This is a genomic window from Frondihabitans sucicola (assembly GCF_030296615.1).
Classification (GTDB): Bacteria; Actinomycetota; Actinomycetes; order Actinomycetales; family Microbacteriaceae; genus Frondihabitans; species Frondihabitans sucicola.
The window spans coordinates 3572601-3630271 of record NZ_AP027732.1; the positions used below are offsets into that span (position 1 = coordinate 3572601).

Sequence of the window (57671 nt, forward strand, 5' to 3'; positions counted from 1 at the left end):
GAAGCCCACGCCGGAGTCGAGCACCTTGCGGACGCTCAGACCCGTGATGGATCTGCCGTCGAGCGAGATCGTCCCCTCGACGCGCGCCTGGAGCCCCAGAAGCGCCTCGGTCAGCTCCGTCTGCCCGTTGCCCTGGACCCCGGCGATCGCGAGGATCTCGCCGCGGCGGACCTCGAACGAGACGTCGTCGACGACGATCTGCCCGATCGCGTCGATGACCCTCAGGCCCTCGACCACGAGGGCGGCCGCGCCCGGGGTGGCAGGAGCCTTCTGCACGGTGAGCTCGACGGAACGGCCGACCATGAGCGAAGCGAGCTCGGCGTTGGAAGCCGTGGGAGAGGCCTCGCCGACGACCTTGCCGAGCCGGATGACGGTGATCCTGCTGGCCACTTCGCGGACCTCACGGAGCTTGTGCGTGATGAAGACGATGGCGGTGCCCGCGTCGCGCAGCTGGCGCATGATCGCCATCAGCTCGTCTGTTTCTTGCGGCGTGAGCACGGCGGTCGGCTCGTCGAACACGAGCACCTTCGCATCGCGCGAGAGCGCCTTGATGATCTCGACGCGCTGCTGCACGCCGACGGGCAGCTCTTCGACGATCGCGTCGGGATCGACGTCGAAGCCGAATCGCTTCGAGATCTCGCGGACCTTGGCGCGTGCGCCCGGCAGGTCGAGTCGACCACCGAAGCCCGTCTCTTCGTTGCCGAGCATGACGTTCTCGGCCACCGTGAACACCGGCACGAGCATGAAGTGCTGGTGCACCATGCCGATGCCCGCGGCCATGGCGTCGCCCGGGCCGGCGAAGTGCTGGACGACGTCGTCGAGCAGGATGTCGCCCTCGTCGGCCTGGTACAGGCCGTAGAGGACGTTCATCAGGGTGGACTTGCCGGCGCCGTTCTCACCCAGCAGGGCGTGGATCTCACCAGGCTCGACAGTGAGGCTGATGTGATCGTTGGCGGTGAGAGCGCCGAAGCGTTTGGTGATGCCCTGGAGTTCGAGCTTCATCGGGTGGACTCCCTCTCGGGTTCGGAACAGGGCGGAGGGCCCGAAGCGACGTTAGTCGCTCCGGGCCCTTCGCAGGAGTGCTACTTGGTCAGCGACGCGGGCGAGTCGACCGTGATCGACCCGTCGATGATGCCGGCCTTGATCTTCTTGAGCTCGGCGGGGAGACCCGAGTCGATCTTGCTGGTGTAGTCGTGGAACGGAGCCAGGCCGACGCCGTCGTTCTTCAGGGTGCCGACGTACGGGGTCTTCGTGAAGTTCCCCTTGGCGGCGTCTTCGACGACGGCCTTCGTGGCCGGGGCGATGCCCTTCTCGACGCTCGTCAGGAAGAGGGCCTTGTTCGCCGGGTCGGTCTGGTAGGTGTCGGAGTCGACGCCGACCAGCGTGATGCCGTCGCCGGTCGAGGCGTTCTTCGCCTTGACCGCCTGTGCAGCGCTCTGGTAGATCGGCCCACCGACGGGCATGATGACGTCGGCGTTCTGGTCGAGCAGCGTCTGCGCGGACTGCTTCGCAGCCGTTCCGGCGTCGAAGCCGCCGGTGAAGACGCCCTTCTGGGTCTTCTCGTTCCAGCCGACCAGCTTGACGTCCTTGCTCTTCTGCTGGTTGTAGTAGGCGACGCCGTCGGCGAATCCGTCCATGAAGATCGTGACGGTCGGGATCTGCGCACCACCGAAGGTGCCGACGACGCCGGACTTCGAGTAGCTGGCGGCCGCATAGCCGCCGAGGAATGCGGCCTCCGAGGTGTTGAAGGTGATCGGGCGCACGTTGTCGGCCGTGGTCGACGCGTCGTCGATCGTCGCGAAGTCGATGCTCGGGTTGGCCGCGGCAGCCGCCTTGGTCGCATCGGCGAGAAGGAACCCGACCGTGATGATCAGGTTGCACTTCTGGTTCACGAGGCTCGAGATGTTCGAGGCGTAGACGGTCTGGTCGGCCGACTCGACCGACTTCGGGGTGGCGCCGATCGCGCTCGCGCCCTCCTTGAGCCCGTCGAGACCGAGCTGGTTGAACGACTTGTCGTCGAAGCCGCCGGCGTCGGAGACCATGCACGGAACGTAGCTCGACTTCGCGCTCGTCTTCGTGCTGGTCGCCGAGGGTGCCGTGCCACAGCCGGCGAGCATCGCCGTGGCTCCCACGATGGCAAGGCCGGCCAGAACGGCCTTCCGCGCAGAGATAGTCAAAGTGTCCTCCAAGAGTCGGTCCAGCATCGTCCGCTGGGCACTATGTCATGGAGGTTACCCAAAGTTACGAGGAGTATTTGACCCGGCGCCGAGATGGTCTCGAAGCGTTACCGCTTCGCGACAATCACGAAACAGCGCCGTTACGTCCGATCTGCTAGAGAGCGGGCGGGATCCTGCCCCTCGGATCAGAGGACGTCGTTGCGACCGGAGAGCTTCAGCGCGTCGACGACGCTCTTGACGCGTTGGGCGTTGGCGCTGGTGGTGACCAGAAGGGCGTCGGGGGTGTCGACCACGACGATGTCCGTGACGCCGATCAGGGAGATCAGGCGATCGCCCTGGCTGACGACGATGCCGCTGGACGAGTCGGCCAGAACGCGCGCATTCTCGCCCAGGATGGCGAGATCCGACGCTCGGCCCTTCGAGTGCAGCTTGGCGATGGAGGCGAAGTCGCCGACGTCGTCCCAGTCGAAGTCGCCCGGGATCACGGCGAGGCGCCCCTGAGCGGCAGCGGGCTCGGCCACCGTGTAGTCGATGGCGATCTTCTCGAGGTTCGGCCAGATGCGGTCGACGACCGCGCCGCGCGCGGAGGTGTCCCACGCGTCGGCCAGCTCGAGGAGACCGGCGAGCAGCTCGGGGCGCGTCTCGCCGAGCTGCTTCAGGAGCACGTCGGCGCGCGAGATGAACATGCCGCCGTTCCAGAGATAGTTGCCGTCGCGGAGATACGCCTCGGCGGTCTCCAGCTCGGGCTTCTCCACGAACGAGGTGACGGCCTTCGCGTGAGGAGCAGCGTCGATGTCGAGCGGCTTGCCGCAGTGGATGTAGCCGAACCCGATCGCCGGCTCCGTCGGCGTGATGCCGATGGTGGCGATGTAGCCCGCGTCGGCGGCAGCGATCGCCTCGTGGACGGCGCGCACGAATCCGCGCTGGTCGGCGATGACGTGGTCGGCCGCGAACGATCCGATGATGACGTCGGGCTCGCGCTTGACGAGGATGGCCGCGGCGAGACCGATGGCGGCGGTGGAGTCTTTCGGCTCGCTCTCGAGCACGACGTTGTGGTCGTCGAGCGCCGGGAGCTGCGCTTCGACGGCGGCGCGGTGCGAGCGGCCGGTGACGACCATGATGCGCTGCTCTCCGTTGATCGGCGCGAGACGATCCCAGGTGCCGCGCAGGAGCGTCGAGCCGCTGCCGGTGAGGTCGTGCAGGAACTTGGGGGCGTCGGCGCGGCTGAGCGGCCACAGGCGCGACCCGATCCCGCCGGCCGGGATGATGCTGTAGAACCGGTCGAGGCTCTCACGTGCTGTCGTCATGCCGACACCCTACTGGCGGCACCCCGGGAAATCGGCTCGGACGCCCTGCCCCCGCCGGGTGCACGGACTCGACACGTACCGGCCACTCGCGCGTCACGCCGGATCCCTAGTCTCGGCTCGAGCGACGGAGGGGATCCGATGCGAGTTGCCATCGTGACCGAGAGCTTTCTCCCGACTCTGAACGGGGTCACGACGAGCGTCTGCCGGGTGGTGGAGCAGCTCCGGGCCCGGGGACACGAGGCGATGATCGTCGCCCCGGACGGCAGGGGGCCGACGCACTTCGCCGGGTTCCCGGTCCACCGCATGCCGTCCGTCGGTTACCGGCAGTTCCCGGTGGGTATCCCGGGGCCGCAGCTGTCCGGCCTGCTCGCCGGCTTCGCTCCGGACGTGATCCACGCAGCCTCGCCGTTCATCCTCGGAGCACAGGCCATCACGGCGGCGAGCCGCCTCGGAATCCCGAGCGTGGCGGTCTTCCAGACGGACATGGCGAAGTACGCGCGCGGCAACGGCTTCGGAACGGCCGGCGCCGCCCTGGTGTGGAAGATGATCCGCAGGATCCACGCGGGCGCGACCCTCACGCTGGTCCCGTCCGAGTCCTCCCGCCGCGATCTCGAGCGGATCGGCGTCGAGCGGATCGCCACCTGGGGCCGAGGTGTCGACAGCGCGCTCTACCACCCGAACCGGCGTTCGGACGAAGCGACCCGGATCCTGCGAGCCCGCCTCGCAGCGCCGGACGAGGTCGCCGTCGGCTACGTCGGTCGCCTGGCTCCCGAGAAGGAGCTGGAACGCCTCCAGGCACTGCGCAGGATCCGCGGGCTCCGCCTCGTGCTCGTCGGTGACGGTCCCGCGCGCCAGGGGCTGGCCCGCAAGCTGTCCGCGCTCGATCCGGTCTTCCTCGGCGCCCTCCGCGGCGAGGAGCTCGCGACCGCCTACGCCGCCCTGGACGTCTTCGTGCACACGGGCACGACGGAGACCTTCGGCCAGACCCTGCAGGAGGCGCACGCCGCCGGGCTCCCGGTCGTCGCCCCCGCGGTCGGCGGCCCGCTCGATCTGGTCGAACACGGTGTCGACGGCTTCCTGTTCGACCCGCACCAGTCCCGCTCGCTGCGCCGCGGAGTGCTCGCGCTGGTCGACGACCCACGTCTCCGGGTGCGCTTCGGCGAGGCCGGAAGACGTGCCGTCGTGGGCCGCACCTGGGAGGCGCTCGGCGACGAACTCCTCGGGCACTATCGCTCCGTCCTGACCCGCCAGATCCCCGTAACGGCCGGGGTTTCCGAGCCCCCGCCCGGTCTCTCGGGATCGAGATAGTTAGGTCCGCCTTCGAGGCGTCAACCTGGGAGGATGCCTAGGATGGTCACGTTCTGAGAACACACCCCGATTCACCTGGAGGGTTGCTCATGGCCGAGCAGACGACAGGGGTCCTACCCGCACCGAACGTCCCACGTCCGCGACCGAGTCGCTTCCAAGGCACGCTCTATCGAGGCCGCGAAGGCATGTGGTCGTGGGTGCTGCACCGCATCACCGGCGTCGCGATCTACTTCTTCCTGCTCGTGCACATCCTCGACTCCGCCCTCCTGCGCGTGAGCCCGAGGGCGTACAACGCTGTCATCGACACGTACAAGCAGCCGATCATGGGCATCGGCGAAGCGGCGCTCGTCGCCGCCATCATGTTCCACGCGCTCAACGGCATCCGCATCATCCTGATCGACTTCTGGGGTGGCGGTCCCAAGCGTCAGCGCCTGATGTTCTGGCTCGTCCTCGTGGTCTGGGTGATCCTCATGGCCGGCTTCCTCCCTCGCCAAATCGGCGTCATCCTCTCGGAGTTCTGATCATGACCACGGAAACCGTCGAAGCACCCCGATCAGCGCGCGTCTCCCGGCGCAGCACCAACTGGGAGAAGTGGGCCTGGCTCTACATGCGCGGCAGCGGAGTCCTGCTGATCGTGCTCATCTTCGGGCACCTCTTCACCAACCTGATCGCCGACGAGGGTGGCGTCAAAGCCGTCGACTTCGCGTTCGTGGCCGGCAAGTGGGCGAGCCCGTTCTGGCAGATCTGGGACACCCTCATGCTCTGGCTCGCGCTGATCCACGGCTCGAACGGCATGCGGACCATCGTCAACGACTACGTGTCCAACTCGACGCTGCGCCGGATCATGCTCGTCGCCCTCCTCGCGTCCAGCATCGTGCTGATCGTGCTCGGCACCCTGGTCATCTACACGTTCGACCCGTGCCCCTCAGGAGCCCTGCAGTCGCAGCTCCCGTCGTTCTGCCCGGCGCAGTAGCCCCGGCACCGTTCGTCACCCCTCTCGCATCACGACCCACCGGAAAGTTCCCGTGTCTGACATCCCCGATTCCTCCACCGTCCCGACGAAGACCGTCGACGGCGTCCACTACCACCAGCACGACGTCGTCATCGTCGGTGCCGGCGGTGCCGGCATGCGCGCCGCCATCCAGGCAGGGCCCGGCGCCTCGACGGCGGTCATCTCCAAGCTCTACCCGACGCGCTCGCACACCGGAGCAGCGCAGGGCGGCATGGCCGCCGCGCTCGCCAACGTCGAGGAGGACAACTGGGAGTGGCACACCTTCGACACGGTCAAGGGCGGCGACTACCTCGTCGATCAGGATGCCGCCGAGATCCTCGCCAAAGAGGCCATCACCGCCGTCCTCGAACTCGAGAACATGGGCCTGCCGTTCAACCGCACGCCGGAGGGCAAGATCGACCAGCGCCGGTTCGGCGGGCACACCGCCGAGCACGGCAAGAACCCCGTGCGCCGGGCCTGCTACGCGGCCGACCGCACCGGACACATGATCCTGCAGACGCTGTACCAGAACTGCGTGAAGCTCGGCATCAACTTCTTCAACGAGTTCTACGTGCTCGACCTCATCATGGGCGAGGTCGACGGCCAGAAGCGCCCGGCCGGCGTCGTCGCCTACGAGCTGGCGACCGGCGAACTGCACGTCTTCCAGGGCAAAGCCGTCATCTTCGCGACCGGCGGTTTCGGCAAGATCTACAAGACGACCTCCAACGCGCACACCCTCACCGGTGACGGCGTCGGGATCATCTGGCGCAAGGGCCTTCCCCTCGAAGACATGGAGTTCTTCCAGTTCCACCCGACCGGACTCGCCGGGCTCGGGATCCTGCTCTCGGAGGCCGCCCGAGGCGAGGGGGCGATCCTCCGCAACAGCGAGGGCGAACGCTTCATGGAGCGCTACGCCCCCACGATCAAAGACCTCGCGCCGCGCGACATCGTCGCCCGCTGCATGCGAACGGAGATCCGCGAGGGTCGCGGCGCCGGCCCGAACAAGGATTACCTGTACCTCGACATCACCCACCTCTCTCCCGAGGTGATCGACGCCAAGCTGCCCGACATCACCGAGTTCGCCCGCACCTACCTCGGCGTCGAGCCCTACACCGAGCCGGTGCCCGTGCTGCCGACGGCGCACTACGCGATGGGCGGCATCCCGACCAACGTGAAGGCCGAGGTGCTGCAAGACAACGACACCGTCGTGCCCGGCCTCTACGCCGCGGGCGAGTGCGCCTGCGTGAGCGTGCACGGCTCCAACCGCCTCGGCACGAACTCGCTGCTCGACATCAACGTCTTCGGCAAGCGCGCCGGCGACAACGCGGTCGCGTACGTCCAGACGGCCGACTTCGTCCCGCTCCCGGACGACGCCGCGGAGTTCGTCCAGGGCCTCATCCACCAGGTCTCGACGGCCACCGGCACCGAGCGCATCTCGACCCTCCGGCGCGAGCTGCAGGAGTCGATGGACACGAACGCGCAGGTGTTCCGCACCGCGGAGACCCTCAACCAGGTCACCGAAGTCATCGGCGACCTGCGCGAGCGCTACAAGAACATCTCGGTGCAGGACAAGGGCAAGCGGTTCAACACCGACCTGCTCGAGGCGATCGAGCTGGGCTTCCTGCTCGACCTCGCCGAAGTCGTCATCTACTCGGCGCTGTCGCGCGAGGAGAGCCGAGGCGGGCACTTCCGCGAGGACTTCCCGAAGCGCGACGACGAGAAGTGGCTCGTCCACACGATGGCGTACCTCACCGGCGACGCCCACTCCGCCGACGCCGGCGACCACATCAAGCTCTCGACCAAGCCGGTCGTCATCACGAACTACCAGCCGATGGAACGGAAGTACTGAGATGAGCACTGTTCTCGAAGAGCGCCCGGCCGCCGCCGACGCCATCCAGAAGTTCACCGCGACGTTGATGATCCGCCGCTTCGACCCGGACGTCGACACCGAGCCGCGCTGGCAGGAGTTCTCGGTCGAGATGCTGCCGACCGACCGCGTGCTCGACGCACTGCACCAGATCAAGTGGGAGCAGGACGGCTCGCTGACCTTCCGTCGATCCTGCGCTCACGGTGTCTGCGGTTCCGACGCCATGCGCATCAACGGGCGCAACCGACTGGCCTGCAAGACGCTGATGAAAGACCTCGACATCGAGAAGCCGGTCTACGTCGAGGCGATCAAGGGTCTTCCCCTGGAGAAAGACCTCGTCGTCAACATGGAGCCCTTCTTCGCCTCGTTCCGTGAGGTGCAGCCGTTCCTCCAGGCGTCGTCGAAGCCCGACAAGGAGCGTCTGCAGAGCGTCGAGCAGCGTGCTCGCTTCGACGACACCACCAAGTGCATCCTCTGCGCGGCGTGCACCTCGTCGTGCCCCGTGTTCTGGACCGACGGCCAGTACTTCGGTCCGGCCGCCATCGTCAACGCGCACCGCTTCATCTTCGACTCGCGCGACGAGGCCTCCGAGGTCCGCCTCGACATCCTCAACGACAAAGAGGGCGTCTGGCGCTGCCGCACCACCTTCAACTGCACCGAGGCCTGCCCTCGTGGCATCCAGGTCACCCAGGCCATCGCGGAGGTCAAGGCCGCCGTGCTGCGAGGCCGCCCCTAGTCGTCACTCCTGACGCTCTGCCGTAAGACGTTTCCCGGACAATTCACCCTGCCGCGGCAGGGTGAATTGTCCGGGAAACGTTTTGGGGCAGAAGGGGCTCGGCGCTCAATCCTCCACGAGGCAGACAGCCCCCAACCCGAGGGCCAGGCGAAGGGCAATGCTGACACCGGCCTCCCCCACCTCACCCCACGGCGCGAATGCGTCGCTCCACCAGGTGGGAAGGGTGACGTCGGGAGCGTCGGGCAGCAGCCGCTCGATCTCGCCGTAGGTGTGCAGTTGGCGGGGCGCGTAGACGGTCAGCAGGCTGACGCCGTCTTCGCGCAGCACCTGGACGGCGGCTCCGTCGTCGATCTCTCGGACGGACGCCGCGCCGGCGATCCCCTCGGCCGCGTGGGCGAGCGCGTACAGGTCGTGGTCCTCGCTCGAGAGGATGGTGATCTCACGAGGCATCGGGCTCACCGCTTCCGGCTGCGTCTGGCGCTTGCGGCGTGGTGTCGTGCGGGTGCGGTTCACCGTGCCGGTCGAGGTCTCCGTGAAGATCGTCTTCCCAGGCCTGGAGCAGCGGCGGCTCGACGAGCGTGGTGAGGCGCTCCGACCCGACCGAGTCGAGCGCGTCGTGAAGAGCGTCCCAGCCCGAGTGCTGCGCGTCGCCGAGGGGCAGAAGGTAGGCGGGCCCGGCGGGCCGTCCGACGACGACGACGTCCTGCTCGGCGGCGAAGATCTGCTCGTGCAAGTCGAGCCTGCGCACGGACGGCGCCCCGATGAGCAGCACGACCGGATTCGGCGGCGGGTAGGTCACCGGGCGGAAACAGCGGTCGGGCTCCCCTCGCGCGCGAGCACGAGGGCGAAGGTGGGCAGCGAGGTCCGCGTCAGGGCACCGAGCGCTTCGCCGAGCCGCGCGATGGCCGCGTCGAGGCCCTCCGTGCCGCCCGGCACGTCGGCGGTCAGCGCGATCGTCTCCTCGATGCCCCGGGCGGTGACGCGCGCCGTGACGGCGGCGGAGAAGCGCTCCCCTCGACGAGGTAGCGGGACGGTTCGGGAGCGCGATGCCTGGCATCCTGCGTCATCGCCCAGGTGTCCCAGGCTTTCTCGAGCGGTTCGCTGCCTCCCCAGGCACGCGGGTGGTAGCCGCCGATGGCCAGTCCCATCGCTTCGAGGGCGCCTCCGAGGACGGCCTCCTGCGCTGCGGTGTGCAGGAGCGTGACGTCGATGCTCAACTGCGTCGTCACGCTCACGGCGGGGCTCACGGTCGCGGGGAGCGCGTCGGGCGAGGCTTCGGGGTCGAGCGAGGGCTCCGGGGCGGCGACGGCTTCGTCGAGGGTCCGGTGATCGACGCCGGTGATGCCGTCGCGGTAGCCGGTCGGAGTCGTGACCGCCCAGACGCCACCGGCTGCCACGAGCGCTGAGCGCAGCCCGATCGTGAGACGTGAGGACTCGGGCGTGACCAGGGCCACGCGACGCCCCGCGAGCACCGGACGCGAGAGGAAATCGACGAAGGGGGCGCTCAGGCGGACGACGGTCGCCCGGCTCTCCACTCGGACGACACGCTCGGTGATCTCGTCGACCAGGGGATGGCGTATCGGTGTGCCCACGTCGCCATACAACTCCGTCCGGTCGCCTCCTGGCCTATCTGAGTAGGCTCTGAGAGACTCCCGAATTCACCACCGGGTCGCTCGCTCCCTTTGTTCCCGTTCCTGTCCCGAGAGGCCCTGCCGTGGACCCCGAGATCGCCGACCGCCCCTCCGACCCCGCGCTCGAGGCCGGCCTGCCGGTGCAGGCGCGCATGGCGGCTTCCCTCGCCCGATCACTCGACGGCACCGACTGGGCGGAGGGAACCCTGTTCTGGTCCTCCATCGACGGGACCAGGATCGCGCGACTGGAGACCCTCGACCTGACCGGTCACCCCCGCGAGCACCCGCTCCCGGCCGACATCGACGCCCTCGGCGACGAGTTGCGCGTCGCCATGGCGACGCCCGAGCGCGGCAGCTGGCTGTCGATGACCCTCGAGCTCACCCGTGACGGCGCCTTCACCTCGCGGTTCAACTTCGATCGCCGCGTCTACGACAACCCGGCCACGCCGTTCTCCCCCGGCGCTCTGGGAGCCGTTCCGAGCGACGAGTCGTACGCCAACGACCTGCTCCGACACCCGCGCAGTGCCCGCTACGCGCTCGGCTGGCTCGCGGAACGTCCCAGCGCCGCACGCCCGGTCAGCGCGCCCTACGACGTGCTGGCCGACGCCTGGGGGTGGCCAGGCGTGTTCGCCAGCGTCGAGCTCCAGGCCTCGCTCGCGCTCGCCCAACAGGATCCCGCCGGTCCGCTCACCCGCGATCTCGCCGAGGGCGTCGGTCGCCGGGTCCTGCGAGCCGTGGTCGCCGACGTGCTCGAGCCGCACCGCCTGGCGACCCTGCTCAGACTCCACGGCGAGGCCGTCGCGCGACGCCTCCTCCCCGCGGTCGACGGTGCCGACGCGCTCGACCCCGACCAGCCGCTGCTGGCCGCCCGCGAGGAGTCGTCGGCTGCGCTCCTGGCGCTCGAGGCGGGGGTGTACGGCATCATCGGCGACCTCGTGCGGTCGCGGCTCGCCGCCGCCTGATCCGCTCCGCACCAAGAATCGGACAAAACACCACGATTATTCGCGGTGTTCTGTCCGATTTTCGGGTGAAGGCACGGAGTGCTGCCCGGGGGCGGCGGGATGCTACGCGCGGGCGGCGGAGATCCGCTCGACGAAGGGCACGATCAGCGGGTGCGACTCGTCGAGACCGGTGATGGCCGTGGCGAGATCGACATCGGTGCGGCTCGCATCGGCCAGCAGCGCCTGGAGCTCGACGCTCTGCTCGTCGTCCGACACGTCGAAGCGGAGCGCGGCACCCATCGCGTCGAGGATCGCGGTGGGCTCGGTGCCCTGTTCGGCGATCGCGGCGCCGGGCGACACGAAGCGCTCGTCGCGAGAGAGCTTGCGGAGCGGCTGGCGCCCCACGCGCGTCACGGTGTCGGGCAGGCCGACGTTCTCGAAGCGGCCCAGGATCGCCGTGACGTAGGCGGCGTGATCCTGCGCGTTCAGTTCGTGCTTGGCGATCAGGTAGGCGCTCGTCTCGGCGAGCACCGCCTCGACCTTCTCGCGCACGGCGGGCAGCGCGATGGCGTCGGAGATCTTGTCGGCTCCCGCGAGGAAGCCGTGGTAAGCCGTCGTCGCATGCCCCGTGTTGACCGTGAAGAGCTTGCGCTCGATGGACGCCTCGAGGCCGTCGACCCAGTGCACGCCGGGGATCGTCGGCTCGGCGCCGTGGAACGGCGTGCGATCGATGGCCCACTCGAAGTAGGTCTCGACGGTGACGTCCAGCCCCTGACCCGGCGCCTGGGCCGGGACGATGCGGTCGACGGCCGTGTTCGCGAAGATCGCCTTGGCGAGGGCAGGATCGTCGACTCCGCCGGGAAGGGCGGACACGATGAACTCCTCGAGGCGGTCGGTGGCGTTGATCGCGTTCTCGCAGGCCATCACCGCCACCGGCGATAGCGACGCGTCGCGGGCGGTCAGCCCCTGGGCGATCGCGGGGGCGATGAAGCGGAGGACGTTCGGACCGACCGCGCAGGTGACCACGTCGGCCGATGCCACCGCAGCCACGACCGCGTCGGGGTCGGCGGCCGAGTTGAGGGCCGAGAAGCGCGTGACGACGTGATCCTGCGCCCCCTGTCCGACCTCGTGGACGGTGTAAGACGATGCGGCCGACAGGTCGTCGATCAGCTCGGCGTTGACGTCGGAGAAGACGACGTCGTACCCGGCCTCGTGGAGCAGCAGCCCCACGAATCCGCGCCCGATGTTGCCGGCGCCGAAGTGGACGGCGACGCTCATTCGTTGACGTCTTCGAGCTGCTGGAAGATCTCGTCGACCCCCGCGGCGTCGCGCAGGGCCTGCACCTGGTCGTCGTCGGAGAAGATGATGGCGATCTTCGACAGGATCTCGAGGTGCTCGTTCTCGATGCCCGCTATGCCGACGACGAAGTAGACCGGGTTTCCGTCCCAGTCGATCGGCGTGGAGTAGCGCACGAACGAGAGCGCGGACGCCAGGATCGCGTCTTTCGCCTCGTTGGTGCCGTGCGGGATGGCGAGGAAGTTGCCCATGTACGTCGAGACGCTCTTCTCACGCTCGATCATCGCGGGCAGGTACTCGGCCGTGACCGACCCCGCCTCCACAAGGATGTCAGTGGCCTCGCGCATCGCCTCCAACTTCGTGGTGGCTGTGCCTTCGGCGCGGATCTGGCTCTTCTGGAGGACGGGATTGGTCATGGCCTGATGCTACTTTCTGGTCAGTTCTGGTGGGAGATCTCTTCGACGACCTCGTCGTACTTCGGCGAGTTCATGAAGTTGTCGACGGAGACGTGCTGAGCGTTGGGGCTCTTCTGCCTGGCACGGTCGGTGAGATCTTTGTGGGTGATGATCAGCTCTTCGTCACCGGTGAGGTTGGCGATCGACTTGTTGACGACCGTGACCCCTTCGATGCCGGCCTTCTTGATCTTGTTGCGCAACACGCTGGCACCCATCGCACTGGACCCCATGCCGGCGTCGCAGGCGAACACGATGTTGTCGATGCGGGTGGCCGTCGTGGCACCGGCGCCGCCACCGGCGACACCCGTTCCGCCGAAGGTCGACTCGGCCTCGGACTCGGTCGCGGGAGCGTTGTTGCCGAGCAGGCCGGTGGTCGCGGCGTTGGCGTCGCGCCCCTTCATGCCCTGCATCTTGGCGAGAGCGTCGGCCATGTCGCCGCCACCCGCGGCCAGGTCGCGCTTGCGGCTGGCGATGAGCAGGAGCGAGGCCACGACGCCCGAGACGGCCGCCGAGAGGATGACCGACAGGATCACGCCCACGTAGCTGTCACGCGAGGTCTGCGCGAGCACCGCGATGATCGAACCCGGCGAGGCCGGAGCGACGAGACCCGAGTTGAAGGCGACGTTGGTACCGACACCCGTGGCGCCGCCGAGGATGACGGCGATGAGCAGGATCGGCTTCTGCAGCACGAAGGGGAAGTAGATCTCGTGGATGCCACCGAAGAACTGGATGATGATCGCGCCGGGAGCCGAGGCACGCGACGCGCCGATGCCGAAGAACGTGAAGGCGAGCAGGATGCCGAGACCGGGGCCGGGGTTCGCCTCGAGCAGGAAGAAGATCGACTTGCCGGTCTGCTGGACCTGCTGGACACCCAGCTGGTCGAGGACACCGTGGTTGATCGCGTTGTTGAGGAACAGGATCTTCGCCGGCTCGATGATGATGCTCGCCAGCGGCAGCAGGTGCACGTTGATCAGCGCCTCGACCGCGTGGCCGAGGCCGGTGGCGATCAGCTTGAACAGCGGCGCGAGCCAGAAGAAGCCGATCAGGGCGAGACCGAAGCCGAGGATGCCGGCCGCGTAGTTGTTGACCAGCATCTCGAATCCGGGTCGGATCTTGCCGTCCCAGAGCTTGTCGATCTGCTTGATCAGGTAGGCGCCGAGCGGGCCACAGATCATGGCGCCGAGGATCATCGTGGTGCCGTTCGCACCGACGATGACGCCCATGGTGAAGACGGCTCCGACGACGGCACCGCGGACGTCGTAGACCATCCGCCCACCCTGGAAGGCGATCGCCAGCGGGATCAGGTAGGTGATGATCGGCCCGACGAGGCCGATGTTGGCCACCCCGCCGGTCGTGCCGAAGCCACCGAGGATGCCGACGGGCGTCCAGCCGGTCTGGATGAAGAAGGCGGTGATGAAGCCCCACGCGATGAAGATCGCGATGTTGGGCATGACCATGCCGGAGAGAAAGGCACCGAACCGCTGGATGCGAACGCGTGCGCCTTCGCTGTCCTTGGCCGGGGCGCCAACAGACGTCGTTGTCATTTTCGAGATCTTTCTTCTGAGGTGGGTTGTGCGGGGAGGGAGGACTGTTACAGGGACACGGAGGACGATGCAGCGCGAGCGGCAGCGGCCGAGGTGGCGGCGAGCGCCGCCTGAGCCATGGCGCGCGCCTCGTCGAGCGTGTGGTTCTTCAGCTCGGCGCGGACGTCGGCCAGGGCGGCGGGGGTCATGGAGAGCGTGGTGGCGCCGAGCCCGACGAGCACGACGGCGAGGAGCGGGTCGGACGCGGCCTCGCCGCAGATGCCGACTCCCTTGCCGACGGCCCGGCCCGCGTCGCCGAGCTGGGCCACGAGGCGGAGGACGGCAGGGTGCCAGGGATCTTGATAGGACGCCACGGTGCCGAGCATGCGGTCGGCCGCCATCGTGTACTGGGTGAGGTCGTTCGTTCCGATCGACACGAAGTCGGCCGCGGCCAGCACCTGGTCGGCCATCAGCGCGACCGAGGGCACCTCCGCCATGACGCCGGCGGTGCGGATTCCCAGCTCGCGGGCGAGGCCGACGAAGTACTCGGTCTCTTCGAGGTCGGCGACCATCGGAGCCATGACCCACAGGTCGGCTTCGGTCTCGGCGTCTGCCTGAGCGAGCGCCGTCAACTGATCGCGCAGGATCTCCTCGTGGTGACGGAGCGCGCGGAGACCTCGGCGGCCGAGCGCGGGGTTCTCTTCATCCTTGTCGGTCAGGAACGGCAGTGGCTTGTCGGCCCCGGCGTCGAGAGCTCGGACGACGACCTTCTTGCCGGGGAACTCCTTCAGCAGGGCGACGTAGGACGCCTTCTGCGTCGCCACGTCGGGCGCGTAGGGCGAGTCGAGGAACAGGAACTCGGTGCGGAAGAGGCCGACGCCCTCGGCGCCGGCGGCGACCGCGGCCGGGCCGTCGTTCGGCGATCCGACGTTGGCGAGCAGCGGGACCAGCGTGCCGTCTTTCAGGGCGCCCGGCGTCAGCGGGGCGTTGACCGCCGCGAGTCGCTCGGCCCGCTTGCGGTCCGCCTCGTCGATCTGCGCGTCGGTCGGGTCGGTGATCACGACGCCGGCTCCGGCGTCGACGATGACGACGGCGCCGTCGACGAGGTCGTCCGCGTCCGTCACGCCCACGATCGCGGTGATGCCCTTGGCTCGCGCCAGGATCGCGGTGTGCGAGGTCGGACCGCCGTCTCGCGTGACGAGGGCCAGCACCTTGTCGAGATCGAGCAGCGCCGTGTCGGCGGGCGCGAGGTCGCGAGCGACCAGAATGAAGGGGGTGTCCGACTCGGGGACGCCCGGGGCGTGGACTCCGCGCAGCTGGGCGATGATGCGCTGGGCGACGTCGCCGAGGTCGGCGGCACGTTCTCCCATGTAGCCGCCCATGCCGGCCAGGATGTCCTGGAACGACTTGAAGGCGTTGAACACCGCGCGCTCGGGGTTGGTGCCCGAGTCGATCTGCGCGTGCACGTCGTCGAGGATCGAGGGATCCTGCGCCATCAGCGCCTGAGCCTCGAGGACCGCCTGGGCATCGCCGCCGGCTGCCGCGCCGCGCTTGCCGAGGTCGGCGGCGACGACGGCGAGCGCCTCGCCCACCTGCGCCTTGGCCGCCGCGGCGTCTCCCTCGAGAGGCGTGGCGTCGGGTTCGCCGAGCGGGGCTGCCATGCGGAGCACAGGACCGCTCGCGGTTCCACGACCGACTCCTACACCGGGCAGTTCAGGCATCCGAGACTCCTTCATCTTGGCTCGTTCGGTTCAGTTCTGTGTGCTTCTGCGTGTCAAGGGCGCACGAGGCGCTGCACAGACCATACAACGATCTGAATTGACAAACAAACAAATTCAGAGCTAAAAATGCACCAACAGACTTTTGTTTGCGCTTGGATTGCCCAAAAGAGCTTCCAAAATGCCCACTTCTCATTGATGAGGACCGATGTACGCTCCAGAACGCCACCTCCGAATCGTCGAGGAGGCACGACAGCACGGGCGAGTCGACGTCAGAGATCTCGCGGAACTGCTCGAAGTCACCCCGGAGACCATTCGTCGTGACCTCACGAGCCTCGAACGACGGGGCCTCGTCCGACGGGCCCACGGCGGAGCGATCCCGGTGGAGCGGATCACCTTCCACCCCGGCGTCGGCGACCGCGGTGGCATCAACACGGCCGAGAAGATGGTCATCGCGCAGGCCGCGGTCGACGAGATCCCCGAGAACGGATCGATCATCATCGACGCGGGCACCTCGACGATCCTGCTCGCCCAGATGCTGCCCGGAGATCGCGGGCTGACGGTCGTCACCCACTCCTCCCCGTCGCCATGGCCGTAGCCAGCAAGCCGGGCATCGACCTCCACCTGCTGGGCGGAAGCATCCGGCGCGACTCCCTCGCCGGGGTCGGCACGTGGACGCACCAGCTCGTCGGCATGGTGTCGGTCGACACGGCGTTCATCAGTGTCGGAGGCATCACGCCCGAGCGCGGCCTCACCACGCACAACATCGCCGAGGCGGCGGTCAAGTCGTCGCTCATCAAATCGGCCCGCAGAAGTATCCTCCTGGCCGACCACACCAAGTTCGGCCGCGAGGAGTTCGGACGGGTCGCCCCGATAGCGGCTATCGATACGATCATCACCGACCCCGCCGTCAACCTCGACCTCGTCCGAGAGGTGGAAGGAGCCGGCACCGAGGTCTTCTGGCCCGGCCGGAACTGACCACCGCCTCCCCCATCAATCGCTTTACCTCAGAGGAGCAGCACCATGTCCGAAGCCACCCGCACCGTCACCGTCGCCTCGTCCTCCGGGCTGCACGCGCGGCCCGCGTCGCTCTTCGTCCAGACCGTCACCGCGTCCGGCCAGTCCGTGACCATCGGAAAGGGCGACAAGACCGTGAACGCGTCGAGCATCCTCGGCCTCCTCGGCCTCGGGGTGAACACCGGCGACGAGGTCGTCCTGACCGTGTCGGGCGACGACGCCGAGACCACCGCCGACTCGCTCGTGGAGTTCCTCACCACCGACCACGACGCCGCCTAGTACGGCCGCCCTCACTCCATCTCACCGCGACCATTCCGGCGCCGAAGGCCGAGGTGTCGGTACACGCCAGTAGGGTTTTAGGCATGGGTTCACGTCTCCGCCTCGCGTCCATCAACACGAACGGCATCCGCGCCGCCTACCGCAAGGGCATGGGGGCGTGGCTCGACGGGCGAGACGTCGACATCCTCGCCATTCAAGAGGTCCGGGCGTCGACCGACGACATCGAGGGCCTGCTCGGCCCCGAGTGGAACATTCTGCACGACGAGGCCACGGCCAAGGGCCGCGCGGGAGTCGCGCTCGCGAGCCGCAAGAAGGCCGAGATCCACCGCGTCGACCTGGGCGCCAAGACATTCGACAGCGCGGGCCGCTGGCTCGAGGCCGACTACGACGTCGACGGCACGATCGTCACGGTCGTCAGCACCTACGTGCACTCGGGCGAAGCGGACTCCCCAAGCAAGACGAGAAATGGAAGTTCCTCGACGCGATGTCACGACGCCTTCCGCAGCTCGAGAAGCACAACGAGCTCGCCGTCGTCGTGGGCGACCTCAACGTCGGCCACACCCCCTCGACATCAAGAACTGGAAGGGCAACGTCAAGCGCGCCGGCTTCCTGCCTCGCGAACGCGCCTACTTCGACCGCTTCTTCGGCCCCGCGGGCAAAAAGGTCGAGGGCGTCGACGGTTCGACCGGCAAGGGCCTCGGCTGGGTGGACGTCGGTCGCCGGGAGGCCGGCGACGTCGAGGGGCCTACACCTGGTGGTCCTGGCGCGGGGCCGCCTTCGACAACGACACCGGTTGGCGCATCGACTACCAGATGGCGACGCCCGCACTCGCCGAGCGCGTCAAGCACTACGCGGTCGATCGCGCCGAGTCGTACGACAAGCGATGGTCCGACCACACCCCCGTGGTCGTCGACTACGACATCTAGCCCTTTTCTCTCAGCACTTCTTCTTTCGCTAGGAACCCCATGTCACTCCCCCGCCTCTTCTCGGGCATGCAACCCTCCGCAGACTCCCTGCACGCCGGCAACTACATCGGCGCCCTTCAGCAGTGGGTCGACCTGCAAGACACTCACGACGCGCTCTACTGCGTCGTCGACCTCCACGCCATCACGGTTCCGCAAGATCCTGCTGTCTTGCGCGAGACAACGCGTCGCACCGCGGCCCAGTACATCGCCGGCGGTATCGACCCGGCGAAGTCGATCCTGTTCATCCAGTCGCAGGTCCCGGCCCACGCCGAGCTCGCCTGGGTCCTGAACACGATCACCGGCTTCGGCGAGGCCAGCCGGATGACCCAGTTCAAAGACAAGTCCGCCAAGCAGGGGCGGAGTCGGCCTCGGTCGGGCTGTTCACCTATCCGATGCTCATGGCGGCCGACATCCTGCTGTACAACACCGAGCTGGTGCCGGTCGGCGACGATCAGAAGCAGCACGTCGAGCTCACGCGCGACCTGGCGAACCGCTTCAACTCGCGTTTCGGCAAGACGTTCACCGTGCCGCAGCCCTACATCCTCAAAGAGACCGCGCGCATCTACGACCTCCAGAACCCGGAGTCCAAGATGAGCAAGTCGGCAGCCTCCGACGCGGGGTTGATCTGGCTCCTCGACGAGCCGTCGAAGACCGCCAAGAAGATCAAGAGCGCCGTCACCGACACCGGGCGCGAGATCCGCTTCGACCGCGGCGAGAAGGCCGGGGTGTCGAATCTCCTGACGATCCTCTCCGCGTTCTCGGGCCAGACCGTGCCGACGCTCGAAGAGCAGTTCGTCGGGCGCGGCTACGGCGATCTCAAGAAGGAGGTCGCCGAGGCGGTCGTCGAGGCGTTCACGCCCATCCGTCAGCGCACCCTCGAACTGCTCGACGACCCCGCCGAACTCGACCGAGTGCTCTCGGCCAACGCCGATCGGGCCGACGAGATCGCGAGCAAGACTCTCGAAACGGTCTACGACCGCGTCGGCTTCGTGCGCAAGGTCCGCTGAGCCGCGATGCAGCCCTTCGTCCTCGAGTCGCCCCGGCTGCGCCTCGAGGTGCCCAGAACGGCCGACACCGTCGCCATCTACGACTGCTGCCAAGACGAACAGCTGCAGACGTTCACGACCGTTCCCGTCCCTTACACGTTTCAAGACGCACAGTTCTTCGTGTCTCAGATCGTCGAACGCGGCTGGCTGACCGGTCGCGAATACACCTGGGGCCTTCGGCTGCCCGGGTCGACCCTTCTGGTCGGGATGATCAGCATCCGCCTGCAGCACCGCGACATCGGGTTCTGGATCTCGGCCGAGCTGCGCGGTCTCGGGCTGATGACCGAGGCCGTGCGTCTCGTCGCCGACTGGGCCTTCGACGAGGGTCTCGACGACATCGTGTGGGAGGGCTACGTCGGCAACCTGGCATCCGCGGGGGTGGCTCGACGCTCGGGTTTCACCTACACCGGCCAGGGTCCCGGCCTCCAGCCGGATCGAGACCACGGCCACCCCGACTGCTGGAAGGCGAGGCTCGGCCGCGACGACGACCGCTCCGTCAAACCCGGCTGGCCGGCGGAGTCGATGCGCGCCGCCTGACGCCTCGCCTCGTGAAGCCTTCGTGACGCGACACGGTCGGAATACGTCACGCTGTGGCGCGTTGGCTAGGGTCGGAAGGCGCCATCCCGTCTTCGCCCATCCGAAAGAGCCCCCGTGAACCCCAGCAGCGCCTCCGACCGCGACGAGCGGGCCATGCGCCACGCGCTCTCGCTGGCCGGGCACGGGCCCGCGACGGGCGTCAATCCGCAGGTGGGGTGCGTGATCCTGCGCCCCGACGGTTCTGTGGCTGCCGAGGGGTGGCATCGCGGGGCCGGTACGCCGCACGCCGAAGTCGACGCGCTGTCGAAACTCGCACCGGGCGCGGCGCGCGGGCTGACGGCGATCGTCACGCTCGAACCGTGCAACCACCAGGGCCGGACGGGCCCGTGCAGCCAGGCCCTGATCGACGCGGGCATCAGCCGCGTCGTGTTCTCCGTCGACGACCCGGGCGAACACTCGTCCGGAGGCGCCGAGCGTCTCGCGGAGGCCGGGGTCGCGGTCGAGTCGGGCCTTCTGGCCGACGAGGTCTCCGAATTCCTGCGTCGCTGGCTGATCGCCGAGCGCCTCGGCAGACCGTTCGTCACGGTCAAGTGGGCCTCGAGCCTCGACGGGCGCGCCGCGGCGGCCGACGGGACCAGCCGGTGGATCACCGGCACCGCCGCCCGACAGCACGTCCACGAGCAGCGTGCCCGGCACGACGTGATCCTGGTCGGCACCGGCACCGTGCTGGCCGACGACCCGAGTCTGACCGCCCGGGGCGACGGCGGCGAACTGCTTCCGCATCAGCCGCGGCCCGTGATCGTCGGTGAGCGCCCGGTCCCGGCCGGGTCCAGCATCCTGCGCCACCCTGGCGGAGCCGTCGAGACCCGCACGCGCGACCTCACCGCGGTGCTCACAAGCCTCTACGACGACGAGGTCCGCAGCGTGTTCGTCGAGGGCGGCCCCACCGTCGCCTCCGAGTTCGTGCGACGCGGCCTCGCCGACGACCTCCTCGTCTACCTCGCTCCGACTCTGATCGGCGGCCCTCGGCTCGCTCTCGGCGACATCGGAGTAGACACGATCGACGACCAGCATCGCCTCCGCGTGGTGTCGGTCACCCCCTCGGCGACGATCTCGCGATCCTCGCCCGCACTCAGAGCGGGAGCTCCTCATGACCGACACCCCAGCCGTGCGACCGCACGTGTCCTTCGAGGTCGAAACCACCGTGCCCACGACGCACGGCACGTTCCGCATGCGCGCCTACCGCGACCTCGACACCGGGGCCGACCACATCGCCATCGTCTCGGGGCGCCCCGTCGACGGAGCTCTCGTGCGCGTCCACTCGGAGTGCCTGACCGGCGAAGCCTTCGGCTCGCTCAAGTGCGAGTGCGGCCCGCAGCTCGACGCTGCGCTCGACACCATCCACAACCACGGCGGCGTCGTCATCTACCTACGGGGCCACGAGGGCCGTGGCATCGGCCTCATCAACAAGCTGCGCGCCTACAAGCTGCAGGAGGAGGGGCTCGACACCCTCGACGCCAACCTCGCGCTGGGGTTGCCCGCAGACGCCCGCGAGTACACCGCGGCCGCCGACATCCTGCGCGATCTCGGCATCGAGTCCGTCCGCCTCCTCACGAACAACCCCGACAAACGCGACCAACTCACGGCGCACGGCATCGACGTCGCAGAGATGGTCCCGCTCGTCGTCGGCGTCGGCGCGTTCAACGAGGCGTACCTCGACACCAAGCGCGATCGCATGGGGCACCAGCTGCCCGGCGAGCTCGACACCGGCTTCGACGCCGTCGGCTGATTCGCGTTCCGGCGACACCTGCTGTTCATCCGGGCGTGTCGCATCCGGACGTCGTGCTGTAACATGACGGACGGATCGTCACAAGCGATCGATCACTTCCCGGTGGCAGCGATGCGGTGCGGAAGCGCCCGCATCACCCTGCGACGCCTCCCCGAGATCCCCACCATCCAGCACACGTCCTCGCGTGCGTCCGTTCTCGGAGAACAATCCCCATGTCGACCACCACCGTCGCTCCGGCGACGAACAGTCCCACCCCCACGAACTCTCGCTCGCGAGTGATCGTCGCGAGCCTCATCGGCACCTCGATCGAGTTCTACGACTTCTACGTCTACGCGACCGCGGCCGTCCTCGTCTTCCCCACGCTCTTCTTCGCCAACGCCGACCCCACCGTCGCCCTCCTCGCCTCGTTCGCGGTATTCGGCGTGGCCTTCATCGCGCGTCCGGTCGGATCGATCGTCTTCGGGCACTTCGGCGACCGGATCGGCCGCAAGAACACCCTGATCGCGTCCCTCCTGACCATGGGCATCGCGACGTTCCTCATCGGCGTGCTACCGGCGTCGACCGTCTCCGGGTGGCACGTCCTCGCCCCGACGTTCCTCGTGATCCTGCGCTTCGCCCAGGGCTTCGGCCTCGGCGGCGAGTGGAGCGGTGCAGCGCTCCTGGCGACCGAGAACGCGCCCGAGGGCCGCCGCGCGATCTACGGCACCTTCCCGCAGCTGGGGGCGCCGATCGGCTTCATGATCGCCAACGGCCTCTTCCTCATCCTGAACGTCACGATGTCGACGAGCGCGTTCGCCACCTGGGGTTGGCGGATCCCGTTCCTCGGCAGCGCGATCCTGGTGGCCATCGGCCTCTACGCGCGCTTCAAGCTCGTCGAGACGCCGGCCTTCACCAAGGTGGTCGAGACCGGCAACGTGTCGAAGCTGCCGCTCGGCCGCGTCTTCCGGACCAGCTGGCGCCAGCTCATCCTGGGCACGTTCATCATGTTGGCCACGTACACGCTCTTCTACCTGATGACGACGTTCACCCTGACCTACGGAACGACGCCGACGGCGGCTCCGGTCGGTGGCCTCGGGTACACGCGCGAGAAGTTCCTCCTGATGCTGATCATCGGCGTCGCCTTCTTCGGAATCTTCACGCTCGTCTCCGGGCCGCTGGCCGAGCGTTTCGGGCGCCGCAAGATGCTGCTGGCCGTGACCGCGGGCATCCTGGTGTTCGGGTTCCTGTTCACCCCGCTCTTCTCCGCCGGATTCGCCGGAGCCCAGGGGCTGCTGATCCTCGGCTTCATCCTGATGGGTCTCACCTTCGGCCCGATGGGTGCCGTTCTGCCCGAGCTGTTCCCCGCCAACGTCCGCTACACGGGCTCCGCCATCAGCTACAACGTGTCGAGCATCCTCGGTGCCGCGGTCGCCCCGTTCATCGCCGTCGCCCTGTGGAAGGCCGCCGAAGGCAGCACCTGGCTGGTCGGCCTCTACCTGTCGGCGATGGCCCTCATCACGCTCGTCGCCCTGTTCTTGAGCCGCGAGACGCGCGACGTCGACTACTCGGAGAACCTCAACTAGCCGGTTCTCCCCACCAAGCCCCTCGACGCGTGTTCTCCACAGGCGTCGGGGGCTTGCTCGTCGCCCAGCCTCGCGCGTCTAAAATCGAGGGCGCAGGATCACCACGCCTCAAAGGACGACATGAGCTCCGACACCACCACCCGGCCCGCCTCCGACCCGGCTTCGCCCCAGGCGTCCCCAGCGGGGGCAGGCGCTTTGGGCGGCCGCTCCTCGAAGCGGCAGAAACGCGTGCGGCCGCCGAAGCTCGACCGCAACGGCCGTCCCATCCCCGAGGGGCCGCGCGCGAAGTTCACGCAGCTGCTCCCCTACCTCTTCGAGCACAAGCGGATGCTCGTCGTCATCATCGTGCTGAGCGTCCTGGGAGCCGCCGCGTCGCTGGCGCAGCCGCTGCTGGTGCAGCAGGTCATCGGCTTCGTGCAGAACAACAAACCGCTCGGCACGCTCGTGGTGGCTCTCGTCGCGCTCGTCGTCATCTCGGGCCTGCTGAGCGGCTTCCAGCACTACCTTCTGCAGCGCACCGGCGAGGCTGTCGTCCTGTCGAGTCGGCGCCGCCTGGTGGCCCGCATGCTGCACCTGCCGATCAGCGAGTTCGACGCCCGGCGCACGGGCGACCTCGTCTCCCGCGTCGGCTCCGACACGACGCTGCTCCGCGCGGTCCTCACGCAGGGGCTCGTCGACGCCATCGGCGGCTCGCTGACGTTCGTCGGTGCCATCGTCGGCATGGCGCTCATCGACCCGGTGCTGCTCGGCCTCACCGTCCTGGTCGTGGCAGCCTCCGTCGTCGTGGTCGTCGCCCTCTCGCGCCGCATCCGCGTCGCCAGCCAGCGCGCCCAGCGCAAGGTCGGCGACCTGACCGCGGCCGTCGAGCGCTCGATCTCGTCCATCCGCACCGTCCGGGCCGCCGGCGCCACCGAGCGCGAGATCACGACCATCGATTCCGACATCGAAGGCGCGTACGACCGCGGCCTCGAGGTCGCCAGCGCGTCGGCCGTCGTCGTGCCGATCGCGAGCGTCGCCATGCAGGTGTCGTTCCTCGTCGTCCTCGGTGTCGGCGGGTTCCGCGTCGCATCCGGCTCCGACACGATCGCTCAGCTGGTGTCGTTCATCCTGTTCCTGTTCCTCATGATCATGCCGCTCGGCAATGCCTTCGGCGCCGTCACGAGTGTCAACTCGGCCCTGGGCGCCCTCGGCCGCATCCAAGAGATCATCGACCTTCCCAGCGAGACCGACGACGACACACGCGCTGCCGCCGCCCTGGGTGCGTCCGCCACCGTCGGCGAAACGGCGTCCGCCGCCATCCGCTTCGAAGACGTCGAGTTCGTCTATCCGGCCGCACCCCGAGCGACGACGTGTCCGCTGATGCCCTGGGCGGAGCCGTCGCCGCTCCAGCGCCCACGCCGGGTCGCGACGACGACATGACCGTCCTCCGCGGTGTGAGCTTCGACGTGCAGCGCGGCAAGCGCACAGCCCTCGTCGGTCCGTCCGGCGCGGGCAAGTCGACCATCCTCGCCCTCATCGAACGGTTCTACGACCCCACGGCCGGCGTGATCCGGCTCGGCGGCACCGACATCCGCGCGCTCGACCGCGCCGAGCTGCGGGCCCAGATCGGCTACGTCGAGCAAGACGCCCCCGTCCTGGCCGGCACGATTCGCGACAACCTCGTCCTCGGCACGCCCGGCGCTACCGACGACGACTGCCGTCGCGTCCTCGAGGCCGTCAACCTCACCGGTGTGCTCGAGCGCGGCGACCACGGCCTCGACGCGCAGGTCGGCGAAGACGGCGTCATGCTCTCCGGCGGCGAGAAGCAGCGTCTCGCGATCGCGCGCACCCTGCTGGCCGCGCCGCCGATCCTGCTGCTCGACGAGTCGACGTCGTCGCTCGACGGCATCAACGAGCAGCGCCTGCGCGAGGCCATCGACGCCGTCGCCGAGAACCGCACGCTCATCGTCATCGCGCACCGCCTCTCGACGGTGGTCGACTCCGACCAGATCGTCGTGCTCGAACAGGGCCGCGTCATCGGCGTCGGCACCCACTCCGAGCTCGTCGTCTCCACGCCTCTCTACAAAGACCTGGCCAAGCACCAGCTGCTGGTGTAGCGCGTCGCCGGCCGGCTCCATCGGGTCCCGTGCCGGGTTCGGCGAGATCGCGGTCGAGCCCTTCGTGCCGCGCCTGCCAGCGCCGAGCGGCGACGTCGGCCGGGCTTGCGGCAGAGGTGCGGGGCGGCGCGGGGCAGAGGTGCGGGGTGGTGCAGAGCCGCGGCGCGCTGAGACGCGCGGCAGTGCAGAGGCGCGCGGCAGTGCAGAAGCGCGCGGCGCGCTGAGACGCGCGACGGTGCAGAGGCGCGCGGCGCGCCGGCGGCAGGAACGACAGCGGCATGCCCGGCAGGCCTGGCTCGAACGAGAGCGAGACCACCGCCGCGACCTACGCGACAACGACCCCGGCGGCCCGCAGTTCGTCGAGGGCGGCGACGCTCGACGCGGGAGCCACTCCGGCGACGAGATCCTGCAGCACGCGGACGGTGCGCCCGGCGCTCACGGCGTCGAGGGCCGTTGCGCGCACGCAGTAGTCGGTGGCGATGCCGACGACGTCGATGTCGTCGACGCCGAGGCGGTCGAGCAGGGCGACCACGTGCTCGCCGGTGTCGCTGACGCCCTCGAACAGCGAGTAGGCCGGCACCCCCATGCCCTTCCGCACGTGGACGTCGACGTCGCTCGTGTCGAGAGCAGGGTGGTATTCCGCGCCGGCGGTACCGGCGACGCAGTGCGGCGGCCAGGTCGAGACGAAATCGGGATCGGCGTCGGTCGCGAAGTGCCCGTCGTTGTCGTCGTCGCCGTGGTGCCAGTCGCGGGAGGCCACGACCACGTCATACGTCTCGGGCGCCGCTCGCAGCAGTGCGGTCACACCGGCGGCCACGGCCGCCCCGCCGTCGACCCCGAGCGCGCCGCCCTCGGTGAAGTCGTTCTGGACGTCGACGATGAAGAGCGCGCGGGTCATGCGACCCATCTTCTCAGGGCCGTCACTGATTCGAGAGGTTCGCCCCGCAGGAGTAGACGGCGGTCGACAGCGTATCGAGGGCCTCCCGGGCCGTGCCCGACACGTTGCCGATCGCGTAGAAGGCGAACGTCAGCTTGGTGCCGTCTTTGGCATCGATGACGCCCGCCAACGTGTAGGCGCTGTCGATCCAGCCGGTCTTCGCGTGGACCGCTCCGCGCGCGATCGCGTTCGCGCCGGTGAATCGCGCGGCGAGGGTGCCGGTCTGGCCCGAGATGGGCAGGGAGTCGTAGAGGAGACCGAGTGAGTTGCTCCGCGCCAGCACCTTGAGCATCAGCTGCGCTTCGAGGGCGGACGGCACGCCGTTGTTGGCACTCTCGCCCGATCCGTCGACGATCTTGATGGTCGAGGCGTCGAGACCGTAGGTCTTCTTGAGCGCTGCCTGGTAGACGCTGGTCAGCGAGGCGGCCGAGCCGTTGTTCCCGGACACCTTGGACGACACCCGCGCCATCATCTCGGCGAGCGTGTTGTCGCTGTTGGGGATCATCTGGCCGATCAGCGTCGAGATCGGCTGTGACTGAACCTGACCCAGCACCGTGGTGCTCGTCGTCGCCCCGCGCGTGATGGCGGCGTTCGAGGCCCCCGCGACGCCGGCGGCGACGAGAGCCTTTCGGAAGGCGTCGCCCGCGCGCCCCACGGGGTCGGTGCTGCGCGGCGACGTCTCGAGCGCCGGGTTGGCGCGATCGCCGTCGACCATGAGGGCGACGACCTCGGGTTGGTAGCCGATCGTGCGCTCACTGACGGGCCAGGACGGGTCGTACCGGTCGGAGTCGTTCCAGAAGGTGTCGTCGAGGTCGATGGTCGTCACCGGGGTGCTGCCCATCTTGGCTTTGACCTGTGCCGCCAGGGTGGCGAGTTTGGGTGCGCCCGTGTACAGGCTCTCTGCTCCGGCAGGGGTCGCGCTCAGCGTCGCGTCCCCGCCACCGACGAGGGCGATGGTGCCGCCGGTTCCGGTGACCTTCGTGGTGAATCGGTAGTCGGGCCCGAGGACGGACAGGGCGACGGCCGTCGTGAGCGTCTTCATGACGCTTCCGGTGCGAGCCGGCGTGGAGCCGCTGCGATCGAACAGCGTGGCACCGGTGGCCGAGTCGACGACGGTGCCCTCGAACGTACCCAACCGGGAGTCGGCCGCAGCGGCCGCCACCGTGCAGGTGCGGAGCGGTGCTGCGCTGGGAATCGTGCTCGGGACGGCCCGTGCGGCCGCGGAGGGCGAGGCGGACGGCTTGGGGGCTGCCGATCGGCTGGCCGTGGCGGACGACGACGGGGTCGAGGCTGCGCCGGCGCTTGCGGACGACGACGGAGCAGGGCGGGTCGCGGCTCCTGCGGCCACCGCGCCACCGCCGAACAGCACGAGAACGAGAGCCCCTCCGGTGAGTGCGGAGGCTCGCGGGTGGCTGCGCAGGAAGGCGCCGGCACGCGCGCCGAGGCCGCGGGAGGGCGCCTGATCGTCGGAAGTCATCCGGACCATCCTACGAAAGTCCGGCGCGGACGCCAGCGGCGGCTCAGGATGACGCGCTCTCGCCCGGATAGGTCACGCCGACGAGGCGCCGGATCTCGTCCATCGTCGACGCGACCGCGATGGTGTCGGCGGGTGTCAGCGGGGCGTCGGCGCCCCACCCGTCGGACACGACGCGCTCCAGTTCGTGGGCCTGGTGCTGCATGCCTCGGAGCCCGTGCTCGTCGGATTCGTACTGGTCGATGACGCGACCGTCGTTGTCGAAGACCGTGAATCGTCCCGCTTCGAAGAAGCTGGGGGCGATTTCGATCCGACCGTCGGTCCCGTCGATGCGGGCCGAGTTGGGCATTCGCAGGTCGAGGGCCGCGTAGATCAGCGAGCGTGCACCCCCTCGTGTTCGAGCACGGCCGCTACGCGCGCGTCGACGCCCTGATCGCTCAGCACCGCGCTCGCCTGCACACCGGTCGGCGTGCCCAGGACGTCGAGCGCGAAGGCGACCGGGTACACGCCGAGGTCGAGGAGCGCGCCGCCCCCGAGCGCCGGGTCGTTGATGCGGTGTCGGGGATCGGTCGGAAGACTCTGCGCGTGGGTGCCCGTGAACAGGCGACGTTCGCCGATGAGCCCCGATCGCAGGATCTCGCGCAGACGCTGATTCTGCGGCAGGAATCTCGTCCACATCGCCTCGAGGGCGACGACCCCGGCCCGTTCGGCCGCGGTGAAGATCTCGCGTGCCTCGTCCGCGTTGACGGTGAAGGGCTTTTCGACCAGGACGTGTTTGCCCGCGGCGATCGCGAGCAGAGCCTGCTCCCTGTGGAACACATGCGGCGTCGCGACGTAGACGACATCGACGCCGGGGTCGGCCACGAGCTCGGCGTAGCTGCCGTGGGCCACCGCGATGCCGAACCGGTCGGCGAACTCTCGCGAGGTCTCCGTCTTGCGTGCACCGACCGCGGACACGGTGAACCCCGCGCCCTGCAGATCGCCGACGAAGGTCGCGGCGATGCCGCCCGTGCCCAGAATTCCCCAGCGAAGACTCATTCCACTTGTCTACCAGTCCCGCACGTCGTCCATCGCCGATCGTTCGACGTCGAGCCTAAGAACCCGCGGTGAGCCCGAGGTCGGCAGCGCGGGCATACGACGACTGCGCGCCGACGCCGCGGATCGCGAAGGTTCCGGCGCGGGTGCCGAGCTCGACGGCGCGCCCGAGATCGTCCGAGACCGACAGCGCGAAGGCGAGCGCTCCGACGAACGCGTCTCCGGCGCCCGTCGTGTCGACGACGTCGGTCGTCTCGGCGGCTGCCACGTGCGGTTTCGGGTCGTCGGGACCCACCCCGCCCTCGGGTCGGTCGGAGACCGTCCAGACGGCTCCCTGCGCGCCGAGCGTGATCACGACCGACCTGGCGTTCGACTGCACCTTCTCGAGGGCGCCCCGCGCCGCGTCGACCCCGGACACCCTCTCGCCGAGAAGCTGCGAGGTCTCGGTCTCGTTCAGGACCACCGGGTCGGCGACGGCCAGGACGTCGGCGGCGACCTCCCGATAGGGGGCGAGGTTCAGGATCACGCGCGCTCCGACGGCCGACGCGGCGCGCGCGGTCTCCTCGAGCACGTCGACCGGCAGCTCTCCCTGCAGCACGACGATCGCGCCGGACGAGGCGAGCCGCCGGACCACGACCGCAGCACGGTCGGCCGTGACCGTCTCGTTCGCACCCGAGACGACGGTGATGGAGTTCTCCCCCGCGTCGTCGACGAGGATGAGCGCGAGGCCGGTCGGAACGCCGTCCACGATGCGGACGTCGTCGACCGAGGCGCCGTCTTTCTGGAGCGACCGGAGAATGCTGGCCCCGTCGTCGTCCCGGCCGACCGCGCCGACGAAGTGCACGGCGCCGCCGAGCCGAGCTGCCGCCACGGCCTGGTTGGCTCCCTTGCCGCCGGGCTGCTTGACCAGGCGCCTCGCGATCGTCGTCTCGCCGCCGCCCGGACGGTGCGACACCCGCACCAGGTAGTCCTGGTTGGCTGATCCGACGACGACGATCCGCTTGCTGTTCACGCTCACCAGCCTGTCACGACTCAGGGGCGCCCCGCGGCGGCATCCGCCCACACCGAGAGAGCGGCAGGATCCCAGCGCACGCGCGCCGCCTCGCCCACGGCGAGCTCGACCACGTCGGTGGTGTGCGCGCGGAGCTCGGTCCCCTCGCCGACCCGCACGGTCACGGTGGTCGAGGTGCCCAGGTCGACCACGTCGGTGACGGTGGCCGCGACCCCGGCCTGCGCCTCCGATCCTGCTGCCCCCGATGGTACGGCCCGGACGACCCTCAGCCGCTCCGGTCGGACGCTCCAGAGCACCGGCGAACCGACGGGCAGCCCGTGGTCGGGTGCCGGAACCGTGGTTCCCGAGGTCTCGAAGGCACCGTGCGACGTGACCACGCCGCGCAGCAGGTTGGGAATCCCGAGCAGGCGGGCGACCTCGGGCGACGCGGGCCGCCCGTAGACCTCGCCCCGGGTTCCGGACTGCAGGATCTTTCCGCCCTCGATCACGAGGATCTCGTCGGCCAGGAGGGCAGCTTCCTCCGGGTCGTGCGTGACGAGTACGGTCGACAGCCCGGTCTCGCGCTGCAGACGCCGCACCTCTCGTCGCAACTCCTCGCGCACCGGGGCGTCGAGGGCGGAGAACGGTTCGTCGAGCAGGACGACCCGGGGCTCTCGGCTGAGGGCCGAAGCGAGCGCCACGCGCTGCCGCTGCCCGCCGGAGAGCTGCTCCGGCAGCCTGTCGTCGAGGCCGTCGAGGTGCAGTGTCGAGAGCCACCAGGCAGCGACCGCCGGGTCGGTGCCGACGCCGAAGCCGACCTGCTGCCTGACCGTACGGCCGGGCAGCAGCGCACCGCCCTGGGCGACGTAGCCGACGTGCCGCGACTCGGTGGAGACGTCCGTGACGTCCTCGCCCGCGAGCGCCACGGACCCTGCCCGGTCTCCCAGCAGACCGGCGAGAGCGCGGAGGGTCATCGACTTGCCTGACCCGGACGGCCCCAGGATCGCGATCCGGTGCGCCCCCGCCCGATGCGCCACCTCGAGGTGGAAGCCCCCGACGCGCGCGTCGAGCGCGAACGAGACGGGGGTCGGGAGGGCGGCGCGGGGTTCGGTCGGGACGATCGTCGGGGCACGCCGGGTGCCCCGGGATCCTGCGCTCGTCGCTTTTCGCCGCGGACGGCGGATCAGGCCGACGACGACCGCCACGATCGCAATCGCGAGGGCCAGGGCCGTCGGCGCCTGGGTGCCGGGGATCCCGGAGCTCTGGAACTGGACGCTCGTGAAGACCGGGAGGGAGTACGGGTGATACGACAGCAAGACCGTCGCGCCGTATTCTCCGAGGGCGCGCAGCCAGGTGAGCAGGATCCCCGCCCCGATTCCCGACGAGGCGGCCGGCAGCGCGACCCGGAGAAAGCGGGCGAGGGGCCGGTGCCCGAGAGTCGCCGCCAGATCGTCGAGCGCAGGATCGAGCGCGGCGAAGGCACTGCGCGCGGCGATCACCAGGAAGGGCGATGCGACGAAGGTCTGAGCGATGACGATGCCGGTGAGAGTTCCTGTCAGCTCACCGCCGAACAGCTCACCGAGCCACGTGTACGGCCCGACGATGTAGATCAGGACGATGCCGCTCATCACGGGCGGCAGCGCCAACGGCAATTGCACCAGGACGCCGACCGCGCGGCTCAGCCAGCTCGTCGACCGCGCCAGCGCAAAGGCCAGCGGGACACCGAGCACGACGATGATGGCCGTCGAGATGCTGGCACTGGCGATCGAGGTCCAGAAGGCGGAGGCCAGCCCCGGGGCTTCGAACCCGCGATCGTCCGAGACGGCGAACCGGACCACGAACGCCGCGATCGGCACCAGGAGGTAGAGCGCGAGCAGCCCGCCCAGGTACGTGAGCGGACTGCGTGACATCTCGCTCAGCCTAGAGGGCTCTACCGACCAAGGACGCTCTCGAGCGCCGTGGGGACGCCGGTGCCGCTCACGTCGGCGGGCGAGATCAGGTCGTAGCCGAACTTCTTCATGTCGGCCTTGCCCTCTTTGCCGAGCAAGTACTGGATGAAGGCGTCGGCGCCCTTCGAGTTGGGCGCACCGGCCAGCTTGGTGACGGTGTAGGTCGCCTTGAGATCCTGACCCGTGAGCGGGATCGTCGTGAGATCGGCGGCCTTGGCCTCGGACGCGTAGAAGAACGCGGCGTCCAGCTGTCCGGCTTGCAGACGACCGACGAGGGACTCCTCGGGCTGGACGTTGTCGTACGACTTCGCGATCGTGGCCAGCTCCGGCTTGTTCTCGCTCTTCGCGGCGTTCTCGAGGGCCGTGACGCTCAACGCGCCCTTCGGGTCGGTGAGGGCATCGGTCGATCCGAGCTTGAAGCCGGACTCGCCGACGACGTCGTACCAGGGCTTGGATGTGAGGTCGGCGGCGAAACTCGACTTCGGGTTGATGCCGATCACGAGGTTGGACGAGGCGAAGCTGGCGTACCAGGACACCCAGTTGCCGTTCGCCGACCCCTCGAGCGTCTGGTTGACCTTCGGGCTGGCGCTGACGAAGACGTCGGCCTTGACGGTCTTGCCCTTGATCTGGGTGGCGAGGGCTCCGGAGCCCGCGCCCTGCCCCTGGAACGTGAAACCGGTGGCCTTGTCGTAGGCGGGCCCGACCGTCTTCTCCATGAGGTCGACGAGCGAACCCGCGTACAGGACCGTGACGTCGCCGCTGCCCCGGGTCAGCGTGCTGGTCGGTTTCGGGGACGAGCTGGAAGCGCTGTCGCCCCCGTCGGACGAGCAGGCTGAGGCGAGCAGAGCGACGCTCGCACAGGCGGCGACGAGAGCCGCGATGCGGCGGGGGTCCGAGTGATCATTGTTCGACCGTAGCGCGATCTGCGGAACCAGACGGGCAGATCATCCGCATCTGCGGCATTTCGTTACCGTGCGGACGAAGACGGCACCCTCGCGACACCGGAACGGCTTCTCCACCGGTCGGGACCGGTGCGAGAAGGCCGTAGCGTGAGGGGAGAAGACTCCGAGAACGGAATCGCGGAGCCGCCTGTCGGAATCGAACCGACGACCTTCTCATTACGAGTGAGACGCTCTACCGACTGAGCTAAGGCGGCGTGGTTTCGGGCCGGGGCCAGAACGCACAGTCAGATACATTACCCGATGTCGGGAGCGTCTCGTGACACCAGCCGACGCATCCGCTCGAAGCTCGAGTCGAGGTGCCCGCGAAGCGTCGTTCCGACGTCGTCGCCGGGGTTCTCGTTCTTCTGTTCGACCCATTCCGCCCAGCCGTGTCGCAGCGCGGCCATGACGACGAGGGTGGTGAGCTGCGCGTCGCTGGCGAGGCGTTCGGGGTCGGCAGCCAGCTCGGGGTCGTCGCGTTCGAGACGCTGGCGAATGGCGTCGCCGAGCTGCGCTTCGAACTGCTGCATGCTGGCCGTGCGGCGGGCGAAGAGCTCGGGGTGTTCGCGGAGGACCTCGCGGCGCCAGCGGACCAGCTCGCGATCGGTGATGTTGGCTTCGGTCGCGATCTCGATGAGGTCGACGACGTCGTGGAGGATCCGGCCCCGGCCGCTCCCCTCGAGGAACGGCCGCAGCTCGTCTCCCTCCGGCAGGATCGGGGGATCGCCGACGACGGCGTCTTCTTTGGACGGGAAGTAGTTGAAGAAGGTTCTGGCGGAGACGTCCGCGTCGCGGCTGATCATGTCGACGGTCACGGCGTCGTAGCCGAGCTGCCGAACCAGGCGCAGCACCGCGACCTGGATGGCTCGTCGCGTGGCGAGTCGTTTGCGTTCGCGGAGGCCGGGCGGGGAGACGTCGTCGGTCATGGATACATCCTGGCTTATCGAACGGGGTGTCGGCTGACTGCGATGAGCATCGCTTCGAGGGCGAGAGCCGGTGCCACGTTGCCGTCGATGCGGGTCCTGGCCGTCGTGATGGCGTCCATGACCCGGAGGGTCGTCGCCGGTGTCGCCGCTGCCGCAGCGGTGTCGAGGTCGTGCCGGATGCTCTGGTTGATCGGCTCTTCGCTGACTCCGAGCTGGAGGAGCAGGATGTCGCGGTAGAGCGAGAGGAGATCGACGAGGATCCGGTCGATTCCGTCGCGGAGGCTTCGAGTCGCGCGGCGCTTCTGGTCGTCTTCGAGTGCCCGGAGCTGAGCGCGAAGGGCGGGCGGGACGGTTCCGCCGGGGGCGACGCCGAGAGAGCGGAGGGCGCTCTCGCGTTCTTCGGCGTCACGCTCGAGCGTGATGGCCTTGGCGTCTTCGCCGGCCACCGCGAGCAGCGTGGCGGCAGCGACGACGGCATCGGAGACGGATCGGATCGCCAGCGCCGTCTCGAGTGTCTGCCGGCGGCGGGCGCGGGCGTCGGGATCGGTGGCCAGACGGTGCGCCATACCGATGTGGCTCTGCGCCTCGCGGGCTGCGACCTCGGCGGTCGCCGGGTCGACGCCGTCTCGCTCGCGCAGGAGCTCGGCCACGTCGGCGACCGATGGGACACGGAGCCGGACGCTCCGGACCCGTGAGCGGATGGTCGGGATCAGATCGGCCTCGCTGGGCGCGCAGAGGATCCACACGGTGCGAGGCGGAGGCTCTTCGAGGGCTTTGAGCAGGACGTTCGACGTGCGCTCCGTCATGCGGTCGGCGTCTTCGATGACGACGACGCGGTACCGGCCGACCGAGGGCGAGAACTGCGACGCCTTCACGAGCTCTCGGACCTCGTCCATCTTGATGATCACCATCTCGGTGCTCAGGACGGCGAGGTCGGGGTGCGTGCGCGCCTGCACCTGGCGGACCGTGAGGTCTTCGTCGTCGGGTCCGCGGGACAGCAGTGCCGCAGCGAACGCGTAGGCCAGGTTGGACCGACCGGACCCCGGGGGCCCGGTGATCAGCCACGAGTGCGACATGGCCACGTTGCCGGGCGCCGTACTGGCAGCCGCTCGAAGCGATCGAATGGCTTCGGCCTGCCCGGTGAGGTGATCCCAGACGCCCATGGTCAGCCCAGCATAGTCGCGACGCGGGAGCGGATCGCGGCGGCGATCTCGTCGGGAGGCAGGGTGGCGTCGATCACGAGAAAGCGCTCCGGCTCGGCCCCGGCCAGGGTCAGGAAGCCCTGACGCACGCGGGCGTGGAAGTCGGACGCTTCGGCCTCGAGCCGGTCGTACTCGGTGCGCGAGGTGTCGAGGCGCGCGCGGCTCGACGCCTCGTCGAGATCCAGCAGGATCGTGAGGTCGGGCAGGAGACCTTCCGTCGCCCAGAGCGAGAGGGTACGGACCTCGTCTGCTCCGAGCACGCGCCCTGCTCCCTGGTACGCCACCGAGGAGTCGAGATAGCGGTCTTGCAGGACGACGTCGCCCCGCTCGAGCGCCGGACGCACGACGGTCGCCACATGGTGCGCGCGATCGGCGGCGTAGAGCAGGGCCTCGGCGCGGGGAGCGATGTGGCCGCGGCGGTGGAGGACCATTCCGCGGATCTCGACTCCGAGATCGGTGCCACCCGGTTCGCGCGTGCGCACGACCGGGTGGGAGCCCTCGACCAGCCAGGACTCGAGAAGCGCCGCCTGCGTCGATTTTCCGGCGCCGTCTCCCCTTCGAGCGTGATGAAGAGGCCGGCCACTACTCGGACTCGGTCGCCGTCGTGCCGGCCGACGTCGAGGGGTTGCCGGTCTTCTTGGCGGGTGCCTTGCGAGCGACCGCCTTCTTGGCCGTGGTGGTCGCCTTGGCTGCCGCAGGCTTCTTGGCGGCGGGCTTCTTGGCGGCCGGCTTCTTCGCCGGGGCCTTCTTGGCCGCGGGTTTCTTGGCCGGGCCCTTGGCTCGCTTGTCGGCGATCAACTGCACGGCGCGATCGAAGTCGACCTCCTCGACGGTCTCACCGCGCGGGATGGTCGCGTTGGTCTCGCCGTCGGTGACGTAGGCGCCGAAACGGCCGTCCTTGATCTTGATCGCCTTGCCGCTGACCGGATCGGGAGCGTCGAAGTCCTTGAGGGCACTCGAGGCGCGCCGGGCGCCGTACTTGGGCTGCGCGTAGAGCTCGAGGGCTCCGGCGAGATCGATGTCGAAGATCTGGTCTTCGCTCGTCAGGGATCGGGTGTCGGCGCCCTTCTTGAGGTAGGGGCCGTAGCGACCGTTCTGTGCCTGGATCTCGTCGCCCGACTCGGGGTCGAGCCCGACGGTGCGAGGGAGATCGAGAAGGCGTAGCGCGGTCGCGAGGTCGATCGAGTCGACGTCCATCGACTTGAACAGGGAGGCGGTGCGCTCTTTCGGGAGCGCCGCCTTCTTGGCCGGGGCCTTCTTCTTCGGCGGGGCCTTCGTGAGGGTCGTCCCCGTCTCGGCTCCGGCCGGTGCCGCTTCCAGGATCTCGCCCGTCTCGCTGTCGACGGCGATGTCGGAGACGACCTCGACGGGTCGCTCGGTCACGTAAGGGCCGAAGCGACCGTCCTTGGCGATGACCTCCTTGCCCGAGTCGGGGTTCAGGCCCAGCACGCGGTCGCCGATGACGGGGGCGTCGATCAGTTCGCGCGCGCGCTGCGGCGTGAGCTCGTCGGGGGCCATGTCTTCGGGAACGTTGACGCGCCTGGGGGTCTCGGGGTCGTCGCCCGGAGCCTCGAGATAGGGCCCGTAGCGGCCGATGCGGAGCGTCAGCCCTTCGCCGAGCGAGATCGAGTTGATGTCGCGCGCGTCGATCTCGCCGAGGTTGTCGATGACCTTGCGCAGCCCTCGGTGGGTGTCGTTGCCGAAGTAGAAGCCGTTGAGCCAGTCGACGCGGTCGGCTTCGCCGCCGGCGATGAGGTCGAGGTCGTCTTCCATGCTGGCGGTGAAGTCGTATTCGACGAGGTCGCCGAAGTAGTCCTCGAGCAGGCGCACGACGGAGAACGCGATCCAGTTGGGGACGAGAGCCGTGCCGCGCGGCGTGACGTAGCCGCGATCGACGATGGTGGACATGATCGCGGCGTAGGTCGACGGACGACCGATGCCGAGCTCTTCGAGGGTCTTCACGAGGCTCGCCTCGGTGTAGCGCGGCGGAGCGCTGGTGTCGTGCCCCTTGGCCTCCACGTCGTCGATCGACAGCGTCTGACCTTCGGTGAGCGGAGGCAGCTTCGCGTCGGCCGGAGCCGCGTCGGCGTGGCGCTCTTCGTCCTGGCCCTCTTCGTAGGCCGCGAGGAAACCGCGGAAGGTGATCACGGTACCGGTGGCGACGAACTCCGCGAGGGTACCCGCCTGCCCGGAGCCGCGGGATCCTGCGTCGATCCCCTCGACGGCCTGGGCGGTCGTGGCGGCGACGACCACGGAGGCGGTCGAGCCCTTGGCGTCGGCCATCTGCGAGGCGACTGTTCGCTTCCAGATGAGGTCGTAGAGCTTCCAGTCGTTGCCGCGGAGAGTGCCTTCGAGCTGCGAGGGCGTCTTGAAGGTGTCACCCGACGGGCGGATGGCCTCGTGCGCCTCTTGGGCGTTCTTGCTCTTGCCCGAGTACAGGCGTGCCTTCTCGGGAATGGTCTCGGCACCGTAGAGCTTCGACGCCTGCGAGCGCGCCGCGTCGATCGCCTGCTGCGAGAGCGACGGCGAGTCGGTTCGCATGTAGGTGATGTAGCCGTTCTCGTAGAGAGACTGCGCCACGCTCATGGTCTGCCTGGCAGAGAAGCGCAGCTTGCGAGCGGCCTCCTGCTGCAGCGTCGAGGTGGTGAACGGCGCCGCCGGGCGCCTCGTGTACGGCTTCGACTCGACGGACTGCACGACGACGCCCACGCTGGGCTCGTACAGCGCGGTCGCGAGCGCTTGGGCGTTGGTGGCGTCGAGGGAGACGGCGTCGCCCTTGAGTTTTCCGCGGTCGTCGAAGTCGCGCCCGGTGGCGATCCGCGACCCGTTGACCCGCACGAGGCGCGACGGGAAGGGCAGACGGTCGGTCGTCGGGGAGAAGATCGCGCTGAGATCCCAGTAGCTGGCCGAGACGAAGGCCAGGCGCTCGCGCTCCCGGTCGACGACGAGGCGCGTCGCCGCGGACTGCACGCGACCGGCGGAGAGGCCGGGGCCGACCTTGCGCCAGAGGACGGGCGACACCTCGTAGCCGTACAGGCGGTCGAGGATGCGACGCGTCTCTTGGGCGTCGACGAGCGCGGTGTCGAGCTCGCGGGTGTTCTCCTGGGCCTTCTGGATGGCGTCCTTGGTGATCTCGTGGAAGACCATCCGCTTGACGGGGACCTTCGGCTTCAACTCTTGCAGCAGGTGCCACGCGATGGCCTCGCCCTCGCGGTCCTCATCTGTTGCGAGGTAGAGCTCGTCGGCGTTCTTCAGGGCGCGCTTGAGGTCGGCGACGGTCTTCTTCTTGGCGTCGGAGACGACGTAGTAGGGCTCGAAGCCGTTCTCGACGTCGACGGAGAACTTGCCGAGCGAGCCCTTCTTGAGCTCGGGCGGGAGGTTCTTGGGCTCGACGAGGTCGCGGATGTGGCCGACGGACGCCAGCACCTCGTATCCGCTGCCCAGATACTGACCGATCGTTTTCGCCTTGGCAGGCGACTCGACGATGACCAGTTTCTTCGTGCCTGGCACGGGACTCCTTGGATGGTGATAAGGACTGCCTGCGAACTGCGCAGGCGGCTTGATGACGTGTTCTCGACCGACGGTCGGCCCACGATGAGGACCGGTGCCCGACGGCCTCGTTGCCCCGACGATCGGTGAGATCGCACGATGTCGGTGCACCCGACAGGCACACCATACACACACAAGGCCGGTGTCTCGCTCCTCATTTCTTGGAAGAAGCAGTGCGCGGGCTCGGCGGCGACCGAGGTTGCCCGGCCGTCGCAGCCACTGTGATGACGAACGGACCGACCCGGGAGGAGACGGCCACGGTCGCACTGCTCCCCTCTGTCTCGCAGGTCACGATCCGGGCTCGATTGGCCGCCGCGACGGTGGTCGCGACTTCGCACGGCGAGCCCGGGACGACTCCGGAAGCGACGTCGGCGGCGGCGAGCGCCGCGGCGTCGGCCCCTGCCCCCAGGCGATGCCGCTCGACGAGGACACCGGCGGCCGTGGCGATGGCGAGTGTGGTCGCTGTGACCGCGCCGACGATGGCCGCCGCCAGCACCGTGATGGTGCCCGAGTCGTCTCGAGCCCGACGGGAGCACGCCTTCCGCGCGCGGAGCGGCGCGGTCACCCTCCCGCCTCGGGTGCGCAGCTCTGAGCCGACAGGGGGACGGCACGCGACAGCGGCCCGAGGTTCGCGGAGAGCGTCAATCGAACGCAGACGAGGGCGCCGCGTGTGACCTCGACGCTTGCTCCCGGGGAGAGGGCTGCCACCGCCGCGCCCATCAGCGCGTCGTCGCCGCGACCGGCCGCCCGGGCCGCCACCCCGGCGGCGTCGGCCAGCCGGATCGCGTCGGTCGCCAGGCCGAGGACCCCGAGCGCGGCCGCGACGACGAGGAGAACCGCAGGAAGGACGACAGCGAACTCGGCCGTGACAGTGCCTGCGTCGGCCGCCCACGGACGCCGGAGGCGCTCACGGTCATCCGACCGTGAGCGCACGGTTGACCAGATCGGTGAGCACCGACTGGATCTGGCCGGAGCGCAGGATCGTGACGAGCACCCCGGCGAAGGAGACACCCGCCATGATCACGATCGCGTACTCGGCAGTGGCTGCCCCCTCGTCGGACAGCAGCCGCCCGCCGAGGGGCGTGTCGCCAAGCCGCCGGCGAGACCGGACCGAGGAGTCGCTGAACCTGCGACGGAGGCGAGGAACGCGGTGGAAGCGAGAGAAGAGGAGAGGGGGAAACATCGAGAGCCTTTCTGCTGAGGGAGTACCAGTCTTCGCGGGACGGCAGCGGCCCACGCCGGCCTGGACCGATCGGTGGACAACGGGTCACGACGACCAGCCTGTGGAGGAGAGGAGTGCGACGAATAGCGGCACGACGCCGACGAGGAGGAAGGCGGGGAGGACGCAGACCCCGAGCGGGAGCATCAGCACCACCCCGAGTCGCTCGGCGGCCATCGCGGCGGCGGCGCGGGCGTCGCGTCGGCGCTCGGCCGCCGCCGACCGCAGGAGCGCTGCACCGGGGACTCCGGCTCGCTGCGACAGCTCGACGAGCGAGTCGATCTCGGAGGCCGGAGTGTCGAGAGCGCTTTCCGGACAGTGCGTCCCGAGCGCCTCGGCGACGAGGCGACGGGCGTTACCCCAGGAGCCGCCCGCCGACAGGGCGACGGCGAGCAGCTCGAGGTCGAGGCCGGGGACCCCGGGCGGCGGCGCGGCCCGGGCCACGAGCCGCGCGTTCCATGAGCGCGCAGCCGCGACGAGCCCCGCTGCGGAGGCCACCAGGGCCCAGCCCAGCGGGGTCGTGACGAGGACGAGCAGCGTGTCGAAACCGAGGAGGACGCCGATCAGCAGGCCCGCGACGGGAAGCGCGAGCACGACCTTCGAGGTCGCGACCGGACCGCTCAGGGCGACGTCGGCCTCGCGGCGCGCCTGAGCGAGGGCTCTGGCCGCCTCGGCGCTCGAGCGGAGACAGGCCGCCAGCGGTGCGCCGCTGATCTCCGAGACCTCCCAGGCGGCGGCGGCCTGCTGCCATTCGGCGCGGGCCACCGTCTCGTCCGTCTCCGGGGCGGCGAGCGCGCCCGCCAGGGCGGGAGCCCCCGGCTCGCCCCGAGCGAGCGCCTCTGCGACGCCCCTCAGGAGCTGCTCCTCCGCCGCGTCACGACTCGCTGCTGCCAGATGAGCCCAGGCGGCGGCGGGAGCGACGCCGGCTTCCAGGAGAACGGCCAGTCTCTCGAGCGTTCCCGCGCTCGAACCAGGCGCGGCGACGCGTCGCCGACCTCGAAACGGCACCTTCACGAGGAGCTCGTCGGTGGAGTCGCGCCGGCGTCTTCTCGGCGACCGGCGCCGGCATCGACCTGCAGCCGACCGTCGCTTCCGACGGCGAGGCCGGCCAGACCCGTGATCCTGCGCCCTTCGGGGGTCTGAGCCAGATGCACCACGGCGCCGAACGCGCTGACCGCCTGCCGCGCGAGCGCCTCCGGAGACAGCCCAGCGAGCGCGCCGAGCGCTTCGAGCCTCGCAGGCACCGTCTCGAGCCCGTTCGCGTGCAGGGTGCCCGCACCGCCGTCGTGACCGGTGTTGAGCGCGCCGAGGAGCTCGCGGATCTCTTCACCACGACACTCGCCCACCACGAGACGGTCGGGACGCATGCGGAGAGCCTCGCGAACCAGCCGGGCCAGATCGACCAGGCCGGCGCCTTCGAGGTTGGCCTGCCGCGTCTCGAGACCGACGACGTGCGGGTGGTCGACACGGAGTTCGGAGACGTCTTCGATCGTGACGATCCGCTCGGCGTGTGAGGCGGCTCCGAGCAGAGCGGCCAGCAGCGTGGTCTTGCCGCTCCCGCCTGCACCGGTGATGAGCAGGTTCGTGCGCGCCCGGACATGGCGCAGGACCCGCTCTCGCGACACGTCCCGGAAAAGGCCCGCTGCTTCGAGGTCGTCCAGTGAGAGGCGGACGACGCTCGGGGCACGGATCGAGATCAGCGGGCCGCCCCGCGAGATCGGAGGCAGCACCACGTGGACGCGGATGCCGTCGGAGAGTCTGACATCGGCGCACGGCGTCGCCTCGTCGACGTGCCTGCCGCCGAGTGCCACGAGAGAAGTCGCCAGTGTGCGTGCGCTCGGCGTGTCGAGGTGGAGCGCGCGGACCAGACTCGGGCCCTCACCTCGATCGGCCCAGACTTCGCCGGTGGCGTTGACGAAGACATCGGTGACGCCTGGCTCTTCGAGCAGACGCGCGAGGGGACCGAACTGCGGAGGGACCGATCGCGTCGGCCCGGAGCGTACCCCGATCGACGCCCGCGTACCCCGTCGCGAGGAGTCGGCGGCGAGCGCCGACGGGACGAAGGGCGGTCGTGGATCGGAGGTGAATCGCTGGGGCATCGACGGCTGGCCGGAGTGCGTGGCTGAGATCATGCTCGACGGTAGGCACGAACGGCTCGAGGTAGACAGTTCTGCACACCCCTTCGCCGAAACGGCGGGGATGTCGGCCCTGTGGAGGACAGGATGATTGACCCGGCGTCCAGTGAAATAACGGACAGGTGTGGGGCTCGGCGAGCCCGCGAAGGCCGTTAAACGAGAGGGGCGGCACCAGTTGGGGGAACGGGTGCCGCCACAGCAACGCTCGATTGGGGGAATCGGGGGCGTTGCTTGTCGGAACGAATCCGACTCGAACGAGTGTACCCCAAAGAAGCCTTCGCGCAAGGAACTGCAACCCGCTCTCCCCAAGTCTGTTTACGTCACGCATCCGGCTGCGTCCGCCGCCCGGAGTAATGTTCCGAACGCACGCCACCGCCGCGCGGTCATCCAGCACTGCGCCATCTCGCAACGACGCGAAAGGACGACCATGCCCGACAACATCGACAACCTCCTCACGGAGACGCGTCGGTTCTCCCCCAGTGACGAGTTCGCAGCGAACGCCACGGCCACCACGGATCTCTACGACGCCGCGAAAGCCGACCGGTTGGGTTTCTGGGCCGCGCAGGCCAAAGACCTGCTGACCTGGCAGAGGCCGTTCACCGATGTCCTCGACTGGTCGAACCCGCCCTTCGCCAAGTGGTTCGCCGATGGTCGCCTGAACGTCGCCTACAACTGCCTCGACCGCCACGTCGAGCAGGGCAATGGCGAGCGCGTCGCGATCCACTGGGAGGGTGAGCCGGGCGACAGCCGTACCCTCACCTACGCCGAGCTGACCGCCGAGGTCAAGAAAGCGGCCAACATGCTGCTGGGTCTCGGCGTCCGAGCGGGCGATCGTGTCGTCATCTACCTCCCGCTCATCCCGGAGGCGATCGTCTCGATGCTCGCGGTCGCCCGCATCGGTGCGATCCACTCGGTCGTCTTCGGCGGCTTCAGCGCCGAGAGCATCCACGCCCGCGTGGAAGACGCCGGTGCCAAGGTCGTCATCACGGCCGACGGCGGCTGGCGGAAGGGCGCCGTGTCGCCGCTCAAGCCGGCCGTCGACGAGGCGCTGGCAGGCGGTCGCCACGACACCACCACCGTCGAGAGCGTCGTCGTCGTCAAACGCGGCGAGAACGACGTGGCGTGGGTCGACGGCCGCGACCTCTGGTGGCACGACCTCATGGCCGAGGCGGCCGAGGATCACGAAGCGGAGGCGTTCGAATCCGAGCACCCCTCTTCATCCTCTACACATCGGGCACGACCGGGAAGCCCAAGGGCATCCTGCACACCTCCGGCGGCTACCTCACGGGTGCCGCGTACACGCACAAGAACGTCTTCGACCTCAAGCCGGAGTCCGACGTCTACTGGTCGACCGCCGACATCGGCTGGATCACCGGCCACACCTACGTCGTCTACGGGCCGCTCGCCAACGGGGCGACCCAGGTCATCTACGAGGGCACGCCCGACTCCCCGAGCCCGGACGCTGGTGGGACGTCATCGAGAAGTACAAGGTGAGCCTGTTCTACGCCGCACCGACGGCGATCCGAGGCTTCATGAAGGCCGGGCGGCAGATCCCCGCCGCGCGCGACCTGTCATCGCTCCGCCTACTCGGAAGTGTCGGCGAGCCCATCAACCCCGAAGCCTGGGTCTGGTACCGCGACGTCATCGGCGGTGGCAGCACTCCCATCGTCGACACCTGGTGGCAGACCGAGACGGGTTCGATCATGATCTCCGCTCTGCCCGGCGTCACGACGCTCAAACCCGGGTCGGCGCAGGTGCCCCTGCCGGGAGTCTCGATCGACGTCGTCGACGATCAGGGTGAACCGGTCGGCAACGGCGAAGGCGGGCTGCTCGTCGTCACCGAGCCGTGGCCGTCGATGCTCCGCGGCATCTGGGGCGACCCCGACCGCTACAAGGAGACCTACTGGGAGAAGTTCCAGACCAAGGGGTACTACTTCGCCGGCGACGGCGCCCGCAAAGACGAGGACGGTGACATCTGGCTCCTGGGCCGGGTCGACGACGTCATGAACGTGTCCGGGCACCGTCTCTCCACCGCCGAGATCGAATCCGCGCTCGTCTCGCACCCGATCGTGGCAGAGGCTGCGGTCGTCGGTGCCGCGGACGAGACGACGGGGCAGTCCGTCGTCGCCTTCGTGATCCTGCGCGCCTCCCAGGCCGAGACGATGAGCCCGCAGGATGCCACGGCGGCGCTCCGTAACCACGTCGCGCACGAGATCGGGGCGATCGCCAAGCCGAAGACCGTGTTCATCGTGGCGGAACTGCCGAAGACGCGCTCCGGCAAGATCATGCGGCGCCTTCTGCGCGACGTCGCCGAGGGCCGCGAGATCGGCGACACGACGACGCTGGCCGACACGCAGGTGATGAGCATCATCCACGCGCAGGTGGGCTGACCCGCAGCACACGAAAGCGCCGGTCGACTCGTCGACCGGCGCTTTCGTGCGAGCGGGCTACTCCACCTCGAGGATGATCTCCACCTCGACCGGCGAGTCGAGCGGAAGCACCGCGACACCGACCGCGCTGCGCGCGTGGACACCCTTTTCGCCGAAGATCTCGCCCAGGACGTTCGAGGCGCCGTTGATGACACCGGGCTGACCGGTGAAAGCCGGATCCGAGGCCACGAAGCCGGTCACCTTGACCACCTTCACGACGCGGTCCAGGTCGCCGCCGAGCACCGAGCGGGCCGCGGCCAGAGCGTTGAGCGCGGACTGCTTCGCGAGATCCTGCGCCTCTTCTGGGGTGACGTCTCGGCCGACCTTGCCCGTGGCGGGAAGGCTGCCGCCGATGAAGGGCAGCTGCCCCGACGTGTAGACGTAGCCTCCGGAGACGACGGCGGGAACGTAGGCGCCCGCGGGGGTCGCTACGTCGGGGATGGTGAGGCCGAGTTCGGTGAGACGGGCGTCGATGGCACCCATCAGGCGGCCTGCACGGGACGTTTGAGGTAGGCGACGAGGCCGCCCTCCGGGCCCTGGAGCACCTGGACGAGTTCCCACCCCTCCGACCCGAAATTGTTCAGGATCGCGGTCGTGTTGTGCACGATGAGGGGGCTGTGAAGTACTCCCAGAGGACCATATTCGGCGTCCGTTCAGTCAGTTGCGGTGGTCGATCACTTACCCTGATCCTATGTCTGCCCAAAAAAGAGGCCTACGTCTGTGCTCGGAGCCGTCTTCGGCTTCGTCGGCTTCAGCGCCCTCGCCGGTCTGCTCGTCACAATCGGTGTGACGCCTGCACTCGCGGTGAGCAGTGTCACCGCGTCGTCGTCGATCGGCATCTTCGAAGGTCTGCCCGAGTACATCGCCATCGGCCAGCTCCAGCAGCGCAACACGCTCTACGCCACGCACGGCGGCAAACAGGTGCCGTTCGCGACCATCTACTCGCAGAACCGCGTCAACCTGAAGTGGAACGAGGTCTCCGAGAACCTCAAGCACGCGGTCGTCGCCGGTGAAGACAAGCGCTTCTACCAGCACGGCGGCGTCGACCTCACCTCACTCGTTCGTGCGGGTGTCGGTTCGGTCGCCGGCGGCGGCCTCGGCGACTCCGGTGGTGGCTCGACACTGACGATGCAGTTGGTGCGCAACATCAAGCTCGCGCAGGCTCAAGACATCAAAGACCCCAAGAAGCAGGCCGCCTTCATCAAGGACGCCAAAGAGGTCACCATCTCCCGCAAGCTGCAGGAGATGAAACTCGCGATCGGTCTCGAGAAGAAATACACCAAGGACGAGATCCTGCTCGCCTACCTGAACATCGCCTACTTCGGCGACCAGGCCTACGGCGTGCAGGCGGCCGCGCAGCACTACTACAACAAGAGCGCCGCCGACCTGACGCCCGTCGAGGCCGCCAGCCTCATCGCGATCGTGCAGTATCCCGAGAGCCGCGACCTGTCCACGCCGAAGAACTACGACGCGAACGTCGCACGCCGCAACGTGATCCTGAAGAGCATGAACGCGCAGGGGTACATCAAGAAGGCGGACCTCGATTCGGCCGTGGCGCAGTCCCCGTCGAAGTACGTGCATCTGACGCCTGCCACGCAGGGCTGCGCCGCCGTCACGTGGCCGGGAGCCCAGCAGTTCTGCGACTACGTCACATCGCCCGACATGATCAAGAGCTACGGGTTCCTCGGCGACACCGCCAGCGCCCGCACCAAGGCGTGGAACACCGGCGGGTACAAGCTCTACACGACGCTGAATCTCGATCTCACGGCGAGCGCCAAAGGCAAGATCGACCAATACGCCCCCGCGTCGTTCTCTGCGTTTCCGCTCGGAGGTGTGGTCGACTCGGTCGAGCCCGGCACGGGTCGCGTCGTGGTGATGACGCAGAACAAGAACCTCACCACCAACGCGTCATCGTCTCCGACGGGTCCGAACACCTACCTCAACTACTCGGTCGACAAGAAGTACGGCAGCAGCTCCGGGTTCCAGGCCGGATCGACGTACAAGCTGTTCACGCTGCTCGACTGGCTCGACAAGGGGCACGGCCTCAACGAGCTGGTCAACGCCACGAAGAGACCGTTCCCGACCATGACGTCGGGCGGGCAGACGATCAGCACCATCGACGGCTCCTTCCCGCAGGGCTACAACCCCAAGAACGACGAGGGGTACATCAGCGGCTACATGAACGTGAAGGTGGCCACCGCCGAATCGGTGAACGTCGCGTTCGTGAGCATGGCCCAGCAGCTCGACCTCCAGGACATCCGCGGGGTGGCCGAGAGTCTCGGCGTCCACTCGGCATCGGGCAATGCACCTGACGTCGGCCCTTCGTCCGTGCTCGGGACCACGAACGTCGCCCCTCTGACGATGGCCGCCGCCTACGCCGCCGTCGCCAACAAGGGCGTCTACTGCTCGACGATCGTCGTCGACAAGGCGACACTCCCCGACGGAAAGACCGTCACCGGTCAGCCCAAGAGCTGCAAGCAGGTCATCGACCCCGACGTCGCCGCGACGGCCATCCAGGCCCTCCAGGGCGTCTTCCAGTACGGCACGGCCGCCGGCGGCCTGCCCGACTCGCAGCCCGAGTTCGGCAAGACCGGCACCACCGACGACGCCGACCAGATCTGGCTGAACGGCTCGACCACGGCCCTGACCACGGTCACCTGGATGGGAGACACCTCGGGTGCGCGGCACAGCCTGCGGCAGGTGACGAGTCCCGTGACCGGCGGCCTGATGTCCCAGAGCCGAACCCAGCTCTTCAAACAGGTGCAGGCCGTCAACAACACCGTCTACAAGGGCACCGACTTCCCGGCACCCTCCGGCAATCTGCAGACGGGTTCCGGCGTCAACGTTCCGACGACGGTCGGCTCCACCGTCGATTCGGCCCAGAGCCTGCTCAGCGGCGTCGGCCTGACCTACAGCAACGGCGGCACTCAGCCATCGGCGGCCCCAGCCGGTCAAGTCACCGCGACGTCACCGGCCGGCGGCAGCCTCGTGCCGAAGGGATCCACCGTCACCGTCTACACGAGCGACGGCTCGGGCGCGACCAAGGTTCCGACGGTCACCGGAAAATCCCTGAAAGACGCCAGCGGCGACCTGCAAGGCGCCGGCTTCGACACGTCCAAGATCTCGGTCAAATACACGCAGAGCAAAGCCGACAACGAGTGCAAGGTCTTCACGCAGAGCCCCGACGGCAACAGCTCCGCGGCGAAGGATGCCGCGATCACGCTGACCGTCGGCGGCGGCAAAGACGGCAAGGATCCCGGGAACTGCTCGTGACCCGCACCACCACGCCCCGCGGCTCCGACGTCGCGGCGGCCCTGGCCACCGTGGCCGGGGCCGCCGCGGCGGGTGCCTTCGCCTACGGCACGTTCGTCGAGCGCAACCGGTTCACGGTGAGACGCGAGAACCTCGCGATCCTGCCCGCAGGATCCCGTCCCCTCACGATCCTGCATCTCTCCGACATCCACATGGCGCCGTGGCAGACCGAGAAGCAGGAGTGGATCCGCGGCCTCGCCGTGCTCGAACCCGACCTGATCGTGAACACGGGCGACAACCTCGGCCACATCGACGCCTACGACGCGATCGAGTACGCACTCGAACCGTTCCGCGACGTGCCGGGTGTCTTCGTGCACGGCTCGAACGACTACGTCGCGCCGAAGTTCAAGAGCCCCTTCACCTACTTCACCGGGCCGTCGCAGGCTCACTCGGTGCCGCAAGAACTCGACAACGAGCGTCTCACCGCCTACTTCGAAGGGCTGAGCTGGCTCGGCCTCAACAACACGGCCCGAGCCCTCGAACTCAAAGGCTCCCGGCTCGAGTTCTTCGGCGTGAACGACGCCCACCGCGGCTGGGCCCGCCTGGAACGCATCCCCGGGGCCCTCGACGACCTCCGCGAGAACGTCGGCTGGCAGGACGAAGACGGGCCGGAAGCCGTCAGCATCGCGCTGACCCACGCCCCCTACCAGCGAGTCCTCAACTCGTTCACCACCAACGGAGCAGATCTGATCTTCGCGGGCCACACCCACGGCGGCCAAGTCTGCGTGCCAGGCTACGGCGCGCTCGTGACCAACTGCGACATCCCCCGCAAACAGGTCGCCGGGCTGAGCCTCTGGAACCACGCGTTCAAATCCGCCTGGCTCGAAGTCTCCGCCGGACTCGGCACCTCCATCTACGCGCCATTCCGGTTCGCCTGCCGCCCCGAGGCCGTGCTCGTGACACTCACCGCCGAAAAGATCGGCTAGGATAGTGGGGTTGCTCCAGCCGCCAGCGGACGGAGCAGCCAACACACCATCGGGGTGTGGCGCAGCTTGGTAGCGCGCCTCGTTCGGGACGAGGAGGTCGTGGGTTCGAATCCCGCTACCCCGACGAAAGAATTGGCTAGACCTTTCAGGTCTGGCCAATTTTTCGTTCCCCTTATGACCCGCCCTTCGGGCGGCGCGAATGGTTGAGCCCTATGGGTTCAGCCATTTTTTCGTTCCCCTTATGGCCCGCCCGTTGGGCGGCGCGAATGGCTAGACCTTTCAGGTCTGGCCAATTTTTCGTTCCCCTTATGGCCCGCCCTTCGGGCGGCGCGAATGGTTAGACCTTCCGGGCCTGGCGATTTTTTCGGTCACCTTATGGCGTGGACTGGGGGCGTCGATTCGACGATTCCCGCGTGCATCAACACGCGGCCACGCTGCCCAGGCTCCAAAAGGGATCCGTGAAAACTACAACAATTCCAGACCCGAGCCAGCCGATCACGCCATCGCCCGGTCCCGCGGCGGGCTGACGACGAAAACGCATCTCGTCTGCGACGGGAGGGGCCGCCCGCCGGGATTCGTTCTCACCGGCGGGCAGGTCGCCGACACGATCATGCTTCCCCTTGCGGTCAGGCAAATCCGTGTCCCCACGGCGGGACGACCCTGGACGAAACCAGACCGGCTACTCGCGGACAAGGGCTACCTGTCCAGGTTCAACCGGGCCGGGCTCAGGGCGCGCGACATCAAGGTCACGATTCCCGAGAGGGACGACCAGATCGCTCACCGACGCAAACGACGCGGCCGACCGATCAAGTTCGACGCCGCCGAGTACAAGGGGCGCAACGTCGTCGAGCGGTGCTTCAACCGGCTCAAGCGATGGCGGGGCATCGCGATGCGTTCCGACAAGACCGCTCGGAACTACCACGCAGGCCTTCGCGTCGCGGCTGCTCTGCTTTGGGCGCACACGGTCCAGGACAAGCAGTCAACCATCACCTTGATGAGAACGCGCCGAGCACGACGGCGATAGTGACGTCGGCTGCGACGTGTGCCAGGTAGGTGGCAAGCATCCCGTGGGTCCGGATCCGCAGGTAGCTCAAGGCGAGCCCCCACAACAGCACCATCCCGACCCCGATTGGACCACTCGGAACTCCATGCAAGTGAGCGGCTGCAAATGAGGCCGAAGTTAGCACGACCGCGACGGCCGCCGGGAGGGTGAGTTTGCTCGCACTCAGGAGGAGCCCGCTCCACAATGTGTCTTCGACTGCCCCGTTGAGAACGAGGAACACGACGACGAGGGCAACAGCCAACGGGGCCGGGACGGAGCCAATCGAGTCTTCGTAAGCAGCAGGTAGGGTCCCACCAGTCAGTGACTCCCACGTGACCAACGACGCAACCGTGATGACGACGACACCCACGATGACCAGCCAACTCACCGCATCGATGTGACCGATGCGGAACCACGCGTGCCAGCCTCGGACTCGATGTTGGGTGATCGCAAACAGGAACGCCCCCAGGATTGCGAGACCCGGAGACACGGGCCAGATCCCGACAACCGGTAGGCGGATCAGTAACCACAAAAGCGCGACGGCGACCGCCGCGTCGACGAAAGCAACATCATGATTGCGGGACGCGACGAACCCGGCCGCGATGACCAGCGCGATCACGACGAGCGCCACCCACACGGACACCGGGAAAGCGACGGCGATACCCGCCGCTGCGATAACCAGGACGGACCGCCAGGAACGGCGTGCCCCCGTCCCCCGGAGAACCGGCTGAACAACCATGCTCCCAGTCTGCCCGGTCGCCCCGGACCAAACCGAGTTCATCTAGCAACACGCCCTGGAGGCTTCGAGTCTGGCCAACTCGGTCGGAGCCGCTCCACACACCTCTCTGGGAAAGGACAGCGTGACCTGGACTGGGGATGTCGGCAGACGCGCACGAGTTCGTAGGGTGAGTGCAGATCAGGGGGACACGCATGGCCGACGAGACGACGGGCGCGCCCGCAGCCGGGTGGTACACCGACCCCAGCGCCGCCGCCGCCTACCGCTGGTGGGATGGCGCCCACTGGACCTCCGTAATTCTGCCGGAACGGCCCCCAGAGGCCGCAGGATCCGCCCGCGCGGGAGATCCCTCAGCCTCACCTCCGAGGGCCGCCCGAGGCTCTGAGAGCGCTGCGGGCCAAATCGCCGCGCTAGCGACGCAAGCACTCCCCACGCGCCGCAGTCTTCGTGAGCAGGCTGCTGCCGTCCCGACGCGCGCCGCCGCCGGCAGTGCGGCTGCCGGCGCGGCTTCCGGTGCAGACGCCTCCGCATCGATCTCGGCTCCCACGACAGCAGCCGGCCCGTTCGCGCAGGGCCGCGCCGCCACGCCGCAGCCCTCCGCGAGCCTCGCGCCCCAAGCGGCGGCCCCGGCCCCGACTCAGGCACCGACTCAGGTCCAGGCCCACGCCCAGCCCCACGCCCACGCCCACGCCCAGCAGGCTCTGCCCGACGCGCAGCAACGCATGCCGCCGCTGCAGCCAGCGCCGTCGGCGACAGCCAGGCAAGCCGCTCTACCGACGCCGCCGGCACAAGCCGTCTACCGCCCGGTCAACCCGCTGGCAGCAGCTAAGACCCCCGGAGCACCGGTCAGCCCCGTCGGCTTCACCGTCCCTCCGGCGTGGGCGGCCAACGTCCCGGCCCCGACCTTCACTCCCGGATACGCGATCGTCCCCGGCGTGCCGGGCCTCTCCCCTCCGGGTACGGCCAGGTCCCCCGGCGGCTCGGTTCGGTCAGCAGACGCTGCGGATGACCGTCGACAAGGCGATCAACCGGCCGGCCCGGAATGGTCTGGCCCTCGGGATCCTGAGCGCTCTGATCGTCGTCCTCGTCGTGGGGGCGACGATCGCCACCGACCGGATCTACGTGGTCTGGTCCTTATGGACCGTCGCCGGCCTCGTCTGCAGCATCGTGGGATACCGCAGGGCCCGGCGCTGGGAGGAGCAGGGCTTCATCCCGGTCGGAGTCCGGCGCGCGATCGCCGGGATCATCCTCTGCTCCGTCGCGCTCCTCGCCCAAGGCACGGAGACGGGCCTCGCCCTGGCGACCGGAGGAATCCAGCCGATCGGACGCGCGCCGACCACCGACAACGGGAGCTCAGCGGCGGGATCGAGCTCGCACGGCTCGTCCGGGTCGCCGACGACCGCGCCCGTTGTTGCCGTCCTGCAGGGTGACGGCACCTCCGTGTACTCGCAGGCCCAGGCACAGACCGCCATCGGAGCGGCCTACGCGGCAACGCTCAAGGCGGCGCCGACCGGCGTGGTCTGCCCCGCGACCGAGCCGATCCAGGTGAGCGTCACGTTTCCCTGCACGGTGACGATCACCGGCGGGACGTCGACCGTCGCGCAGGTGACGGTCGTCGACGCGCAGGGTCACGTCGAGGTCCAGGTTCACTAGTCGAGCCGGCACCGCGCATCGTTCGTCGTCGGGCACTGACGGCCGGCTGGAAAGTGAGCGGCAAGCCGCGCACGAGGAAGCCAGGACGGCGGGCAGACAGGTGTTCGAGGAAGCGGCGTGAGAACGGCGGGACCTACCGGAGCGCGCCGCCGGACTCCTCGAGGTAGCAGACGGCGCAGAGCGCCTCGTACGATACGAGCTCACCGTCGATGGCCACCTGATCGCCGTCGAAGACGTAGCGTCCGTCGATGAGGCGCGCGTTGAACATGGCCTTGCGCCCGCAGCGGCAGATCGTCTTGAGCTCTTCGAGCGAGTGGGCCACTTCGAACAGCCGAGCGGCGCCCGGGAACGCAGCGGTGCGGAAATCGGTGCGGATTCCATATGCCAGAACAGGAATGTTCTCGAGCACGGCAATCCGCAGGAGGTCGTCGACCTGCGACGGCTCGAGGAACTGCACCTCGTCGATGAGGAGGCAGGCGACATCTTGGCCCGTGCTCTCGAGCACACGCGACCGTGCGGCCGCGAAAACGGCCAGCACGTCGTCGCCGGGCCTCACGAGGAGATCGGTCGACCGCGTCACGCCCAGCCGCGAGACGATCTGGTCGTCGCCCTTGGTGTCGGTGTCGGGCTTGGCGAGGAGGACGCGCTGATGGCGCTCTTCGTAGTTGTAGGCGGCCTGAAGCAGCGACGTGCTCTTGCCGCTGTTCATCGCCCCGTAGCGGAAATAGAGTTTTGCCACCCGGCGAGCTTATTGCAGGACGCCGGGTCCTCTTGTCCGCCGAGATCGCACTTCGACCCGCGTGTCACGCTCGGCGGCAGCGGGAGCGCAGTCTCGCGCGGCGAGATGGCCGCAGCTGTCGCCACAGCCGCGCTCACGCGACAGAACGGGCCACCTCACGCGCCGCGCCCAACGCCGCACGCAATGCCGCACGCCTCGGACGCGCGGCGAGATGGCCTCAGCTGTCGCCACAGGCGCGCTCACGCGACAGAACGGGCCACCTCACGCCCCGCACGCAGCACAGCACCAGCGCGGACGCCAGCTCTACTGCAGGTAGCCGTCTTCTGCCGCGCGTCGAATGAGCTCGGCCTTCTTCGACGCCGGGCGGTTGGCCTTGGCGTACTTCTCGCGGACGCGGCGCAGGTAGGTCTTGGCCGTCTCGTACTGGACGTTCATCTGCTGCGCGACCTCGTTGGTGCTGAAGCCCGACACATACAGGCGGAAGGCCTCCGCCTCGCCGGCGCTGAGCTTCGGACGACTCTGGTTGGACGCCCCCACCGGAAGCGGACGCCAGTCGCGCTGCGGAGCGTTGTCGCGGGCGACACCCATGACCTGGCGGGCGGCGTCCATCACCTCGCGCATCGGCAGGGCCTTCGAGAGGAACGCGGAGGCGCCGGCGTCGAGGGCGCGTTCACGCGACTCACGCGTGTCGAGGCTGGACAGCACGACGACCTTCGCCCCCGCGGCGCGGCAGGTGCGCACGCGCGCTTCGATCGACACGGGCTCCTTGAGCTGGAAGTCGAGGAAGACCAGGTCGGTCGGGAAGTTGTCGCTGTGCACGAGCTGCAGCCAGGTGTGCGCGGTGAGGACGAGATCGAAGTCGTACGCGTTCACGTTGATCCAGCTCGAGAGGCTGTCGAGCAGGACCTCGTGGTCGTCGAGGATCGCCAGGCGCACGCGTCGAGTCGCAGGCGTCTCGGGTGACACGGAGTTCCACGAGGCGACCGGCATGGGCCGAGATGAACTCGATCGGAGGGTGTGGCTACCGTTCGGGTCAGTGCTGGTCATAAGAAAACCTTAGTGTCAGGAAGGATCCGTTCACGTCGACCTGGAGGTCGTGGAACAGGATGCGGAGGACGGCGAAATAGGGGGCATAACGTTGGCGGACGGCGACATCGGCTGACGTCGACTCGATACGGATGAGAGCTCTCACGAGCGGGTGATCGTCGTGCAGGACGATGCCGAGACTCGGGGTCCTGGCCGACTGGTCGGACGCCATCGCCTGGATGACGGCCCTGACCGCCGTGCGCTGATCGCCGGTCATGTGAGACGCGAGATCGGCACGGTCGACGACGGTTCCGGCCTGGCCGTTCGGACAGAGATCGAGCAGGATCTGCTCCAGCCAGCTCCGATCGCTCTCAGCGACGATGCGCTGGCGGATGAGCGTCGCGACCTGACCGGCACGGGCCCTGTCGTCGTCGGTCACCTCGCCGCGCTCCACCAGGTCCGTGAAGAACGGGACGACGTCGCGGTTCAGCCCGGTGACGCGATCCTGCTGCACCGATCGCGCGATCCCCGGCCGCATCTCCTGCGCGCTCTCCCGGGTGAGGACCGCGGCCCTCGAGAGCCACTGCTGGACGAGGGTGACGAAAGTCAGCGCGTAGACGGCGCTCCCGACTCCGAGCGCCAGGACCGGGGTCACACCGACCCCGACGAACACGATCGTCGGCACCCGGGTGGAGAAGAACGGCGCCTCGACCACGACGACGGCGGCCACGGCGACGGCAGCGGCGACGGTGCCGACGACCAGTTCTCGCCCGGGGCGATAGGGGGCGCAGGCGAGCAGCAGGAGGCCCAGAGCCGCACTCCCCCAGTCGTCGCGGATCATGACGTCGTGACCGTAGGCGGAGGCGCTCTCGGCGACGAGGCCCAGGATTCCGGAGACCAGGATCACGACGAAGCTCGCCCGGGTGAACGGCGCGCGCAACGGGCTCGAGGAGACGACCACGACGGCAGCCGCGATGGCCACGAAGACGATGGCGAGGACGGCCAGCGGCAGCACGGTGCCCGGGTCGTGCGAGAAGATGGTGCGCCCGAGTGCCAGAGCGACGGCGAAGATGCCGATGACGAGCGTGATCGGCCTCTGATTGAGCGCACCCAGCGGATCGGTCTGTTGAGCGGTGGCTTCGCGATCGCTCACGCGGCGTCTTCCGATCCTTCTCGAACGGTTTCGCCCGAGGGGTGTCGTCGGCCCTGCGTCCGCGCAGGTCGTCGTCGCGGGCGACGGCTCCGCCGGTGCGGTCCGTGCCTGCGGGGAGGCCGATCATGACGGACGTACCGCTGCCGGGTGACGACCAGATCTGGACCGTGCCACCGACCCGCGTGATCCTGGCCCGGATCGAGTTCTTGACGCCGAGCCTGTCGCCCGGAGTCTCGCTCTCGGTGAAGCCGACCCCGTTGTCGATCACCATGACGGAGACGTCGGTGTCGGAGCCGAACAGCACCAGTTCGGCCTGCTGGGTACCGGAGTGGATGAGGACGTTCGTGAGGCACTGTGCGACGGCGAGGGCGAGGGCTTTGCTCGTGGCGGGGGCGAGACGTGCCACCGCGGCGACGTCGCCCGTGACGACCACGTCGAGGCCCTGCTCGATCGCCCGGTCGACTGCGCGATAGAGCTCACTGGCCTCCCAGTCGCCCTGGACCGCCGTGACGTCGGCTTCGGCCTCGTGGAGCCACTCCTGGCCGATGAGTCTCGCCAGGTCGCGTTCCATTGCCCCGGCGAGGTCGGCGTCGAGTCGGCCCGGTGCGGCCATCGAGATGGCCGCGAGGTGGCTGAGGACGGTGTCGTGCACGAGCGCGGAGGCCTGCTGCTCGATGTCGTGACGCACGAGCGAGATCTGCTCGTCGCGAGCGGCGAGATGGAGGTTGGGCTGCACGCGGCGCGCTCGGTCTCGAGCCACCAAGGAACCACCCATCGTCGCGACGATGAGGATGTAGCCGAGGAGAGTCGTGACGTCGATCTTGTGCTGGGCCCCGGTCTGGAAGGTCGCGATCTGGGTTGCCAACTCGCCGGCGACCAGGCCGAAGGTGGCCCAGAGCGGACCTCGGCGAGCGTAGAGGCCGCTGCCGCCCACCATCACGAGAGCGAGCTTGGGGAGCGAAACGGAGAACGCATCGGAGGAGTTGACGATGCTGATCTGCGACAGGACCGTCACGGCATACACGTAGACGGCGGCGGCACCGATCACGAGATAGGCGATCGTCGAGACGGTCGACCGCACCCGTTCGACGATCACGAGCAGCACCAGCATCGGCACGAGCGCGAGCAGCGCGGGCCACAGGATCAGACTGGGCGTGACCAGCTGCTGGGCGATGAGGAGCACCGTCGCCGCGACGAGGAGAACGGTGGCGATGGCGTGACACGAACGGGCGATCGCGCGAGCTGAACTCTGGGGAGCGAGGTGACTGGGTAGCCCGAGCAGCACGCGTCCTCCTTCGTTCCGGCGTCGATCTGACGATGACTCTCTCCGAAGTATGGCAAATCGGAAGGCCCTCGTGTACCCCGATATCAGGGGACAAGACACGGACGAACCGCTCGGATCACTCGATTTGTGCCCCGAATGCTGTCCTCAGGGATCATAGCGCCGCAAACGGAATGTGACGTCCGACGCCGAGGGCCTCCCGCGATCAGCCACGAGGCATGGAAGCCTGCCTCCTCGTCGAACGGATCAGAGCCAGCGCCTCAGCGGCGCGACGCCGAGGCGCTGAACGACTCAGGCGTGAATGCCGAGGGTGTCTGCTGTCGCGCCCATGGTGGCGGCCGCCTTGGCCTCGTCGGCCGCGAGCGGCTCGCCGACCGTCGGGATCATGGCGCGAAGCTTGTCGGCCCACTCGGCCTTCTTCGTCGGGAAGCACCGGTCGAGCACGGTGAGCATGATCGGCACCGCCGTCGAAGCACCGGGCGATGCGCCGAGGAGCCCCGCGATGGAGCCGTCTTTCGCCGTGACGACCTCGGTGCCGAACTGGAGGACGCCTCCCTTGGCGGCATCCTTCTTGATGACCTGGACCCGCTGGCCCGCGGTGATCTTGTACCAGTCTTTGGGATCGGCGTCCGGCATGAACTCGCGAAGCGCGTCGAACTTGGTGCGCTTGGAGGCGGCGAGCTGGCTCACCAGGTACTTGATGAGGTCGAAGTTCGACAAACCCACCCGGATCATCGGATACAGGTTGTGCAGCTTGATCGACCGGAACAGGTCGAGGTACGAGCCGCTCTTGAGGAACTTGGGGCTGAAGCCGGCGTAGGGGCCGAACATGAGGCTCGCCGAGCCGTCGACGACCCGAGTGTCGAGGTGTGGCACCGACATCGGCGGGGCGCCGACGGACGCCTTGCCGTAGACCTTGGCCTGGTGCTTGGCGACGACCTCGAGGTTGTCGGTGCGAAGGAACTCGCCGCTGACCGGGAAGCCGCCGAAACCCTTGATCTCGGGGATGCCCGACTTCTGCAGCAGGTGCAGCGCGCCGCCGCCCGCGCCCACGAAGACGAACTTCGCGCGCACCTCGACGAGCTCACCCGTGGCGCCCCGCTTCATCGAGATGGTCCAGGCACGGTCGCGCCCCCGTCGGAGGTCGGTGACCTGGTGGCCGAGGTTCAGCTCGACCCCGTTCGACGTGAGGTAGCCGAGGAGGTTGCGAGTCAGAGAGCCGAAGTCGACGTCGGTTCCGGCAAGGATGTGGGTGGCCGCGATCGGCTCACCCTTGGGTCGACCGGCGACGAGTGCGGGAGCCCACTCGGCGATCGTCGACGGGTCGTCGCTGAACTCCATGCCGCGGAACAGCGGGTGACCGTCGAGCGCTGCGTGCCGCTTGCGGAGGTACTCGACGTTGTCCCTGCCCCAGACGAAGCTCATGTGCGGAGTCGAGTTGATGAACCGGTCGGGCTCGGGCAGCGCGCCCTCGTCGATGAGGTACGACCAGAACTGTCGCGAGACCTGGAACTGCTCGTTCACCTTGACGGCGCTCGAGATGTCGATCGAGCCGTCGGCCTTCTCGGGGGTGTAGTTGAGCTCGCAGAGGGCGGAGTGGCCCGTGCCCGCGTTGTTCCAGGGATTGCTGCTCTCTTGAGCGACGTCGTTGAGCGCTTCGTAGACGCGGATCGACCAGTCGGGCTGAAGCTGCTTCAGCAGCGCACCGAGGGTCGCACTCATGATTCCGCCGCCGATCAGGGCGACGTCGATTGGCTCCGTTGCAGCAGTCACT

46 protein-coding genes, 2 tRNA genes and 11 pseudogenes (1 of these 59 only partly in view) are annotated in these 57671 nt (G+C 68.6%); 25 read left to right on the top strand and 34 right to left on the bottom strand.

Annotation, left to right across the window (positions count from 1 at the left end; translation table 11 throughout):
• The 3 genes from QUE79_RS18360 to QUE79_RS18370 all read right to left on the bottom strand — a co-directional run.
• On the bottom strand, positions 1-1002 hold the 5' portion of the coding sequence (locus tag QUE79_RS18360; protein ID WP_286344326.1) for an ABC transporter ATP-binding protein. Its footprint begins 537 nt before the window's first position; 1002 of the gene's 1539 nt are visible here — the first part of the coding sequence; it begins with the start codon at positions 1000-1002; its stop codon lies off the left edge, out of view.
• 80 nt (positions 1003-1082) lie between these two features.
• The gene (locus tag QUE79_RS18365) at positions 1083-2177 is read right to left on the bottom strand and encodes a BMP family lipoprotein (RefSeq protein ID WP_286344327.1); all 1095 of its coding nucleotides are present in this window, start codon (positions 2175-2177) and stop codon (positions 1083-1085) included.
• A 185-nt stretch (positions 2178-2362) separates the two neighbouring features.
• Complete coding sequence (locus QUE79_RS18370; RefSeq protein ID WP_286344328.1) at positions 2363-3484, bottom strand: mannose-1-phosphate guanylyltransferase; 1122 nt, start codon at positions 3482-3484, stop codon at positions 2363-2365.
• Between the two features lie 153 nt (positions 3485-3637).
• Here QUE79_RS18370 and QUE79_RS18375 point away from each other — a divergent pair, with 153 nt between their 5' ends.
• From QUE79_RS18375 to QUE79_RS18395, 5 genes are all read left to right on the top strand, one after another.
• The gene (locus QUE79_RS18375; RefSeq protein ID WP_350271584.1) at positions 3638-4792 is read left to right on the top strand and encodes a glycosyltransferase family 4 protein; all 1155 of its coding nucleotides are present in this window, start codon (positions 3638-3640) and stop codon (positions 4790-4792) included.
• Between the two features lie 89 nt (positions 4793-4881).
• On the top strand, positions 4882-5313 hold the full coding sequence (sdhC, locus tag QUE79_RS18380; protein WP_286344330.1) for a succinate dehydrogenase, cytochrome b556 subunit: 432 nt from the start codon (positions 4882-4884) through the stop codon (positions 5311-5313).
• Between the two features lie 2 nt (positions 5314-5315).
• Positions 5316-5765, top strand: coding sequence for a succinate dehydrogenase hydrophobic membrane anchor subunit (locus QUE79_RS18385; RefSeq protein ID WP_286344331.1), 450 nt, complete (start codon positions 5316-5318; stop codon positions 5763-5765).
• 52 nt (positions 5766-5817) lie between these two features.
• Positions 5818-7632: a succinate dehydrogenase flavoprotein subunit gene (sdhA, locus tag QUE79_RS18390; RefSeq protein ID WP_286344332.1), complete on the top strand. Its 1815-nt coding sequence runs from the start codon at positions 5818-5820 to the stop codon at positions 7630-7632.
• Position 7633: 1 nt separating this feature from the next.
• Positions 7634-8386: a succinate dehydrogenase iron-sulfur subunit gene (locus QUE79_RS18395; protein ID WP_286344333.1), complete on the top strand. Its 753-nt coding sequence runs from the start codon at positions 7634-7636 to the stop codon at positions 8384-8386.
• Positions 8387-8491: 105 nt separating this feature from the next.
• Here the strand turns inward: QUE79_RS18395 and QUE79_RS18400 are convergent, their stop codons facing one another.
• Both QUE79_RS18400 and QUE79_RS26350 read right to left on the bottom strand, forming a co-directional pair.
• Positions 8492-8836, bottom strand: coding sequence for a hypothetical protein (locus tag QUE79_RS18400; protein WP_286344334.1), 345 nt, complete (start codon positions 8834-8836; stop codon positions 8492-8494).
• Positions 8826-9978: pseudogene (locus QUE79_RS26350) on the bottom strand (DUF6177 family protein). Before QUE79_RS26350 ends, QUE79_RS18400 begins: the two are co-directional and overlap by 11 nt.
• Positions 9979-10100: 122 nt before the next feature.
• Between QUE79_RS26350 and QUE79_RS18420 the strand changes: the two are divergent.
• Positions 10101-10979 (top strand): hypothetical protein, encoded by an 879-nt coding sequence (locus QUE79_RS18420; RefSeq protein ID WP_286344338.1) that lies wholly within the window; start codon positions 10101-10103, stop codon positions 10977-10979.
• Positions 10980-11081: 102 nt separating this feature from the next.
• On the opposite strand, the gene QUE79_RS18425 is transcribed toward QUE79_RS18420, so the two are convergent.
• From QUE79_RS18425 to ptsP, 4 genes are read right to left on the bottom strand one after another with little or no spacing between them, the layout of a single operon-like run.
• Positions 11082-12236, bottom strand: coding sequence for a mannitol-1-phosphate 5-dehydrogenase (locus QUE79_RS18425; protein WP_286344339.1), 1155 nt, complete (start codon positions 12234-12236; stop codon positions 11082-11084).
• A complete protein-coding gene (locus QUE79_RS18430) occupies positions 12233-12670 on the bottom strand; it encodes a PTS mannitol transporter subunit IIA (protein ID WP_286344340.1) in 438 nt (145 codons plus the stop codon). Before QUE79_RS18430 ends, QUE79_RS18425 begins: the two co-directional genes overlap by 4 nt.
• Before the next feature lie 20 nt (positions 12671-12690).
• Entirely contained in the window at positions 12691-14253 is a 1563-nt protein-coding gene (locus tag QUE79_RS18435; protein WP_286344341.1) for a PTS mannitol transporter subunit IIBC, read from the bottom strand.
• A 47-nt stretch (positions 14254-14300) separates the two neighbouring features.
• A complete protein-coding gene (gene ptsP / locus QUE79_RS18440) occupies positions 14301-15953 on the bottom strand; it encodes a phosphoenolpyruvate--protein phosphotransferase (protein ID WP_286344342.1) in 1653 nt (550 codons plus the stop codon).
• Between the two features lie 205 nt (positions 15954-16158).
• Here ptsP and QUE79_RS18445 point away from each other — a divergent pair.
• The 9 genes and pseudogenes from QUE79_RS18445 (at position 16159) to QUE79_RS18485 (ending at position 25241) form a co-directional block, all read left to right on the top strand.
• Positions 16159-16928 (top strand): annotated as a pseudogene (locus tag QUE79_RS18445) (DeoR/GlpR family DNA-binding transcription regulator).
• A gap of 45 nt (positions 16929-16973) precedes the next feature.
• Positions 16974-17246, top strand: a complete 273-nt coding sequence (locus tag QUE79_RS18450) for an HPr family phosphocarrier protein (protein ID WP_286344343.1) — start codon at positions 16974-16976, stop codon at positions 17244-17246.
• 83 nt (positions 17247-17329) lie between these two features.
• Complete coding sequence (locus QUE79_RS18455) at positions 17330-18172, top strand: endonuclease/exonuclease/phosphatase family protein (RefSeq protein ID WP_350271585.1); 843 nt, start codon at positions 17330-17332, stop codon at positions 18170-18172.
• Positions 18173-18238: 66 nt separating this feature from the next.
• Positions 18239-19218, top strand: a pseudogene (gene trpS / locus QUE79_RS18460) (tryptophan--tRNA ligase).
• Between the two features lie 6 nt (positions 19219-19224).
• On the top strand, positions 19225-19794 hold the full coding sequence (locus QUE79_RS18465; RefSeq protein ID WP_286344344.1) for a GNAT family N-acetyltransferase: 570 nt from the start codon (positions 19225-19227) through the stop codon (positions 19792-19794).
• A gap of 153 nt (positions 19795-19947) precedes the next feature.
• Positions 19948-20832 (top strand): annotated as a pseudogene (ribD, locus tag QUE79_RS18470) (bifunctional diaminohydroxyphosphoribosylaminopyrimidine deaminase/5-amino-6-(5-phosphoribosylamino)uracil reductase RibD); the annotation flags it as partial.
• A gap of 142 nt (positions 20833-20974) precedes the next feature.
• A pseudogene (gene ribA / locus QUE79_RS18475) lies at positions 20975-21583 on the top strand (GTP cyclohydrolase II); the annotation flags it as partial.
• A gap of 212 nt (positions 21584-21795) precedes the next feature.
• Entirely contained in the window at positions 21796-23145 is a 1350-nt protein-coding gene (locus QUE79_RS18480) for an MFS transporter (protein WP_286344345.1), read from the top strand.
• 228 nt (positions 23146-23373) lie between these two features.
• A pseudogene (locus QUE79_RS18485) lies at positions 23374-25241 on the top strand (ABC transporter ATP-binding protein).
• 325 nt (positions 25242-25566) lie between these two features.
• On the opposite strand, the gene QUE79_RS18490 reads toward QUE79_RS18485, so the two are convergent.
• The 17 genes and pseudogenes from QUE79_RS18490 to QUE79_RS18565 all read right to left on the bottom strand — a co-directional run bounded on the left by QUE79_RS18490 (position 25567) and on the right by QUE79_RS18565 (position 41596).
• The gene (locus tag QUE79_RS18490) at positions 25567-26139 is read right to left on the bottom strand and encodes an isochorismatase family protein (RefSeq protein ID WP_286344346.1); all 573 of its coding nucleotides are present in this window, start codon (positions 26137-26139) and stop codon (positions 25567-25569) included.
• Between the two features lie 22 nt (positions 26140-26161).
• Positions 26162-27655 carry a D-alanyl-D-alanine carboxypeptidase/D-alanyl-D-alanine-endopeptidase gene (locus QUE79_RS18495; RefSeq protein WP_286344347.1) on the bottom strand — a complete coding sequence of 498 codons (1494 nt, stop codon included), beginning with the start codon at positions 27653-27655 and terminating at the stop codon, positions 26162-26164.
• 43 nt (positions 27656-27698) lie between these two features.
• Positions 27699-28001, bottom strand: a complete 303-nt coding sequence (locus QUE79_RS25835) for a hypothetical protein (RefSeq protein WP_350271586.1) — start codon at positions 27999-28001, stop codon at positions 27699-27701.
• A 23-nt stretch (positions 28002-28024) separates the two neighbouring features.
• Entirely contained in the window at positions 28025-28690 is a 666-nt protein-coding gene (locus QUE79_RS18500; protein ID WP_350271587.1) for a Gfo/Idh/MocA family protein, read from the bottom strand.
• Positions 28691-28745: 55 nt separating this feature from the next.
• Complete coding sequence (locus QUE79_RS18505; protein ID WP_286344348.1) at positions 28746-29699, bottom strand: ribokinase; 954 nt, start codon at positions 29697-29699, stop codon at positions 28746-28748.
• A 20-nt stretch (positions 29700-29719) separates the two neighbouring features.
• Positions 29720-31588 (bottom strand): ABC transporter ATP-binding protein/permease, encoded by a 1869-nt coding sequence (locus QUE79_RS18510; protein WP_286344349.1) that lies wholly within the window; start codon positions 31586-31588, stop codon positions 29720-29722.
• A gap of 20 nt (positions 31589-31608) precedes the next feature.
• Positions 31609-32562 carry an extracellular solute-binding protein gene (locus tag QUE79_RS18515; RefSeq protein ID WP_350271724.1) on the bottom strand — a complete coding sequence of 318 codons (954 nt, stop codon included), beginning with the start codon at positions 32560-32562 and terminating at the stop codon, positions 31609-31611.
• A gap of 148 nt (positions 32563-32710) precedes the next feature.
• Positions 32711-32783: transfer RNA gene (locus tag QUE79_RS18520), tRNA-Thr, on the bottom strand.
• 39 nt (positions 32784-32822) lie between these two features.
• A complete protein-coding gene (locus QUE79_RS18525) occupies positions 32823-33494 on the bottom strand; it encodes a TetR/AcrR family transcriptional regulator (protein ID WP_286344350.1) in 672 nt (223 codons plus the stop codon).
• Positions 33495-33508: 14 nt separating this feature from the next.
• The gene (locus QUE79_RS18530) at positions 33509-34657 is read right to left on the bottom strand and encodes a DNA polymerase III subunit delta' (protein ID WP_286344351.1); all 1149 of its coding nucleotides are present in this window, start codon (positions 34655-34657) and stop codon (positions 33509-33511) included.
• Positions 34658-34659: 2 nt separating this feature from the next.
• A pseudogene (tmk, locus tag QUE79_RS18535) lies at positions 34660-35279 on the bottom strand (dTMP kinase).
• The gene (gene topA, locus QUE79_RS18540; RefSeq protein ID WP_286344352.1) at positions 35279-38206 is read right to left on the bottom strand and encodes a type I DNA topoisomerase; all 2928 of its coding nucleotides are present in this window, start codon (positions 38204-38206) and stop codon (positions 35279-35281) included. Before topA ends, tmk begins: the two are co-directional and overlap by 1 nt.
• A gap of 193 nt (positions 38207-38399) precedes the next feature.
• Positions 38400-38810, bottom strand: a complete 411-nt coding sequence (locus QUE79_RS18545) for an Rv3654c family TadE-like protein (protein WP_286344353.1) — start codon at positions 38808-38810, stop codon at positions 38400-38402.
• Positions 38807-39178 (bottom strand): TadE family type IV pilus minor pilin, encoded by a 372-nt coding sequence (locus QUE79_RS18550; protein WP_286344354.1) that lies wholly within the window; start codon positions 39176-39178, stop codon positions 38807-38809. The genes QUE79_RS18545 and QUE79_RS18550 overlap by 4 nt, the downstream gene beginning before the upstream one ends.
• A complete protein-coding gene (locus QUE79_RS26235; RefSeq protein WP_434011018.1) occupies positions 39159-39428 on the bottom strand; it encodes a DUF4244 domain-containing protein in 270 nt (89 codons plus the stop codon). The genes QUE79_RS18550 and QUE79_RS26235 overlap by 20 nt, the downstream gene beginning before the upstream one ends.
• Before the next feature lie 84 nt (positions 39429-39512).
• Complete coding sequence (locus tag QUE79_RS18560) at positions 39513-40478, bottom strand: type II secretion system F family protein (protein ID WP_286344355.1); 966 nt, start codon at positions 40476-40478, stop codon at positions 39513-39515.
• Positions 40475-41596: a TadA family conjugal transfer-associated ATPase gene (locus QUE79_RS18565; RefSeq protein ID WP_286344356.1), complete on the bottom strand. Its 1122-nt coding sequence runs from the start codon at positions 41594-41596 to the stop codon at positions 40475-40477. Before QUE79_RS18565 ends, QUE79_RS18560 begins: the two co-directional genes overlap by 4 nt.
• Positions 41597-42026: 430 nt before the next feature.
• Between QUE79_RS18565 and QUE79_RS26240 the strand changes: the two are divergent.
• The 3 genes and pseudogenes from QUE79_RS26240 to QUE79_RS26250 all read left to right on the top strand — a co-directional run.
• A pseudogene (locus QUE79_RS26240) lies at positions 42027-42650 on the top strand (AMP-binding protein); the annotation flags it as partial.
• 95 nt (positions 42651-42745) lie between these two features.
• Positions 42746-43413 (top strand): annotated as a pseudogene (locus tag QUE79_RS26245) (AMP-binding protein); the annotation flags it as partial.
• Between the two features lie 189 nt (positions 43414-43602).
• On the top strand, positions 43603-43989 hold the full coding sequence (locus QUE79_RS26250; RefSeq protein WP_434011068.1) for an AMP-binding enzyme: 387 nt from the start codon (positions 43603-43605) through the stop codon (positions 43987-43989).
• A 57-nt stretch (positions 43990-44046) separates the two neighbouring features.
• Here QUE79_RS26250 and QUE79_RS18575 read toward each other — a convergent pair whose 3' ends face one another.
• Together QUE79_RS18575 and QUE79_RS18580 are read right to left on the bottom strand one after the other, a co-directional pair.
• Entirely contained in the window at positions 44047-44511 is a 465-nt protein-coding gene (locus QUE79_RS18575) for a RidA family protein (protein WP_286344357.1), read from the bottom strand.
• Positions 44511-44633 (bottom strand): DUF4177 domain-containing protein, encoded by a 123-nt coding sequence (locus QUE79_RS18580; protein WP_286344358.1) that lies wholly within the window; start codon positions 44631-44633, stop codon positions 44511-44513. The genes QUE79_RS18575 and QUE79_RS18580 overlap by 1 nt, the downstream gene beginning before the upstream one ends.
• A 115-nt stretch (positions 44634-44748) precedes the next feature.
• On the opposite strand from QUE79_RS18580, the gene QUE79_RS18585 reads away from it, so the two are divergent.
• The 4 genes from QUE79_RS18585 (at position 44749) to QUE79_RS25840 (ending at position 49290) form a co-directional block, all read left to right on the top strand.
• Positions 44749-47301 (top strand): transglycosylase domain-containing protein, encoded by a 2553-nt coding sequence (locus QUE79_RS18585; protein ID WP_286344359.1) that lies wholly within the window; start codon positions 44749-44751, stop codon positions 47299-47301.
• Positions 47298-48266, top strand: a complete 969-nt coding sequence (locus QUE79_RS18590) for a metallophosphoesterase (RefSeq protein ID WP_286344360.1) — start codon at positions 47298-47300, stop codon at positions 48264-48266. The genes QUE79_RS18585 and QUE79_RS18590 overlap by 4 nt, the downstream gene beginning before the upstream one ends.
• Positions 48267-48316: 50 nt before the next feature.
• Positions 48317-48390, top strand: a tRNA-Pro gene (locus QUE79_RS18595).
• Between the two features lie 330 nt (positions 48391-48720).
• A complete protein-coding gene (locus QUE79_RS25840) occupies positions 48721-49290 on the top strand; it encodes an IS5 family transposase (RefSeq protein WP_350271725.1) in 570 nt (189 codons plus the stop codon).
• On the opposite strand, the gene QUE79_RS18600 is transcribed toward QUE79_RS25840, so the two are convergent.
• The gene (locus QUE79_RS18600) at positions 49253-50047 is read right to left on the bottom strand and encodes a CPBP family intramembrane glutamic endopeptidase (RefSeq protein WP_286344361.1); all 795 of its coding nucleotides are present in this window, start codon (positions 50045-50047) and stop codon (positions 49253-49255) included. The two genes, QUE79_RS25840 and QUE79_RS18600, sit on opposite strands and share 38 nt — an antisense overlap.
• A 191-nt stretch (positions 50048-50238) precedes the next feature.
• On the opposite strand from QUE79_RS18600, the pseudogene QUE79_RS25845 reads away from it, so the two are divergent.
• Both QUE79_RS25845 and QUE79_RS18605 read left to right on the top strand, forming a co-directional pair.
• Positions 50239-50355 (top strand): annotated as a pseudogene (locus QUE79_RS25845) (DUF2510 domain-containing protein); the annotation flags it as partial.
• Positions 50356-51049: 694 nt separating this feature from the next.
• Entirely contained in the window at positions 51050-51697 is a 648-nt protein-coding gene (locus tag QUE79_RS18605; protein WP_286344362.1) for a DUF4333 domain-containing protein, read from the top strand.
• Between the two features lie 133 nt (positions 51698-51830).
• Here the strand turns inward: QUE79_RS18605 and QUE79_RS18610 are convergent, their stop codons facing one another.
• The 4 genes and pseudogenes from QUE79_RS18610 to QUE79_RS25850 form a co-directional block, all read right to left on the bottom strand.
• Positions 51831-52436 carry a thymidine kinase gene (locus tag QUE79_RS18610; protein WP_286344363.1) on the bottom strand — a complete coding sequence of 202 codons (606 nt, stop codon included), beginning with the start codon at positions 52434-52436 and terminating at the stop codon, positions 51831-51833.
• A 303-nt stretch (positions 52437-52739) separates the two neighbouring features.
• Positions 52740-53483, bottom strand: coding sequence for a response regulator transcription factor (locus QUE79_RS18615; RefSeq protein WP_286344364.1), 744 nt, complete (start codon positions 53481-53483; stop codon positions 52740-52742).
• The gene (locus tag QUE79_RS18620; protein WP_286344365.1) at positions 53470-54615 is read right to left on the bottom strand and encodes a hypothetical protein; all 1146 of its coding nucleotides are present in this window, start codon (positions 54613-54615) and stop codon (positions 53470-53472) included. The genes QUE79_RS18615 and QUE79_RS18620 overlap by 14 nt, the downstream gene beginning before the upstream one ends.
• 169 nt (positions 54616-54784) lie before the next feature.
• Positions 54785-55048 (bottom strand): annotated as a pseudogene (locus QUE79_RS25850) (ATP-binding protein); the annotation flags it as partial.
• Here QUE79_RS25850 and QUE79_RS18625 point away from each other — a divergent pair.
• The gene (locus tag QUE79_RS18625; protein ID WP_286344366.1) at positions 54944-55861 is read left to right on the top strand and encodes a hypothetical protein; all 918 of its coding nucleotides are present in this window, start codon (positions 54944-54946) and stop codon (positions 55859-55861) included. The pseudogene QUE79_RS25850 and the gene QUE79_RS18625 sit on opposite strands and share 105 nt — an antisense overlap.
• A 327-nt stretch (positions 55862-56188) precedes the next feature.
• Here the strand turns inward: QUE79_RS18625 and QUE79_RS18630 are convergent, their stop codons facing one another.
• The gene (locus QUE79_RS18630) at positions 56189-57619 is read right to left on the bottom strand and encodes a malate:quinone oxidoreductase (protein WP_434011069.1); all 1431 of its coding nucleotides are present in this window, start codon (positions 57617-57619) and stop codon (positions 56189-56191) included.
• Positions 57620-57671: the final 52 nt, after the last annotated feature.

Coding starts and splice junctions, on each gene's coding strand:
- QUE79_RS18370 (WP_286344328.1), bottom strand. CDS start 3,484: ATGACGACAGCACGTGAGAGCCTCGACCGGTTCTACAGCATCATCCCG.
- sdhC (WP_286344330.1), top strand. CDS start 4,882: ATGGCCGAGCAGACGACAGGGGTCCTACCCGCACCGAACGTCCCACGT.
- QUE79_RS18385 (WP_286344331.1), top strand. CDS start 5,316: ATGACCACGGAAACCGTCGAAGCACCCCGATCAGCGCGCGTCTCCCGG.
- QUE79_RS18395 (WP_286344333.1), top strand. CDS start 7,634: ATGAGCACTGTTCTCGAAGAGCGCCCGGCCGCCGCCGACGCCATCCAG.
- QUE79_RS18400 (WP_286344334.1), bottom strand. CDS start 8,836: ATGCCTCGTGAGATCACCATCCTCTCGAGCGAGGACCACGACCTGTAC.
- QUE79_RS18425 (WP_286344339.1), bottom strand. CDS start 12,236: ATGAGCGTCGCCGTCCACTTCGGCGCCGGCAACATCGGGCGCGGATTC.
- QUE79_RS18430 (WP_286344340.1), bottom strand. CDS start 12,670: ATGACCAATCCCGTCCTCCAGAAGAGCCAGATCCGCGCCGAAGGCACA.
- QUE79_RS18435 (WP_286344341.1), bottom strand. CDS start 14,253: ATGACAACGACGTCTGTTGGCGCCCCGGCCAAGGACAGCGAAGGCGCA.
- ptsP (WP_286344342.1), bottom strand. CDS start 15,953: ATGCCTGAACTGCCCGGTGTAGGAGTCGGTCGTGGAACCGCGAGCGGT.
- QUE79_RS18450 (WP_286344343.1), top strand. CDS start 16,974: ATGTCCGAAGCCACCCGCACCGTCACCGTCGCCTCGTCCTCCGGGCTG.
- QUE79_RS18455 (WP_350271585.1), top strand. CDS start 17,330: ATGGGTTCACGTCTCCGCCTCGCGTCCATCAACACGAACGGCATCCGC.
- QUE79_RS18465 (WP_286344344.1), top strand. CDS start 19,225: ATGCAGCCCTTCGTCCTCGAGTCGCCCCGGCTGCGCCTCGAGGTGCCC.
- QUE79_RS18480 (WP_286344345.1), top strand. CDS start 21,796: ATGTCGACCACCACCGTCGCTCCGGCGACGAACAGTCCCACCCCCACG.
- QUE79_RS18490 (WP_286344346.1), bottom strand. CDS start 26,139: ATGACCCGCGCGCTCTTCATCGTCGACGTCCAGAACGACTTCACCGAG.
- QUE79_RS18495 (WP_286344347.1), bottom strand. CDS start 27,655: ATGACTTCCGACGATCAGGCGCCCTCCCGCGGCCTCGGCGCGCGTGCC.
- QUE79_RS25835 (WP_350271586.1), bottom strand. CDS start 28,001: ATGCCCAACTCGGCCCGCATCGACGGGACCGACGGTCGGATCGAAATC.
- QUE79_RS18500 (WP_350271587.1), bottom strand. CDS start 28,690: ATGAGTCTTCGCTGGGGAATTCTGGGCACGGGCGGCATCGCCGCGACC.
- QUE79_RS18510 (WP_286344349.1), bottom strand. CDS start 31,588: ATGTCACGCAGTCCGCTCACGTACCTGGGCGGGCTGCTCGCGCTCTAC.
- QUE79_RS18525 (WP_286344350.1), bottom strand. CDS start 33,494: ATGACCGACGACGTCTCCCCGCCCGGCCTCCGCGAACGCAAACGACTC.
- QUE79_RS18530 (WP_286344351.1), bottom strand. CDS start 34,657: ATGGGCGTCTGGGATCACCTCACCGGGCAGGCCGAAGCCATTCGATCG.
- QUE79_RS26235 (WP_434011018.1), bottom strand. CDS start 39,428: ATGTTTCCCCCTCTCCTCTTCTCTCGCTTCCACCGCGTTCCTCGCCTC.
- QUE79_RS18565 (WP_286344356.1), bottom strand. CDS start 41,596: ATGATCTCAGCCACGCACTCCGGCCAGCCGTCGATGCCCCAGCGATTC.
- QUE79_RS26250 (WP_434011068.1), top strand. CDS start 43,603: ATGAACGTGTCCGGGCACCGTCTCTCCACCGCCGAGATCGAATCCGCG.
- QUE79_RS18575 (WP_286344357.1), bottom strand. CDS start 44,511: ATGGGTGCCATCGACGCCCGTCTCACCGAACTCGGCCTCACCATCCCC.
- QUE79_RS18600 (WP_286344361.1), bottom strand. CDS start 50,047: ATGGTTGTTCAGCCGGTTCTCCGGGGGACGGGGGCACGCCGTTCCTGG.
- QUE79_RS18605 (WP_286344362.1), top strand. CDS start 51,050: ATGACCGTCGACAAGGCGATCAACCGGCCGGCCCGGAATGGTCTGGCC.
- QUE79_RS18615 (WP_286344364.1), bottom strand. CDS start 53,483: ATGACCAGCACTGACCCGAACGGTAGCCACACCCTCCGATCGAGTTCA.
- QUE79_RS18630 (WP_434011069.1), bottom strand. CDS start 57,619: ATGAGTGCGACCCTCGGTGCGCTGCTGAAGCAGCTTCAGCCCGACTGG.